A 56,736-nucleotide genomic window follows, 5' to 3' on the forward strand; every position below is an offset into this window, starting at 1 on the left:
GGCTCAGCCGGTTCAACGCGCTGCACGGGCGGGTGGGTGGGAGAACGCCCGGGGCTGGGGCGGAGCCCCAGGAGCTCGGCCCCCAACCCCCGCTCCCCGGCGGAGCCAGGGTGTACGGGCGCGGGGCGCAGAGTGCCAGGTACAGTGCGGAGATCAGCAGACCGTACCGTGAGGCCCCCTCGTGTTGATGCAGACCACCACCCGGGTCCTCGAACCCGGCGACCTCGGCGCGGCGCTCGCCATCCTGGAGAGCGACCCGGTCGCCAACGCGTTCGTGACCTCGCGCGTGCAGATCGCCGGCCTCGACCCCTGGCGCCTCGGCGGCGAGATGTGGGGCTGGTACGCGGACGGCCACCTCCGTTCCCTGTGCTACTCCGGCGCCAACCTCGTACCGATCTGCGCGACGCCCGAGGCGGTGCGTTCCTTCGCCGACCGGGCCCGCCGCACCGGCCGCCGCTGCTCCTCGATCGTCGGCCCCGCCGAATCCACCGCCCAGCTGTGGCGCCTCCTGGAACCGCACTGGGGCCCGGCCCGCGACGTACGCCCGCACCAGCCGCTGATGGTCGCCGAGAAGATGCCCGAGGACATCGCCCCGGACCCGTACGTCCGCCGGATCCGCAAGGACGAGATGGACGTGATCATGCCGGCCTGCGTCGCCATGTTCACCGAGGAGGTCGGTGTCTCCCCGCTCGCGGGCGACGGCGGCCTGCTCTACCAGGCCCGCGTGGCCGAACTCGTGGGCTCCGGGCGCTCGTTCGCCCGTATCGAGGACGGCAAGGTCGTCTTCAAGGCCGAGATCGGCGCCGCCACCAACCAGGCCTGCCAGATCCAGGGCGTCTGGGTCGCCCCCGAACACCGGGGCAAGGGCCTTTCGGCCACCGGCATGGCGGCCGTCCTGCGCTACGCGCTCGCGGACGTCGCGCCCATCGTGAGCCTGTACGTGAACGATTTCAACGCCCCGGCCCGGGCCTGCTACCGACGGGTCGGTTTCCGTGAGACCGGGGCGTTCATGAGCGTGCTGTTCTGAGAGCCCCGCTCTGAGGTTAGGGTGCGCCCATGCCTGCTGACTCTGACGTACTGGTCGGACCGCTCGACCTCGCGGCCCGCGTGGACGAGGCCCTCGCCGTACAGGCGGTCGCCTTCGGACTCAGCGCCGAAGAGGTCGGGGTGCGCCGCCACATCGTGCTGCGGCACCTGTCCTACCCCGGAGCCAGGGCGCTCGGCGCCACCACCTCCGACGGGCGCCTGGCGGGCTTCGTGTACGGGATGCCCAACGACCGGGCCCACTGGTGGTCCACCGTCGTCGAGCCGTATCTGCGCAACAACGGCGCCGACTGGTGGCTCGACGACTCCTTCGTGATCACCGAGCTGCACGTCCACCCCGCCTTCCAGGGCCGGGGCCTGGGCCGGGCGCTCATCACCACCATCACCGACACCGCCGCCGAGCCCCGCTCGATCCTCTCGGCGATCGACACGGAGAGCCCCGCCCGCGCCCTGTACCGGGGCCTGGGTTACGTCGATCTGGCCGGCCAGGTGCACTTCCCGAGCGCCGCACGACCGTACGCCGTGATGGGCGCGCCTCTCCCCCTGCTGCGGCACGGCCAAACGGAATTCCGCTAAACGGATTTCCGCGCACTCGGGCCGCCCGGCTAACCTCCAGGCATCACCCCGTGCACGTACAGGAGAGAAATCCATGGCAGCCGCCCAGGTTCAGCGCATGTCCCGTCTGATGGCCAAGACATTGCGCGACGACCCGGCGGACGCCGAGACGCTCAGCCACAAGCTCCTGGTCCGCGCCGGATACGTGCGCCGCAACGCCGCCGGCATCTGGACCTGGCTGCCGCTCGGCAAGAAGGTCCTGGACAACATCTCCACCGTCGTACGCGAGGAGATGGACGCCATCGGCGCGCAGGAGGTCCTGCTGCCCGCGCTGCTGCCCAAGGAGGCGTACGAGGCGAGCGGCCGCTGGGAGGAGTACGGCGACCTGCTATTCCGCCTCAAGGACCGCAAGGGCGGCGAGTACCTGCTCGGCCCGACCCATGAAGAGATCTTCACGCAGACGGTCAAGGACCAGTGCACGTCCTACAAGGACCTGCCGGTGATGCTCTACCAGATCCAGACCAAGTACCGCGACGAGGCCCGCCCGCGCTCCGGCGTGCTGCGCGGCCGCGAGTTCCAGATGAAGGACTCGTACTCCTTCGACACCACCGACGAGGGCCTCGCCGAGTCGTACGCACTGCACCGCGCCGCGTACCAGAAGATCTTCGCGCGCCTGGGTCTCGACTACCGCATCGTGTCCGCCGTCTCCGGCGCCATGGGCGGCTCCGCGTCCGAGGAGTTCCTGGCCCCGGCCGCGGCCGGCGAGGACACCTTCGTGGACTGCCCGGCCTGCGACTACGCGGCCAACACCGAGGCCGTGACCTTCGTGGCCGCCCCCGTCGACGGCTCCGCGCACGGGCCCGTCGAGGAGCTCGACACCCCCGACACCCCCACCATCGAGACCCTGGCCGCCCACCTCGGCGTCCCGGCCTCGGCCACCCTGAAGAACCTCCTCGTCAAGGTCGACGGCGAGATCGTCGCCGTCGGCGTGCCCGGCGACCGCGAGGTGGACCTCGGCAAGCTCGGCGAGCACCTGGCCCCCGCCGTCGTGGAGCTCGTGACCGCGGAGGACTTCGCGGACCGCCCCGACCTGGTACGCGGCTACGTCGGCCCGCAGGGCCTGGAGAAGGTCCGCTACATCGCCGACCCGCGCGTCACCCCTGGCACCGCCTGGGTCACCGGCGCCAACAAGCCCGACACCCACGCCCGCAACGTGGTCTGCGGCCGCGACTTCGAGGTCGACGGCTACCTCGACGTCGTCGTGGTCGAGGAGGGCGACCCCTGCCCGTCCTGCGGCGCCGGCCTGAAGCTCGACCGCGCGATCGAGATCGGCCACATCTTCCAGCTCGGCCGCAAGTACGCCGACACCTTCCAGCTCGACGTCCTCGGCAAGGAGGGCAAGCCGGTCCGGGTCACCATGGGCTCGTACGGCATCGGCGTCTCGCGCGCCGTCGCCGCACTCGCCGAGCAGACCGCGGACGGCAAGGGCCTGTGCTGGCCGGCCGAGATCGCCCCGGCGGACGTGCACGTCGTCGCCGCGGGCAAGGCGGTCCAGACCGAGGCCGCCCTCGATGCCGCCGAGCAGCTGCGCGCCGCAGGGCTTCGGGTCCTGGTCGACGACCGGGCGGGTGTCTCGCCCGGCGTGAAGTTCACCGACGCGGAGCTGATCGGCGTGCCGAAGATCCTGGTGGCCGGGCGCCGGGTCGCCGAGGGCGTCTTCGAGCTGAAGGACCGCCGCAGCGGTGAGCGCGAGGAGCTCCCGCTGGCCGACGCGATCGCCCGCCTGACGGCCTGACCTTTCCCCACCCCGCCCCTTCCCCTAGACCCTCCGGGGGTGGGGGTGGGCTGAGGTCCGTTGCCCGGGGGCGCTGCCCCCGGGACCCCCGCTCCTCAAACGCCGGAAGGGCTGAATATGTCGCTGGTCGACTGCGGGCCGTGCGTGGTGCTCGCGCAGTTCCCCGCGCCCCTAACAGCATGCGGTACGGGCATACCCAGCCCGTCATGGGGGTCCCCCCTGGCCCTTGAGGCCTTGGGGGAGTTTGAGGACGAGCGCCGTTCAGGCGCGATACGGGGTCTGGGGCGGAGCCCCAGGGGTCCTTCAACCCCCGGAGGCCACGCGGCGGAGCCGCAGAGTGTCACAGCGGGAAGGGGCGGGGTGGGGAACTACAGCCAGTCCGCGAATTCCAGCAGTAGCTCCGCGTCGCGGTCGCGGCCCGCCGCACGGGCGCGCAGGCCCGACTCGACCGCGCGGAACAGCGTCCAGCCGTGCAGCCGCGCCGGGTCCACGTCGAGGGAGTCGGCGAGCTTGTTGACGCGGCGGCGGGCCGCGGACGCCCCGCTCGGTGCCGCGATCAGGTCCTCGACCCGGTCGCGCACCAACCGGGCCAGGTCATAGGCCCGTTCACCCACCACCGGCTCGGGCCCGACCGTCAGCCACGGCGCCCGCTCGCCCGAAAGCACCTTGCTCTGCCGGAAGTTGCCGTGCAGGAGCATCAACTCCGGTGCGGAGGTGGTCAGTTCGTCGCGGGCGGCAAGTGCGGACGCCACGAGCGGGGCGAGTTCGGCGTCCCGCTGCGCCCGCATCGGCTCGCTCTGGCGCTCGGTGCGTTCGGCCACCGTCTCGAAGGCGTGGCCGCCCGGCGGCTCGACCCACAGGCGCCGCATCGTCCCGGCCGCTTCGAGCAGCGCCTTCGCCTCGGGCAGCGAGCGCAGCGACACCTCGGGGTGCAGCCGCTCCAGGAGCAGGGCGTCGTCGCGGGCCTCGTCCTCCAGCAACTGGGCGGCGCCCCAGCCGTTCCAGTGCGCGAGCGCCGCCCGCTCCAGGTCCGGGCGGGCGAAGGAAGGGGCGACCTTGAGGGCGGCCGGAGTGCCGTCCGGGCGGTGTACGAGGGCGACCAGGCTGGAGCGGCCCCCCGGCGCCTGCACCCGGTCGACGGCGAGCCCGCGCCGGGCCGCCGACTCCTCGGCCAGCTCCGGCAACCGGTCGAGCCAGGGCCCGGCCAGCGTGTCCCCGTACGTCTCGCCGAGCGCGCGTACCAGCCGCTCAGGCGGTTCGAAAGCCATGCGTGTATTGCCCCTTGCTCAGGTACTAGCCGGTGGAACTCAGGTACTGGCCGGTGGAACCGGTGCGCTCGGGCGTTCCGCGAGCCCAGGAAAGGCTACGCTCCCGCCCCGCCAGCGAACGGCCCGCACCGCCGCCTCCCGCAGGGCGCCGGCCGCCTCCCGGCGCAGCGGACCCCCGGCGGCCCGGACGAGGTCCGAGTAGACGTCGGCGACCCGGTCCTCAAGATCGGCGGCGAGCCGCAGCGCCGAGGCGGCGTCCGGCACGGCGAACGGCAGGGCGTACGCCGCAGCCGCCGCCACCGGCGATCCGCCCAGGTCACGCACCGTACGGGCCAGGGAGTCGCGGCGGGAGCGGTGCGCGGCGTAGGCCTCGCGGGCCTCGGCGGCACGGGCATCGGAGAGCCGGCCGCCGAGCACCCCGTACCCGTACACCGCCGCGTGCTCGGCGGCCAGCGCGGCCTGCACCGCGTCCAGGGTCCCGGCCATCAGGCACCCCCGCCGAGGAGGAAGGCGTGCCCCGCGTTGGACGCCGCGACCGAGGCGAGCAGCCGGGCGAGCTCCGGCGGCGCGGTCGCCAGGGCCGCCAACTGGGCGTCGGAGGTGCGCTGTTCGGCAGCCGCGAGCGACTTCAGGGCCTCGTCCGCGTCGGACGCCACCGCCGAGACCGCGGCCGGGGCGCTGGGGGCGGGGGACGCGGTCGAGGCCGGCGCTAGGGCCGTGGCGTGCTGGGCGGCCTGGTCGCGCAGCGGCGCGAGCCGGGTCCGCAGCGTCGGATGCATCGCGAGGACCGCGTCGTACTGGGTGACGAGGGCCTGGCTCGCGGCCGAGGTCCGGAGCCGCAGCGCGGCCTCCGCGCGGGCCGCCTTCTCGCGCGCCCCGGTCACGGAAGCACGCGTACCGCCGTCGGAGCGTTCGCCCGAGCAGCCGGTCAGCAGCCCTGCGGCCGCCACTCCCGTCACGGCCAGCACACGCCTTCGCGTGGTCCCCGGGTGCCCCACGTGTCTCTCCCCTGCGTGCCGGTCCGCCGGTGACCGAGTGATCACCGCAGGCGAGCGTACCCGCGGGCCCCGGGCCGTGGACGGCAACACCCTCCGGGACCGGATACCCTTTGAACTGACGGCGGCGGTCCGATGACGGCCGCCGTACGCGACGACGATCCCCACAACAGCAGACGCGGCCGAGGAGTCACCCGGATGAGCACGACCCAGAGCGACAGGCTGCGCGGTCTCCTTGAACCGCTCGTCAGCGCGAAGGATCTGGACCTCGAGGAGATCGAGGTGTCCCGGGCGGGCCGCCGGCGCGTGCTGCGGATCGTGGTCGACTCCGACGAGGGCGTGGAGCTGGACACCTGTGCCGAGCTGAGCCGGGCCGTCTCCGAGCTGCTCGACGAGAGCGACGCGATGGGCGAGGAGGAGTACGTCCTCGAAGTGACGTCTCCGGGCGCCGAGCGCCCGCTCACCGAACTCCGCCACTACCTGCGTGCCACCGGCCGGCTCGCCCGGCTCCAGCTGCACGACGGCGGCGAGCTGGTCGCGCGGATCCTCAAGGCCGACGAAGAAGGCATCGACACCGAGATCCCGGGTGTGAAGGGGCGCAAGCCCACCGCCCGCCGGATCGCCTTCGCCGAGATCGCCAAGGCGCGGGTCGAGATCGAGTTCAGCCGCAAGGACGGGAAGAACGAGATCGCCGAAGACAGCAAGAACGACATCCTGAACGACATTCAGAACGAAGAGGAGGCGTAGCCGTGGACATCGACATGAGTGCCCTGCGGGGTCTGGTCCGGGAGAAGGAGATCTCCTTCGACCTGCTGGTCGAGGCGATCGAGTCGGCGCTCCTCATCGCCTACCACCGCACCGAGGGCAGCTTCCGGCGTGCGCGCGTGAAGCTCGACCGTGAGAACGGTCATGTCACGGTGTGGGCGAAGGAAGACCCGGCCGACCTCGAAGAGGGCCAGGAGGCCAAGGAGTTCGACGACACCCCGTCGGACTTCGGCCGCATCGCGGCGAGCACCGCCAAGCAGGTCATCCTGCAGCGGCTGCGCGACGCCGAGGACGACATCACCTTCGGCGAGTTCGCCGGCCGTGAGGGAGACGTCATCACCGGCGTCGTCCAGCAGGGCAAGGACCCGAAGAACGTGCTGGTCGACATCGGCAAGATGGAGGCCATGCTGCCGGTGCAGGAGCAGGTGCCGGGCGAGGAGTACACGCACGGGCTGCGCCTTCGTACGTACGTCGTACGGGTGGCGAAGGGAGTGCGAGGGCCGTCGGTGACCCTGTCGCGCACCCACCCCAACCTGGTCAAGAAGCTGTTCGCCCTTGAGGTGCCGGAGATCGCCGACGGCTCGGTGGAGATCTCGGCGATCGCCCGCGAGGCCGGTCACCGTACGAAGATCGCGGTGCGCTCGACGCGCAGCGGCCTGAACGCCAAGGGCGCCTGCATCGGCCCGATGGGCGGCCGGGTCCGCAACGTCATGGCCGAGCTGCACGGCGAGAAGATCGACATCGTGGACTGGTCGGACGACCCGGCCGAGATGGTGGCCAACGCGCTGTCCCCGGCCCGGGTCTCCAAGGTCGAGGTCGTGGACCTCGCGGCCCGCTCCGCCCGGGTGACCGTGCCGGACTACCAGCTCTCCCTCGCCATCGGCAAGGAAGGGCAGAACGCCCGGCTCGCGGCCCGCCTCACCGGCTGGCGCATCGACATCCGCCCGGACACCGAGCAGCCGACTGAGGACTGACTGGGCTGACCGGCCCGACGGGAATAAGAAGTGGCTCTGCCCCTGTTGGGGGGGCAGGGTTAGCTTTCTGGACAACAACCGTTCGATTTTTGCCCCAAAGGGGTGAGGTCGGTGCGGGGAGGTAGACTTAAACGTGTCTGGCCGGACGCACGCCCGCGCCTGCCCTGAGCGAACCTGCGTGGGATGCCGGGAGCGAGCGGCCAAGAGCGATCTGCTGCGCATCGTGGCGGTCGAGGGTGCTTGCGCCCCTGATCCTCGCGGTACGCTGCCCGGCCGGGGTGCATATGTACACCCCGCCTCGGTCTGTCTCGACCAGGCAGTCCGCCGCCGGGCGTTCTCCAGGGCCTTCAAGGTCAAGGAAGCGCTCGACACCGCGGCACTGCGGGAGTACGTCGAGCAGGCAGCAACGTAAGAAGAAGTACGGCACGGAATCCCGTGCGGTCAGGTACCTCGCGAGTTGGAAGTAGGTCGAGATTGCGATGAGCACTCGATGAGTACGCGATGAGTACGCCCATGAAGTAGCGACGGTCCGGCGGTAACCCGGACCTAAAAGGAGCGAAGTGGCTAAGGTCCGGGTATACGAACTCGCCAAGGAGTTCGGGGTTGAGAGCAAGGTCGTCATGGCCAAGCTCCAAGAACTCGGTGAATTCGTCCGTTCGGCGTCCTCGACGATCGAGGCGCCGGTTGTACGCAAGTTGACTGACGCACTGCAGGGGCCCGGCGGCAACGCCGGCAAGTCCGCTGCCAAGCCCGGCGCGCCCCGCAAGGCCGCGCCCGCCAAGCCCGCAGCGCCCTCCCCGGCCGCTGCGGCACGTCCCGCTGCCCCGAAGCCCGGCGCCCCGGCCCCCAAGCCGGCGCCCGCCGCGCCTGCGGCCCCGGTCACCCCGGCCGCCCCGGTGAGCAGCACCCCCTCCCAGGCTCCGGCCGCCTCGGGCCCGCGCCCGGGTCCGAAGCCCGCCCCGGCCAAGCCGGCCCCGGTCACCCCGGTGCCCGCCGCCGAGTTCTCGGCTCCGGCTCCGGCCCAGCCCGCGGCGCCCCAGGCCCCGCGTCCCGCTGGTGCCACCCCGGGTCCCCGCCCCGCGTCCCGTCCGGCCCCGGCCGGCGGTCAGCGTGACGGTGGCCAGCGCGACGGCGGCCAGCGCGGCGACCGTCCGGCCCGCCCCGCGGGTCAGGGTGCCCCCCGTCCGGGCGGTGCCCGTCCGGCCGGTCCGCGCCCCGGCAACAACCCCTTCACCTCGGGTGGCTCCACCGGCATGGCGCGGCCGCAGTCGCCCCGTCCCGGTGGCGGCGCTCCGCGTCCCGGCGGTGCCGGTGCCCCCGGTGGTGCCCCGCGTCCGCAGGGCGGCCCCGGCGGCGCTCCGCGTCCGCAGGGTCAGGGCGGCGCCCGTCCGAGCCCGGGCGGCATGCCCCGTCCGCAGGGCGGTGCCCCGCGCCCGGGTGGTGCTCCGGGCGGTAACCGCCCGAACCCCGGCATGATGCCGCAGCGTCCGGCCGCGAGCCCGCGTCCCGGCGGCGGCCCCGGTGGCCGTGGTCCCGGTGGCCCCGGTGGCCGTCCGGGTGGCGGCGGCGGTGCCGGTCGCCCCGGTGGTGGCGGCGGCTTCGCCGGCCGTCCGGCCGGTCCCGGTGGCGGCGGTCGTCCCGGTGGCGGCGGCGGCTTCGGCGGCCCCCGTCCGGGTGGTGGCGCTCCCGGTGGTGGCGGCGGCTTCGGCGGTCGTCCCGGCTTCCAGGGCCGTCCCGGTGGTCCGGGTGGCCGCGGTGGCACGCAGGGTGCCTTCGGCCGTCCCGGCGGGCCCGCCCGTCGTGGTCGCAAGTCGAAGCGTCAGAGGCGCCAGGAGTACGAGGCCATGCAGGCCCCGTCGGTGGGCGGCGTCATGCTGCCCCGCGGCAACGGACAGTCCGTCCGCCTGTCGCGCGGTGCTTCGCTGACCGATTTCGCCGAGAAGATCGGCGCCAACCCGGCGTCGCTCGTCGGCGTGATGATGAACCTCGGCGAGATGGTCACCGCCACGCAGTCCGTCTCCGACGAGACGCTGAAGCTCCTCGCGGACGAGATGAACTTCATCCTCGAGATCGTCAGCCCCGAGGAGGAGGACCGCGAGCTGCTCGAGTCCTTCGACATCGAGTTCGGTGAGGACGAGGGCGGCGAGGAGTCTCTCGTCGCGCGTCCGCCGGTCGTGACCGTCATGGGTCACGTCGACCACGGTAAGACCCGCCTTCTGGACGCGATCCGCAAGACGAACGTCGTTGCGGGCGAGGCCGGTGGCATCACGCAGCACATCGGTGCGTACCAGGTCACGACCGAGGTCAACGAAGAAGAGCGCAAGATCACCTTCATCGACACCCCGGGCCACGAGGCGTTCACCGCCATGCGTGCCCGTGGTGCGAAGTCGACCGACATCGCGATCCTCGTGGTGGCGGCGAACGACGGTGTGATGCCCCAGACGATCGAGGCGCTGAACCACGCCAAGGCGGCCGACGTGCCGATCGTGGTCGCGGTCAACAAGATCGACGTCGAGGGTGCGGACCCGACCAAGGTGCGCGGTCAGCTCACCGAGTTCGGTCTGGTGGCCGAGGAGTACGGCGGCGACACGATGTTCGTCGACATCTCCGCCAAGCAGGGCCTCAACATCGAGTCCCTCCTGGAGGCCGTCGTCCTCACCGCCGACGCTTCGCTCGACCTGCGGGCCAACCCGGAGCAGGACGCGCAGGGCATCGCGATCGAGTCCCACCTCGACCGCGGCCGCGGCGCCGTCGCGACCGTCCTGGTCCAGCGAGGCACCCTGCGGGTCGGCGACACGATGGTGGTCGGCGACGCGTACGGCCGAGTCCGCGCGATGCTCGACGACAAGGGCGAGAACGTGGAAGAGGCGGGTCCCTCGACTCCGGTCCTCGTCCTCGGTCTCACCAACGTCCCGGGTGCCGGCGACAACTTCCTGGTCGTCGACGAGGACCGTACGGCCCGTCAGATCGCCGAGAAGCGTGCCGCCCGTGAGCGCAACGTCCGCTTCGCCCGCAAGGGTGTGCGGTTCTCCCTGGAGAACCTGGACGAGGCCCTCAAGGCCGGTCTGGTGCAGGAACTCAACCTCATCATCAAGGGCGACGCGTCCGGTTCGGTGGAGGCTCTTGAGTCCTCGCTGCTCCAGCTCGACGTCGGCGAAGAGGTCGACATCCGCGTCCTGCACCGCGGCGTGGGTGCGGTCACCGAGTCGGACATCGACCTGGCGACCGGCTCCGACGCGATCGTCATCGGCTTCAACGTCCGCGCTGCCGGGCGTGCCCAGCAGATGGCGGAGCGCGAAGGCGTCGACGTCCGGTACTACTCGGTCATCTACCAGGCGATCGAAGAGATCGAAGCGGCCCTCAAGGGCATGCTCAAGCCGGAGTACGAAGAGGTCGAGCTCGGCACGGCGGAGATCCGCGAGATCTTCCGCTCGTCCAAGCTGGGCAACATCGCCGGTGTCCTGGTCCGGTCGGGCGAGGTCAAGCGCAACACCAAGGCGCGCCTGCTGCGCGATGGCAAGGTCATCGCGGAGAACCTCACCATCTCGGGGCTCCGCCGCTTCAAGGACGACGTCACCGAGATCCGCGAAGGCTTCGAGGGCGGTATCAACCTCGGAAACTTCAACGACATCAAGATCGACGACGTCATCGCGACGTACGAGATGCGCGAGAAGCCGCGCGGCTAGTCCGCGCAGCCGATCCGTACCGCTGGGGGCCGAGGCCTCCTGAGGAACGCAGTGTCGGGGCCGATCGGCGGGAAGATATTTCCGTCGATCGGCCCCGGCCGTTCCGGTACGGTTCTTGATGTCCCTGCCAAGGCTTTGGCGGGGTCCTCTAACCCGTACCGGCGGGACATCCGGACATACATGTATGTGGGGACGCTGTCCTTCGACCTGCTCCTCGGCGACGTACGGTCGCTGAAGGAGAAACGCTCCGTCGTCCGGCCGATAGTCGCCGAACTCCAGCGCAAGTACGCGGTGAGTGCGGCCGAAGTCGGCGACCAGGACCTGCACCGCAGGGCCGAGATCGGCCTCGCGGTGGTGTCCGGGGACACGGGGCACCTCACAGACGTACTCGACCGGTGCGAGCGGCTCGTCGCCGCCCGGCCCGAGGTGGAGCTGCTCTCGGTGAGACGCAGGCTCCACAGCGACGAAGACTGAAACACTGAGCAAGGCTTGAGAAGGAGAAGGACCAGTGGCCGACAACGCGCGGGCGAAGAAGCTGGCGGACCTCATCCGGGAGGTGGTGGCCGAGAAGCTGCTGCGTGGCGTCAAGGACCCGCGCCTCGGAACGCACGTCACCATCACGGACACCCGGGTCACCGGCGACCTGCGGGAGGCCACGGTCTTCTACACGGTGTACGGGGACGACGAGGAGCGGGCCGCCGCCGCGGCCGGCCTGGAGAGCGCCAAGGGCATCCTGCGCTCCGCGGTCGGCTCCGCCGCCGGCACCAAGTTCACGCCCACCCTGACGTTCATCGCGGACGCGCTCCCCGAGAACGCCAAGACCATCGAGGACCTCCTCGACAAGGCACGGGCCTCGGACGCCGCGGTGCGCGAGGTGTCCTCGGGCGCCAAGTTCGCCGGTGACGCCGACCCGTACAAGAAGCCCGGCGACGAGGACGACGCCTCCGAATGAGCACCGCAGCAAAGACGCCCGACGGCCTTGTCATCGTCGACAAGCCGTCGGGCTTCACTTCGCACGACGTCGTGGCCAAGATGCGCGGCATCGCCAAGACCCGCCGCGTGGGCCACGCCGGCACCCTCGACCCGATGGCGACCGGTGTGCTCGTCCTGGGCGTGGAGCGGGCCACCAAGCTGCTCGGGCACCTCGCCCTGACCGAGAAGGAGTACCTCGGTACGATCCGGCTCGGCCAGGACACCGTCACCGACGACGCCGAGGGCGAGATCATCTCCTCGACCGACGCGTCCAAGGTGACCCGCGAGGGCATCGACGCGGGGGTCGCGGAGCTGACCGGCGCCATCATGCAGGTGCCGTCCAAGGTCTCCGCGATCAAGATCGACGGCAAGCGGTCGTACGCGCGGGTGCGCGGCGGCGAGGAGTTCGACATCCCGGCCCGCCCGGTGACCGTCTCCTCGTTCCGGGTCTACGACGTCCGCGAGGCCGTCGCCGAGGACGGCACCCCCGTCATCGACCTGGTCGTCTCCGTCGTCTGCTCCTCCGGCACCTACATCCGGGCGCTCGCCCGTGACCTCGGGGCCGGGCTCGGCGTCGGCGGCCACCTCACCGCGCTGCGCCGCACCCGCGTCGGCCCGTACGGCCTGGACGCGGCCCGCACCCTGGACCAGCTCCAGGAGTCGCTCACCGTGATGCCGGTGGCCGAGGCGGCGGCCGCCGCGTTCGCCCGCTGGGACGTCGACGCGCGGCGCGGCTCGCTGCTGCTCAACGGCGTACGCCTGGACATGCCGGACGAGTACGAGGCCGGGAAGGCGGTCGGGGTGTTCGGGCCCGACGGGAAGTTCCTCGCGCTGGTCGAGAGCCAGAAGGGCAAGGCCAAGAGCCTCGCCGTGTTCGGCTGAGACACGGGCTCTGACGCCCACCGTGGAGCGGGCGGGGCGGCCCGCTCCACGATCCCCCTCGCAAGGGGTCTATCCGTCGCGCCTGGGGGATTCACCCCTACGAGCAGGCGCTCGGAGTGAACCACGGGAGCGCAGGGGGGCGCTTTCCCTCGACATTCTTCTCGGGCGGATCACCCCAGAACTACCGTTTCGGACATGGGACGCGGGGCTGGGGGAGAGGGCGGGGAGACGCTCGTACGGATCTGTGATCTGGCCGGGCGGACCCGGGGGACGGGGTTCGTCGCGGACGACCGGGGGACCGTCGTCACCAGTCACGAAGCCGTCGACGGGCTGACCAGAGTGGTGCTGCACGCACCCGGCGAGCGCACCTGGCTGGCCGAGGCCGACGACCTCACTTTTCTGCCCGAGGCCGACCTCGCCCTGGTGCGCACCGACGGGCTCGGGGTGCGCCCGCTGCCCATCTCCGCGCGGGCCGACATCCGTACGGGCACCTATGTGCGGGTCGCCGCCCACGGTTGGCGCGAGGCGCGGGTCCTCGGCACCTCTCCGGTCACCTACACCGCCACCGACCGCTTCCATCTCCTGGGCGGCGTACTGGAGTTGGCGATCGGGACGGCCGGCAGCGAGGCCATGCGGCTCGGCGGTGAGGCCAGCGGCGGGCCCGTCGTCGACACCGTGACCGGGGCCGTCCTCGGCGTGGTCGGGACCGCCCTGCACGCCGCCCACCAGGCCTCCGGGTTCGCGGTGCCGCTGCGCGCCGGGCACGGGCCGCTCGCCGAGCTGCTGCGGCGCAACGCCGCCACCGTGCCCGCCTACGGCCGCGACCTGAACCTGGCCGGGGCGCTCCAGCTCACCGCGATCTCCGTCGGCTCCGTCGGCGGGCCCAGCGCCTGGCAGGACCCTGTTGAACGGCCGTGCACGCGCAAGGAGTTCGGGGCCTTCGCCACGGGCGACGCCCTCGTGCTGGGGCTCGTCGGAGACCCCGGGACCGGGCGCACCACCGAACTCGCCGCGTTCGCCGGCCGCCGGGCGCACGGCGCCGAGCCCGCGCCCACGCTGTGGCTGCGCGGCGCCGACCTGCGGCCCGACGACGCCTCGGTGGCCGACGCGGTCGCCCGCGCGCTGGCCCAGGCGGCCCGGATCGTGGCCGCCTCCCCGCCCGGCTGCCAGGACCCGGCCACCCCCGACCGGGTGGCGCGGCTGGCCCGCGAGGCCGGGCGCCCGCTGCTCGTCCTGCTCGACGGGCCGGAGGAGATGCCGCCCGTGCTCGCCCACCGGCTGGCCGAATGGACCGCCGGGACCGTGGACTGGCTCGGGGCGGCCGGGGTGCGCATGGTCGTCGCCTGCCGGCCCGAGCACTGGGAGCAGGCCGGGGCGCACTACCCCGACGGCGCCCTCCACCCGGCACCGCTGCCCCGGCTACCGGACGCCGTGCGCATCGGCGACCTCGGGCGCGAGGAGGCCGCGCGGGCCCGCGAGCGCTACGGCATCCCCGAGGGCGCGCTCGCCGAGCGCGACGCCCGCCATCCGCTGACGCTGCGACTGCTCGCCGAGGTGCGGGCGGCCCTGCCCGGCGAGGTCGAGGGAAGCCCGGACCGCGAGGAGGTCTTCTCCGCGCACCTGGACCTGATGTGCCTGCGGATCGCGGTACGCGTCGCGGCCTCGGCCCGCCCGCCGGTGCGCGGCAGCGCGGTGCGCAGGCTCGCGGCGCGCGTCGCCGGACAGGTGCACGAGGCGGCCCGGCGCTGCCTCGGGCCCGGTCAGGGCGAGCTGGACCGGGAGTCGTTCGAGGAGATCTTCCCGTGGCGTACGGGGTCGGCCTCCGCGGTGCTCACCGAGGGGCTGCTCGTGCCGGCCGGGTCCGGCTACCGCTTCGCGCACGAGGAACTCGCCGACTGGGTGCAGGCCGCCCACCTCGACCTGGACGCGGCGCTGTACGCGCTCGTGCACCGCTGGTACGACGAGAGCGACCCGCAGACCGTCGTACGGCTCCCCTCGCGCCCCTCCCTCAGCGTCGTGCCGGGCGGCCACGTACCGCCACCGCCGGGCTCGGGACCCGCCACCGCCGGGCGCTCCCTGCCGGTGCCCCGGCACCGCATCGGGCCCGTCCTGGAGGCCATGCTGCTGCTCGGCAGCCAGCAGGGTTCCACCCAACTCGCCCTGAAACTCAAGGGGTTGGTGGAAGCTCTGGACCGCACCCCGGCGGCCGGCGCAGGCCACGCCCGGTTCGCGGACGCCCAGTGGTGGGCGGTCCGCCTCCTCACCGAGACGCTGCTGCGCGTTCCGGACGTACGCCCCTACCAAGAAGTACTGCGCCTGCTCGCGGACCGGATCAGCCGCCGGTCCGTCCGGGAAGGGGGGCCCGCGAACCTGGGCGCGCTCGGGGAGTTCGGGCCCTGGTTCTGGATGCGGCTGCGGCTCAGCGACGACCGCAGGCTCGAACTGCTGCGCCGTCTGGTGCCCGCCGACGGGGTGCCGGGGGCCTCGCCCGGCTGGGAGCGCTACCTCGACGCGGTCGACGCGCGGCTCGCCGTCGAACCGCGCACCGTACAGCCGCTGCTCTGCCGCTGGTTCACCGACGAGCGGCCGCTGCCCGTGGCGCCCGGGACCGAGGTGCGGCCCACCGTCGCGCGGGCGGCGCAGGCCCTGCTCTACGCGCGGCGGGCGCTGGCCGTGGACGACCTCACCGAGGCGCTCGTGGCGACCGTCCACGTCCGCGCCGACGAACTCCTCACCCAGCTCGCCGAGGACGAGCCGTCCGCGCTCTGCCGGGCCGTGGACCGCTGGGCCCACGACGACCGGCCGGAGCGGCGCGCCGCGGCCGCCACCTACGGGCCGCGCGTCGCCCTCGGCATCCGTACCGCCGCCGACCGCGAGCTGCTCCGCTACGCGGCCCTCGCCCTGCTCGCGCGCCCGGCGGACACCGCACTGCACGGCGCCGCCCTCGCCCTCCTGGTCCGCGACCCGCGCACCCGCGGGCGCTACCTCGACGAGGCCCTCGCCGTGTACACCGCCGGGGACGCCAGGTTCCCCGCGTCCGCGCTCGCCGCCGCGCTCACCACCCACCCCGAGCCCGTCCTCGCCGCCTTCCAGGCGCGGCTGCACCGGAGCGGCGCCGGGGCCGCCGACGTCCTCGACGCGCTCGCGGAGATCAACACCCCGGCCCTCGCCCGGCGCGCCGCCGCCCTCGTCCAGGACCACGTCGAGCGCCACCCCGAGGCGGCCGAGCACGCGGCGGACTTCGTGGACCGGCGCCTCGAATACGGCCCCGCCGCCCGCGCGGTGCTCTTCCCCATGGTCACCAGCCTGCTGCGCGGCAGCGACCACCCCGTCCGCCGCGCGCTCGCCCCCGTGCTCGCCGCCCCCGGCACCCGGTCCTCGCGTCCGCTGCGCTCCGAGCTGCTCGACGTGCTCCTCGAATTCGAGCGGTACGAATCCCGCGACCTGGCCGTCGTCGACGCGCTGCTCGGCGCCGCGGCGGCGGGTTCGGCGGAGCGGGCCGAGGCGCGCACCCGCGACCTCGTGCACCGCACCGGGCTCCTCTTCGTCCGAACGCCCGAGGGCGCGGCCTGTTTCGACCGGCGGCTCGTCGAGCTGTGCCAGGAGGTCCCCGGCTTCGCCGCGCAGGTCGCCGGATGGCTCCTTCAGGCGCCGCAGGAGTGGGCCGCGCTGGTCGGCCCGAGCGCCCGCCGGGCGGTGGAGACGCTGGGCTCTCCCATGCCGATGCGATCCCGGGCGGCCGGGCATGGCAGTCTTAGACCTGCATAACGCGTAAGGGTCAACGACGTACACGGGTTCGAGGAGCGGTCACAGTGCAGCGCTGGCGTGGCTTGGAGGACATTCCCCAGGACTGGGGACGCAGCGTCGTCACCATCGGCTCCTACGACGGGGTGCACCGCGGGCACCAGCTGATCATCGGGCGGGCCGTGGAACGCGCCCGTGAGCTCGGCGTGCCGTCCGTCGTCGTCACCTTCGACCCGCACCCCAGCGAGGTCGTGCGCCCCGGCAGCCACCCGCCGCTGCTCGCCCCGCACCACCGGCGCGCCGAACTGATGGCGCACCTCGGCGTGGACGCGGTCCTCATCCTCCCCTTCACCAGCGAGTTCTCCAAGCTCTCGGCCGCCGACTTCGTGGTGAAGGTCCTGGTCGACAAGCTGCACGCCAAGCTCGTCGTCGAAGGCCCGAACTTCCGCTTCGGTCACAAGGCCGCGGGCAACGTCGAGGTCCTGGCAGAGCTCGGCCGCACCTACGACTACGAGGTCGAGGTCATCGACCTGCGGGTGCGCGGCGAGGCGGGCGGCGGCGAGCCGTTCTCCTCCACGCTGACCCGCCGCCTGGTCACCGAGGGCGACATCGAGGGCGCCGCCGAGATCCTCGGCCGCCCGCACCGCGTCGAGGGCGTCGTCGTGCGCGGCGCCCAGCGCGGCCGCGAGCTCGGCTACCCGACCGCGAACGTCGAGACGCTGCCGCACACCGCGATCCCCGCCGACGGCGTGTATGCGGGCTGGCTCACGGCCGACGGCGAGCGGATGCCCGCGGCGATCTCGGTCGGCACCAACCCGCAGTTCGACGGCACCGAGCGGACGGTCGAGGCGTACGCCATCGACCGCGTCGGCCTCGACCTGTACGGGCTGCACGTCGCCGTCGACTTCCTCGCCTATGTGCGGGGCATGGCCAAGTTCGACTCCATCGAGGACCTGCTCGAAGCGATCGGCAACGACGTGAAGCGGTCCACCGAGCTGATCGAGGCGTACGAGGCCGGGCGGGACTAACCCGCTTTCGTCCGGCGTCACTTGAACCGGTCAAGTACTGGTCAAGCAGCGGCCTGAAACCGTCCAAGTCCTCGCATCGACTGCGTATCGAGGACGGGTTATGGGCGGTTTTTGGCGTACAGGGGCCACTGCGCTGCGCGTAGGTTGAACCGCGATTCAGCCATATCCCGCTAGGGGGAAACGCGTGGGCGAGCAGCCCGTGTCCCGCCTCCTCGGCCTGGTCGGCGACGTGCCGGCGCAGGGCGCGCAGCAAGGCGTACCGCCGTACCACACCCCGGTGTTCATCCCGGCCCATCCGCGCTATCCGGGCGGCGGAGCCGCGCCCCACGTCGACTACGAACTCTTCAAGGGCCCCTCGGGACCGCCCGTCCCGGTCGCCTTCACCAGCCTGCGCGGACTCGTCGAGGCGCTCGGCCCGGCCCAGCCCTGGGTCGCGGTCTCGCTCGGCCCGTTCGCCGAGGCGATGCGGCAGGCCAAGCTGCCCAAGGTGCGGCTCGACCCGGTCGTCGACCCCGGCGGCCGCAGATGGCGGGCCGAGGACCTGGAGCGGGCGTACGGCGGCGAGGAGGGCAACCGATGAGCGTGGACCTGAAGCTGGTCCTGGCGGACCTGAACGCGATGGCGGGCACCTTTCACAAGGAGGCCGACAACTACCGCAGGATGCACCAGAACGTGAAGCCCGCGATCGTCGGCTCCGGGGACGCCGGGTGCGACGCGGCGATCAAGGCGGTGGCCGACCTCATCGCGGGCCTGCACGACAAGCTGTCGGACCGTCTGGACGACCGCAGCGACAAGCTGAAGTACGCGCACGACTCGATGGCACGCCACGACATCGACGTGCACGGCCTGTTCGACGACCTGATGAAGGACCGCACATGACGGACAGCTGGGTCGGCGGCGACATCGGCGGCCTTCGCGCCATGGGGGAGGCCTACAAGAAGGCCAAGACCGACCTCGAATCCATCGTCAAACCGCTGAGCACCAGCGTCGACGCGCTCGCGAAGGACACCGGTTGGCAGGGCGAGTCGGCGGAGTCGTTCCGGGCCAAGTGGACCGAGGACTCCATGACGGCGGGCGGACTGGCCGAGCTGGTCTTCGCGGCGGGCCAGATCCTCACCGACCTCGCGGACCACCTGGGCAAGGCGGAGGCCGCGCTGCAGAACGCCGAGGACGTCGCCGTGCGGGCCGGGGTGCCGATGCAACCCAAGGGCGTACCGGGCGAGTTGATGACCAGCACCGACCATCAGAGCGACGCCGAGAAGAAGGCCCTCAACGCCCTCAGCGACTACTGCACCGTACGGGGCGAGATCCTGCACACCGCCCAGCAGGCCCGACTGGACGCGGCGGAGGCGCTGCAGAAGCTGTACGCGGACGACACGAGCGCGGCGGTCTCGCCCGGCGACAAGATCACCGTGGCGGACTATCTGCGCGGCCTGTACGCCTACGACTCCGAGCGGACCCGGGTCAAGGGGCACGACGCCGCCGACGCGCTCGACGACGCGAAGAAGCAGGCCGACGATGCGAAGAAGGACCTGCGCGCCGAGCGCAAGGCGTGGCAGAGGGATGGAAAGACGCTTCCCAAGGACGCCGAGGCCCGCGTCGCGTACAAGGACGCGCTGAGCAAGCTCGACAGCCTGGAGACGGACATTGCCCGTGGCGAGGCGGGCAGTTCCAAGCTGCCCTACGACCACGTCCTCAACACCAAGATCGCGGACGTGGCGGACACGCTGCGAGTGGGCAAGAGCCTGGAGAGCCTTCCGGAGTTCCTGAAGGAGATCCCGGTGGTCGACGTCGCGGCGGCCGGCGCCTGCGGGCTCCTGGAAGCCAAGGACGACCACGAGAAGGGGTGGTCGTGGACGCACTCAGTGGTGGTCGACGGCGGAGCCGCGCTGGGCGGTCTCGCCGTGGGTGCGGCCGCCACGGCAGGCGGCGTGGCGCTCGCAGCGAGTGCGGAGATCACCGTGCCGGTGGCCGTGGTCGCCGGGGTTGGCGGCGCCGTCGTCATCGGGGCGACCGACCTGCTCGACGAGAGCTTCCACGAGCACTGGAGTGAAGACATCCACGACCACGGTGTTCTGGGTGGCCTCTGGCACGGCAGCGGCAACGTCCTCTCCAATACCGGAGACGACCTGAAGCGGCTCGGCGACGATGCGACGGGTCTGGGGAAGAAGGCGTGGAATGGCTTCAAGGGTCTCTTCTGAGAGCGCGGGCCCCGCGAAACTCCCCCTCCTGGGTACTTCCTGGTACCGGCGTGGCGTGGGCTACTGGCTCCGGCGTATCCGGCAAGGAGTGGTCCTGCTGGGCTTCGGCGCCCTGTTCGGGTGGCTCTCGGTGGCGATCTGGCAGGACATCGAGTCGGGCCTGCCGACCGGCTGGCACCGGGCCGCCGACGTGACCATGGGAGTACTGAGCCTCGTCGGGTTCGTCCGCGGCTGGTTCTGGGGGCGGCGGACCATCCGGGCCAAGCTCGCCGATCCGCCCACGCCCGAGCAGGCCTGGATCCGGCACCGCCAGGCGCGGCGCGGGCGAGGCAGCGCGAACCCGGACTTCGGCAAGCGGGGCGGGGCGCTGCTGTTCTTCGCCCCGTTCTTCCCGCCGTGCGTCGCTTGGTGGATCGGGTCGACCTTCGGAACCCTCCTCGTGCGCGAGCTCCCCTCCGAAGCAGGCGCCCGCAAAGCCCTCAACCGGACCTGACCGCCGCGGCCCAGTGGCAGGCCACCTGCGCCGCCGTGCCGCCCGCCAGGACCGGGAGGTCCTCGGTGCGGCAGCGGTCGGCCACGCCCGCCCGGTCCGCCTCGCCAGAGGCGAGCACCTGGCAGCGGGCGTGGAAGCGGCAGCCGGGCGGGATGCGGGACGGGTCCGGGGGCTCGCCCGTGAGGACCACCGGATCGCCGGGGGACTCCGGAAGGACCGACAACAGGGCCTGGGTGTACGGATGTTGAGGGTTCGTCAGGACGTCTTCGACGGGGCCCGTCTCCACGATGCGGCCCAGGTACATCACCGCCACCCGGTCCGCGATGTTCCAGGCGAGCCCGAGGTCGTGGGTCACGACGAGGGCGGACAGGCCCAGCTCGTCCCGCAGGCGCAGCAGCAGCGCCAGGATCTCGCCGCGCACCGAGGCGTCCAGGGAGGCCACCGGCTCGTCGGCGACGATCAGTTCGGGGTCCAGGACGAGCGCGCCCGCGATCACCACGCGCTGGCGCTGGCCGCCCGACAGCTCGTGCGGGTAGCGCAGGAAGAACCGCTCGGGCGGGCGCAGACCCGCCCGGGACAGCGCCCGGGCCACCGACTCCCGCTCGTCGTCCGGGGATCCGTGGATGCGCAGGCCCTCGGCGACCGCGTCGTACACCGTGTGCCGGGGGTTGAGCGAGCCGCTCGGGTCCTGGAGGACCAGCTGGACGCGTCTGCGGTACGCCTTGAGGGCGCGCGCGTGGTGGTCGAGCGGGCTGCCGTCGAAGGCGACCGTGCCCCCGGTCGGGGCGACCAGGCCGAGCAGGGCGCGGGCGAGCGTCGTCTTGCCGCAGCCCGACTCGCCGACCAGGGCGACGATCTCGCCCGCCCCGACGGTGAGCTCGACGCCGTCGACCGCGTGGGCGGGCGGGGCGCCGCGCCGCCCGGGGAAGCTGACGCGCAGACCGGCGGCGCTGAGCAGGGGGGCCGTGGTGGTGGTCATGCGGTGCTCCTCGACAGGGTCCCGGCGTGCACACAGGCCGCCCGGTGGTCCGGGCCGGCGTCGCGCAGCGGCTGGTCGTCCGTCGCGCAGACGCCGATCGCGACCGGGCAGCGCGGATGGAAGGTGCAGCCCGCCGGCAGCGCGGACGGGTCGGGCGGATCGCCCGGCAGGCCCCGGGGCGCCCGGCGCGATGCGGGGTCGCCGATGCGGGGGAAGGCGGCGGACAGCGCCTGGCCGTACGGGTGCCGGGCCGCCGCGTAGACCTCGCGGGCCGGGCCCTCCTCGACGATGCGGCCCGCGTACATCACCGCGAGCCGGTCGCAGGTGTCGGCGAGGACCGCCAGATCGTGGCTGATCATCAGCAGGCTGATGCCCTGGTCGGCGACGAGCCGCTCGATCAGGCGCAGGATCTGGGCCTGGATCATCACGTCGAGGGCGGTCGTCGGCTCGTCCGCGACGATCAGCTCCGGGGCGCAGGCCAGGGCCATCGCGATCATGACGCGCTGGCGCTGGCCGCCGGACAGTTCGTGCGGGTGGGCGTCCGCGCGGGCCGCGGGCAGGCCGACCTGTTCGAGGAGTTCGCCGACGCGGGTGCGGGCCGCGGCCGGGGTGGCGAGGCCGTGCAGCAGGATCGGCTCGGCGATCTGGTCGCCGATGCGGTGCACGGCGTTCAGCGAGTGCATCGCGCCCTGGAACACGATGGACGCGCCCGCCCAGCGCACCGCCCGTAGCCGCCCCCACTTCATGGTGAGGACGTCCTCGCCGTCGAGCAGCACCGATCCCGTCAGCTCGGCCGAGGCGGGCAGCAGCCTCAGCAGCGCCATGGCCAGGGTCGACTTCCCGCAGCCCGACTCGCCCGCGATGCCGAGCTTCTGGCCGGGTGCGACGGTCAGGTCGACCCCGCGCACGGCCGCCGCCCCGGTCCCGTACGTGACGTACAGGTCCCTGATCTCCAGCAGGCTCATCGGGCCCCCAGCTTCGGGTTCAGTACGGCCTCGACGGCGCGGCCGCAGAGTGTGAAGGAGAGCGCGACGAGGGCGATCGCGACGCCGGGCGGGGCCAGGTACCACCAGTGCCCGGAGGAGACCGCGCCCGCCTCGCGGGCGTCCTGGAGCATGCCGCCCCAGGACACCACCGTCGGATCGCCGAGGCCCAGGAACGCGAGCGTGGCCTCGGTCAGGATGGCGTTGGAGATGCCCAGGGTGGTCTGCGCGAGGACCAGCGGCATCACGTTCGGCAGCACGTGCCGGGACATGATGTGGCCGTGGCCGCCGCCGAGCGCGCGGGCGCGCTCGATGTACGGGCGCGACTCGACCGCGATGGTCTGCGCCCGCACAAGCCGCGCCGTCGTCGGCCAGGACGTCACGCCGATCGCCAGGATCACCGTCCAGAGGCTGTGCGACATGACGGTGGCGAGGACGATCGCGAGGACCAGCGTCGGCATCACCAGGAACCAGTCGGTGATCCGCATCAGGACGGTCGAAAGCCAGCCGCCGTAGTGCCCGGCCAGGATGCCGACCAGGGTGCCGATCGCCACGCTCAGCGCGGCCGCGAGCAGCCCGACGGCGAGCGAGATCCGGGCGCCCCAGATCAGCAGGCCGAGCAGCGAGCGGCCGAACTGGTCGGTGCCGAGCGGGAATTGGCCGCTCGGCGACTCCAGGGCGGTGCCCGGCGCGCTGGTCACGCTCTGGACGTCCTCGCCGACGGTGAGCGGCGCGGTGAGCGCGATCAGCGCGATAACGGCCAGGCCCGCGAGCCCGTACAGGCCGGCCCGGTGCGTGCGGTAGGAGCGCCAGAAGCGGGCAAGGGAGTCGCGCCGGCGGGCCCAGGCGAGCGAGCCCGCCTTGTCGGGGGCGGTGGTCGTCGTCATCGGCCCACCCTGGGATCGAGCAGCGGATAGAGCAGGTCGGCAAGCAGGTTCATCAGGATCATCGCGCCGGCGAAGACCACGAACAGGCCCTGCACCAGCGGGAGGTCGGGCACGCTCAGCGCCTGGTAGAAGAGTCCGCCCAGGCCTGGCCACGAGAACACCGTCTCGACCAGGATCGAACCGGCCGCCACATGGCCCAGGTTGATGAACAGCATCGTGACCGTGGGCAGCAGCGCGTTCGGCACCGCGTGGTGGCGGCGCACCGCGTCGTCGCGCAGGCCCTTCGCGCGAGCCGTCGTCAGATAGTCGCCGCCCATCTCGTCGATCAGCGAGGACCGCATGACGAGCAGGGTCTGCGCGTACTGCACCGCGACGAGGGTGAGCACCGGCAGCACCATGTGGTGCGCGACGTCCAGGACGTACCCGAGGCCCGTCGTGTCGCCGGACTCCATGCCGCCGGTCGGGAACAGGCCCGGGATCGGGCCCGCGCCCACCGAGAACGTGATGATGAGCAGCAGCCCCAGCCAGAACGAGGGCACCGACCACAGGGTGAGGGCGAGACCCGTGTTGAACCGGTCGCCGAGCCCGCCGCGGCGCCAGGCCGAGCGGGTGCCGAGCCAGATGCCGAGCGCCGAGTAGATGACGACGGCCGTCCCGGTCAGGAGCAGCGTCGCCGGGAGCTTCTCGGCGATGAGCGAGCCGACCGGCGCGTGGAACTGGTACGAGGTGCCCAGGTCCCCGGTCAGCGCCTTGCCGCAGTAGTCCGTGAACTGCTGCCACATCGGCAGGTCGAGCCCGAACTGGCTGCGCAGCGCGGCGAGTTGATCGGCGGAGACCTGGCGGCCGTGGGTCATGGTGCGGACCGGGTCGCCGGGGATGATCCGGAACAGGAAGAAGCTGGTGACGAGGACGGCGAACAGGGAGACCACGGCCCCCGCCAGCTTGCCGCCCACGTAGCGCAGATAGGTGAGCACCGGGCCCGCGGCCGCGAATCGGCGGCCGCGGGGCTCGGTGCGCGCCTCGGCGACCACCGCGGGGGTGTCGGCCGGACTCGCTGTCGTCACGGCCTACTCGCGGTCGTCGGCGCCGGCGCGGCGGCGCAGCACGAGGAAGGCACCGATCCCGGCGAGCACGATCACGCCCGCGACGATGCCGAGGACGACGACCGCCGAGGAGCCGCCGTCCGACTTGGCGGCCGACCCGGCCGCGGGGACGGCCGACCACCAGCTCCAGTAGCCGTCCTGGCCGTAGATGTTGCCCGCGGCCTCGGGCATCGTCATGATCGACTCGATCTGGTCGGTGCGGTACGCCTCGACCGCGTTGGGGTACGCCATGACGTTGATGTACCCGGTGTCGTACAGCCGCGACTCCATCTGCTTGACCAGGTCCGCCCGCTTGGCGGTGTCGTACTCGGCCAACTGCCGCGCGTACAGCTCGTCGAACTGCTTGTCGCAGACGAAGTTGTCCGTCGGCCCGGTCGCCTTGGGGGTCGCGGGCAGCGCGGCGCAGGTGTGGATGGACAGGACGTAGTTCGGGTCGGGGCTGACCGAGTAGCCGTCCAGGGCCAGGTCGTACTCGCCGGCCGTCCACGGGTCGGTGACGTTGTCGACGCAGTCCACCTTCAGGCCGATGCCGAGCTTGCCCCACCACTCCTGGAGGTACTTGCTGACCGCCTTGTCGTTGGGGTCGATGGCGTGGCAGAGCAGCCGCAGGCCGAGCGGCTTGCCGTCCTTGCCGAGCCGTTTCCCGTCGGCCCCCGCCCGGTAGCCCGCCTCGTCGAGCAGCGAGGCCGCCTTCGCCGGGTCGTACGCGACCTTCTGGTCCGGGGCCGGCTTCCAGAAGTAGTCGGCGAACCGGGGCGGGATGTAGCCCTCGCCCTCGACGGCGTGGCCCTGGAAGACCTTGTCGACGAGCGTCTTGCGGTCGACGGCCGCGAACAGCGCCCGGCGCACCTTCGGGTCGAGCACCGCCGGATTGCCGTCGCCGAACTTCTGGCCGTCCTTGGATTGCGCGCCGGGGTTGGTGGCGAGCGCGAAGAAGCGCCGCCCGGGGGCGTCGTTGACCTTGATGCCGGGCGCGGAATTCAGTGAACTGGCTTGCGCGGGAGTCAAGTTGGAGACGAAGGACACCTCGCCCTTGCGCAGCGCCGCGACCGCCGCGTCATTGTCCTTGTAGTACTTGAAGACCAGCTCGTCGAACTTGGGCGCACCCCGCCAGAAGCTCTTGTTCGGCTTCAGCTTGATGTACTGGTCGACCTTGTAGTCGGTCAGGACGAACGGCCCGTCGCCGACGACGGGGAATTGCTGATCGTTGTTGAACTTGGTGAAGTCGCCGACCTTCTCCCACACGTGCTGGGGCACGATCGGGACGTCCAGGGCCGTCATCGTCGCCTGGGGCTGCCTGAGTTCGACGACGAGCGTCGCCGGGTCGGGGGCGGTGACCTTCTTGAAGTTCGAGACGAAGCTGCCGTTGGCGGTCGCCGCGCCCTTGTCGGTCATCATCTTGTTGAACGTCCAGGCCGCGTCGGCCGCGGTGACCTGCTGTCCGTCCGACCACTTCGAATCCTTGCGGATCGTGTACGTCCACGTCAGCTTGTCCGGCGAGGTCTTCCAGGCGGTCGCCAGGCCCGCGATCGCGTGGCCGTCCTTGGCGTCGTAGTCCGTCAGGTACTCGTACATCAGGCGGTGCACGCTGGTGCTGATCAGCCGCTGGGCGAGGAAGGGGCTCAACGAGTCGACGCTCTGGGAGACGGCGACGGTGAGGACCTTCTCGCCGCCCTTGGCGTCGTCGGCCGCCGCGCCCTGGGCGGGGAGTACGGCCGAGACCGTCAGCGCCAGGGCGGCGGCCCCTATGGCCGGCCGACGGCCGGGCCGCCACGGTCGCAGGGTCTTGCGCGATGGAACTGTTCTTGCCATGGGACGGTGACCTCGCGTCATCACTCGCACGGAAAAGCAGGGTTGATCGCAGGTTGAGCGTCGTTCGAACAGGAGGTGGCGGCCGGTGTGGGCGCAGGTTTACCAGCGGTGGTCTAGACGTGTCAACGGCGCATCGCAGGCCATTTGGTCTGCGAAAACGCCAGAGGGCCCGCACCGTTCGAACGGTGCGGGCCCTCATTGGTCCAGTCCTCTGACGCCTTACTGCTGAGGGGCTGACGGCGGCTGCGGAGCGTGTCCGCCACCGTCCTGCCCGGGCCATCCGGCCGGGGGCACGGGCCCCTGCGACTCCGGCTGCCCCGGGGCGCCCTCACCCGCCGGGGGCAACGGCTGCGGCGGCTGGAGCTGCCACGAGGTGGACGGCTGCGGGGCACCGCCGGGGTAGGGCTGGCCGGGCTGGGCCGGAGGGAGCTGGCCCGGCTGGGCTCCGTACGGCTGCCCCGGGTAGGGCTGACCGGGCTGCGGCCGGCCGGGGTTGGGCTGCGCCTGGTTCGGGAACGGCTGGCCCGGGGCGGGCTGGCCCTGGGTCGGGTAGGGCTGACCCGGGTACGGCTGCGGCTGGCCGGGGTAGGGCTGGCCGGGCTGGGCCTGGCCGGGGAACGGCTGGCCGGGGGCGCCCTGCTGGCCCGGCATCGGCGGGGCCTGGACGGGCGGCGGGTTCAGACCGTCCCCCGTCCACAGCCCTTGCTGCTGCTGGGCGCGTACGAAGTCCTCGGCCACCATCGCCGAGAGGTTGAAGTACGCCTCCCGGGTCTTGGGCCGCATCATGTCGAGGTCCACCTCGGCACCCGCCGCCAGGTGCTCGTCGAACGGCACCACGACCACCCCGCGGCAGCGGGTCTGGAAGTGCTGCACGATGTCGTCCACCTTGATCATCTTGCCGGTCTCGCGAACGCCGGAGATGACGGTGATGGAGCGCTGCACCAGGTCGGCGTAGCCGTGCGCCGAGAGCCAGTCGAGCGTGGTCGAGGCGCTGGACGCACCGTCCACGGACGGCGTCGAGATGATGATCAACTGGTCGGCGAGGTCGAGCACGCCGCGCATCGCGGAGTACAGCAGACCCGTGCCCGAGTCGGTGAGGATGATCGGGTACTGCTTGCCAAGGACGTCGATCGCGCGCCGGTAGTCCTCGTCGTTGAACGTCGTGGACACGGCCGGGTCGACGTCGTTCGCGATGATTTCGAGACCGGACGGCGCCTGCGAGGTGAAGCGGCGGATGTCCATGTACGAGTTGAGGTACGGGATCGCCTGGACCAGGTCGCGGATGGTGGCCCCGGTCTCGCGGCGCACCCGGCGGCCGAGCGTCCCGGCGTCCGGGTTGGCGTCGATCGCCAGGATCTTGTCCTGCCGCTCGGTGGCCAGGGTCGCGCCGAGCGCGGTCGTCGTGGTCGTCTTGCCGACGCCGCCCTTGAGGGAGATGACCGCGATCCGGTAGCAGGACAGGACCGGCGTGCGGATGAGGTTGAGCTTGTGCTGCCGCGCGGCCTCTTCCTTCTTGGCGCCGGGCTTGAAGCGCGAGGCCCCGGCGGCCGGGCCCCGGCTGCTCTTCGCCTTCGGCTTGTTGTTGCGAAGGAGCCGGTCGGATGAGAGCTCGACGGCGGCCGTGTACCCGAGCGGAGCGCCCGGGTTCGACCGCTCCCGCTGGTCGTGCGTCACGGGCGAGGGCCAGGCGGCGCCGGCCCGAGGGTCGGCGGGGGGTGCGGGATGGCCCTGCGGGCCGGGCTGACCCTGCTGCACCTGCTGGGGGAAGCCGCCTTGGGCGGCGTTCGGCATGGGCTGCGGCTGGGCCTGCGGCGCGGCCGGGGGGTTGGCGGCGGGGTGCGGGAAGCCGTAACCGCCTTGCTGTGCAGGGGAGTTGGGGGTGCCGAAGGGTACTGGCTGAGCCTGCGGGGCGGGCGGGTTCGGGACAGCCGGGGCGTTGGCTGCCGGGTGGGGGAAGCCGTAACCGCCCTGTTGGGCGGGGGCGCTCGGGGCGGCGCCCTGCTGCGGGAAGCCGTAACTGCCCTGCGGTGCGGGGGAGTTGGCGACCTGCGGGGGCTGCTGGCCCTGCTGGGGGAAGCCGTAGCCGTTCTGCGGCTGGGGTGGCTGGGGCTGCTGAGGCCACGCGGGTGCCGGGCCGGCCTGGGCGGCCGGATCCGGGAACGGCCCCGGCATCGGCTGCGCTTGAACCGGCCACTGGGGCGCGGCAGTGGGCGCGGCGGGCTGGAACGCGGGCGGCAGCGGAGGCAACCCGGGCTGCGCACCGGCGGACGCGGCCCAGGGCTGGTCGGCGGGGGGCGCGTCCTGGGGCTCGGGCGTGAAGGCGTCCGACGGTGCGGGGTCGGCGACGGGTACGGCGTCCGCGATCGGCGCGGGGTTCGCGATCGGTGCGGGTCCGGGCTGGGCGGGCTCGGGAGTCGCGGTGCCGGAAACCGAGTCCGCGACGGGGGCGGCATCGGAAGGGGCCGCGTCCGCAGGAGTGGTGTCCGCAGGGACCGCGTCGGTGGGCGCGGCATCGAACGGCGCGGGTGCGCCGGCCGAGGCGTCATCCTCGGACGGGGAGCTGTCCGCCTCGCCGGAGGAGGCCTCGGGAGCCCCGGGCGCTTCTTCCGTGCCGGCCGACGCCATGGACGTATCGCCGAAGGGCTTGCCGGAGGCGTCGGCGGAGTCGTCAGCGGATTCGCCGGATGCGCCGGAGTCGGTCGAGACCGCCCGGTCCCCGGAGCCCGAGGCCTCCGAGTTGTCAGGGGCATCGGAGGCATCGGGGGCTTCCGCGTCGGCGCGCGGACCGGCCGCGGTGTCGGCCGCCTCGGCCCCGGAGCCCTCGGCGGAGGAGGACGTGGTCGAGGGCGACGTGGTGGTGCCGCTGTCCGGGAGTGCGGCTGACTGTTCGTCAGAAATCGTATCCGGCACGGAAGTCGGCTCCGCTTCCGGCACCGAAGCCGCCGGCGCCGCCGCGGATTCGCCGCGCGTGGCGGCTGCCGCCGCTTCGAGCTGCTCGAACTCCCGCTTCAGCGCGGAGGGGGAGAAGCGCATCGTCGCGCCGCTCTCGATGTCACCGCCTCCGAAGGCCTGGCCCTCGTCGGCGGGGCGATTGGCCGCGGCCGCGGGTGCGGGTGCGGGCGTCGGGGGTGCGGGCGCGGGGAAGACGGGCGGGGGAGTGGGCGACGCGCTGGGTGCCGGGGCCGGGCCCGGGGGCGGCGGCGTGGGGCTCCAGTTCGGCTGGAACCCCCCGGCCTGCGGCAGTCCGGGCACGTTGAGGGGCTGGCCGTGCGGCGGCGGGGGCGGGGGCAGCGGAACCCCCGTGCCGCCGCTCTGCTCAGGAGCCGGAGCCGGAGCCGGAGCCGGGGCGGCCGGGGTGTCCTGCGAGCCCTGGGTGTACCAGGCGGGCGGGGTGTAGTCGATGGTGAACTCACCCGTGGTCTCGGGATCGGCGTCGGACCGATTCTCGTCGCGCGCGTTCCCGCCGGTGCGGAACTGGTCCTGGTCGCTGTTCACCGGTTTCCTTTCGTTCGCCTGTGACCGGGTGTAGGCCGTGGGGTTCATTGGCATGTACGGGCCGGGGTGGGGCAGCCCCTGTGCGGTGGGCGCGCAGTCGTGCGCGGTCGCCCGCCCCTGTCCGCCGCGAGCGCCGCGGCATCCGCGACGTACGGACGACGCAACCTCGCCGTGGAGTCCCTGCCCCCGGTCCGTCCCACCCTAATCGTCGTCAATACCGCCGGGGCAGGCCCGGTCGCCCCGATCGCCTGTCCCTTTCGTCACCCTCGCCTCGCGAGTGACGTCGAAGTGACCGGCCGGGGGCGGAGTGTGCGGGGCGAAACGGTCAGATCAGGTCAACTTTCGCCGCTGCCCCGTTGTTCAGTCGACGCGTCGGGCGTTCCCCAACAATCCGGTCTCGGTGTCGGTCGCCTGAGTCATGGCGAAGGAGCGGTCGCGCTCGTTGCACCAGAGCGTGACTCCGTCGGCGAGCGTCGAGAGCCCGTCCTGTTCCGTCCGCGGCAGGCTCATGATGCGGCCTATCTGCGCGGCCTCGTCCGGCGAGACCCGCTGCACGCCCACCAGCCGCGCCTGCCGGATCAGCCGCGGCGCGACCGGGCTGACATACGGGAGCAGGGTGAGCACCGCCTGCCAGGGCGCCGACACCACCCGGCCGCGCGGCGGACGCATCCCGCAGTCCCGCACCACGAGCACCGGTTCGCCGGCCGAGGCGCCGAGCGGGGGCACCCGGCCCACGTCGTGCACGGTCATGCCGCTCTGGCTGGCGATCGCGTGCACCAGCTGCGCCCAGGCCTGCGGCCGCCCGGTCTCCACCGCGACCCGTATGCCCGTCGCGGCCGCCCGCAGCGCGAGCACCTGCGCCGTCCACAGCCCGCCGATGAGCACGATGTCGTACGCGGTCGGCCTGCTCACGCCGAGCACCGCGGGCCGGCCCCCGGCGTCCACCCCGACGACCACCCCGTCGTCCCCGATGGGCAGCGCCAGCGTGTCCAACTGCTCGGCGGGCAGCGTGTGACGGCGGTGGCGGGGGCCGACGAGGCCGAAGCCGGTGCGCGGCTCGCGGCGCGGACCCGAAGTCGTCGTGGCCATCAGCGGGCGCCTCCGAACGGCAGGGTGGCGAGCATGCCGGGCAGCTGCTCGTGGTCCAGCGGCACGATCTGGGCCTTCGCCTCGCGCGCGGAGCGCTCCAACGCCTGGCGGGACGTGGCCAGTTCGGCCTCGCTGCGGCCCGTCACCCTGAGGTGGCCGCTGATGCTGCTCTCCTGGGCGCCGGCCCGGGCGATGGTGAGGCTGAAGGTCGTCGCGAGCGCCGGAATCGCCGTGAGGAGCGCCACGAGCTGCGGCAGCCCGCCGGTCCCGGAACCCGCGTCGATCCTCGGCCAGCGGCGCACCCAGTACGTGGTGTGGCGGCGGTTGTCGCAGCGCCAGGAGCGGCTCGACTCCTCGGTGCGCCGCTGCGGCGTCTCCGTGCGGCCGGCCTGAGCCGTCACCAGCGGGTTGGCGCAGGCCGAGGTGGCCACGGCGTCCGCCAGCTCCTCCTCGGTCAGGACCGTGGTGTTCAGGCCCGCCCCGGTCAGCCGGCTCGCCAGGTGCAGCGCGCTGCGCGCCGCGCACTTCCGGGCGCCCTCCAGGCCGCCGCCGCGCGCGGCCACCGCCTCCGGGCACAGCTCCGGGTTCAGCTTCAGCGCGATCCAGGTGATGCGGACCGCGGGCGAGGAGGTCTGGGCGTGCAGCGGCGCGTAGTTGGTGACGGCCACCGACTGCTGGGGCAGCCGCAGCGCGGGCGCGGGCTGGGTGTGCAGCAGGATCTGCGCGGATTCGAGACGGATGTCGTCAACCTCAAGGGCGTCCCGCACCAGCCCTATGGGGAGCGGGCGTTGGCCCCGCTCGGCCCGCAGCGCCGTCGCGTCCGACTCCACTTGGAGGACGACGGTGAGGAATCCGCCGTCGCCGATCATCCCGATCGGCCGCTGGTCCCGGTCGCCGTGGCTGTACGTGCGCAGCGTGGGATCGCACTCCACGGCCGGGGCCAGGCCCGGCAGTGTGCCCGGCGGCACAACGGCGTCGCTCGCCCGTTTCAGCCGCGCCCGCAGCGCCCAGGCGGTGCCCAGCCATTCGGGCAGCGAGCGCCCCCGGCGGCGTACCACCGCGAGCAGCACGAGGGCCACCGCGACGACGCCCGCCGGCACCAGCGCCATCGTGTCGACGACCCACGCGGCGAGCAGCAGGGCGGCGGCCGACTCGATCAGGATTAGCTGTTGCAGACGAAACGAACCAAAGCGTCCGGAACGGGACTTGAGGTGGGGCACCACCGGCCCGACGGCCACGGGTGCCGCTGCCCGGCGGACCGGAGCGGGCGGCTCCGCACGCACTCCGGGACGGGAGCCCGCGCCGCTCGGCGCGCCGGATCGGTCACGGGAGCGCGACCGCGTCCCAGTCGACGAAACCATCCCCGAACCCCCCGAACTCCTCGAAAACCCCTGGCCAGTAGGGCCCTTGAGGACCCGTCCACCCTACCCGGCCCGGGCGTACGATCACGTAACAGGCATAGTAGGGGGCCGGTCTGACAACGACGGGCGGGGGACGGGCTCCCTGGGGCTCCGCACGGGGACAACGGAGAAACACGGACACTCATGGCATCACGCCGGGACGAGCTCAACGCGTACACCTTCGCGAAGCGTCGCACGCTCGCGTCGTTCATCCAGCCCTCGCCGACGGGCTCGGAAGAGGGGGCGCCCAGGCCGCTGCGCGCCGTGCTTCCGGGCGGCATCGTGGCGGTGGTGCTGCTCGCCGCGTTCGGGGCGTGGGGGATGTTCAAACCCACCGCGCCGCCCGGCTGGGACACCCCGGGCGAGAAGGTGATCATCGCCAGCAAGTCCACGACCCGCTACGTCGTGCTGACGACCGACGGCAAGAAGGAGCTGCACCCGGTCCTCAACATGGCGTCCGCGAAGCTCCTGCTCGACCCGGACAAGGGCCAGGTCGTCAACGTGGACGAGTCCGTCCTGGACAAGGGCTCGCTGCCGCACGGCGCGACGCTCGGCATCCCGTACGCGCCCGACCGGCTGCCCTCCCCCGAGGAGGCCGGGTCTGCCAAGCGCTGGGCGGTGTGCGAGCGTCCGGGCGACGGCGGCCGCGCCATCCAGAAGGCCGCGTTCGTCTTCGCCGACCGCGACAAGAGCCGCACGGACGGCTCCGCGCGGCTGACCGGCGGCGAGCTGATGTACGTCGTGGGACCCGACAACAAGACCCGTTACGTCGTGGACGCGCAGGGCACCAAGTACCAGGTCGGCACCGACGAACTGCTGCTGCGCGCCCTGGTCGGCGCCGGCCGTGAGCCCGAGCGGGTTTCCAAGGAGTGGCTGGAGACCCTTCGTTCGGGTGATCCGGTCGCGTTCCCCAAGGTCGAAGGGAAGATCGGCGACGCGGCGGGGGTGGCCGGAGGTCTGGCCCCCGAGGCGAACCGGATCGGCATGGTCCTCAAGGCGCCCAATGGAGCGGGCACCCAGTACTACCTGGTCCAGCAGGGCAAGGTCTCGCCGGTCTCCGACTTCACCGCGAAGCTGCTCCTCAACAGCCGTGATCTGCGCGGGCTCATGAAGACCGGTCAGGCGACGGAGACCAACGCGGCCGCGTTCACGCCCGAGGCCACCGAGTTCGAGGCCAAGAAGAACTGGCCGCGCCAGATGCCGGTGGCCGTCAACGACGCGGGCACCAGCAGCGGCAGCCGCAACACCGTGTGCAACGTGCTGCGCGACGTCAACAAGGACGACGGCGAGACCACCATGAGCACGTGGGCCGGCACCGACTTCCCGGCGCCGCTGCCCACCGGTTCGAGCAGCGCGTACGTGACGCCCGGCTCGGGCCAGCTCTTCCGCCAGATCCAGGGCTCCGAAACCAAGGCGGGCGGTGTCTTCCTGGTGACCGACACGGGGCTGCGCTACGCGATGCAGTCCAACAGCGACAGCGCCGACGGTGACGCGGCCACGGGCCTGACGGCCGATCAGCGCAAGCAGGCCGACCAGGAGGCCCAGCAGGCCCAGACGCGGCTCGGCTACGCCAAGTCCGAGCCGGCCCCGATCCCGATCAGCTGGTCCACGTTCCTGCCGACCGGACCCCGCCTGTCCACCGGGGCGGCCCGCCAGCCCCAGGGCTCCTGAGAGGCGGCACCACCATGGCGTACGCACTCAAGGCGCTGGCCCTGTCGGCCGCGGCGACCCTCACGGTGCTCGCGACTCCGGCGGCCGCGGTCCCGGCCGACGACGGGGGCAGCGACCAGTGCACCTTCCCGTCCAAGCCGTACGCGGGCCGCCCCTGGGCGCTCCAGCGCGTGCTCCTGGACGAGCTGTGGCGCCAGTCGACCGGCAGGGGCACGAAGGTCGCCGTGATCGACACGGGCATCGACATCAAGAACGCCCAGCTCAAGGGTGCTGTGGACGCGTCCAAGGGCAAGAACCTGCTCCAGAAGGACCTCAAGGACCCCAACGGCCAGCCGCTGCCGCGCGGCGCGGAGAACGGCACGACGGACACCGTCGGCCACGGCACGAAGGTCGCCGGGATCATCGCGGCCCGCCCCGCCAAGGGAACGGGCTTCGTGGGCCTCGCCCCCGACGCCACGATCATTCCCATCGAGCAGAACGACGCCGACGGGCACGGCACCGCGCAGACCCTGGCGGACGCCATCCGCTACGCGATCAGCGCGGGCGCCGATGTCATCAACATCTCCCAGGACACGGCGAACGCGGTCGAACCGGCGCCCACCCTGAAGCAGGCGGTGGACACGGCCCTCGCGCACGACATCGTGGTGGTCGCCTCGGCCGGCAACGACGGCCTGGGCGGCAACGTCAAGCAGACGTACCCGGCTTCGTACCCCGGCGTCCTCGCGGTCGCGGCCTCGGACCGCAACAACGAGCGGGCGGCGTTCTCGCAGTCCGGCGAGTTCGTGGGCGTTGCCGCGCCCGGCGTCGACATGGTCTCCACGGTGCCCGGCGGCGGCCACTGCGCCGACAACGGTACGAGCTTCTCGGCCCCGTACGTCGCGGGCGTGGCCGCCCTCGTCAAGGCCAAGCACCCCAAGTGGACCCAGCGCGAGGTCGTCGCCCAGATCGAACAGACCGCGGAACGCTCGGTGTCCGGCCACGACCGCCTGGTCGGCTGGGGCGTGATCGACCCGGTCCGCGCCCTCACGGAGGACGACCACCCGATCGAGACCCCGGTGGCCCACGAGGGCGTCACTCCGGCCAAGGCTCCGACCCCCGCGGCCCTCCACCTCGGCGAGACGGACGAACAGCGCACACAACGCCTGGCCACGTACGTGGCGGTGGGGGTGGCGGTTGTGGCGGCGGTGTTGAGCGGGGCGGCAGTGGCGATCCGGGACGCACGGCGGCGACGCCGACGGGTGTCCGGAGCGGAATGAATGCGAGGGCTTCGTGCAGAACGCGTCAAGAGCGTTCTAGATCTGTTCTCCGTGTGCCAGAAGGTGACAGATGCTGATGAGAGTTGAGTAGAACTGAGTAGACGTACTCATGTGGCGTGAGGCGAGCCCTCGTAGTGTCGAGGCGGCCGGGGCAACTCGGCCCCGCCGATAGTCCGTTGGGCAGGCGACTGGTGTTGGCTAGAGTGACTGCGGTGCGATAAGCGGTGTCAAGAGGGCGGCAAGCGAACAATTCGGCACGCCGGATCGCAACGCGGGTGAACGGCAATTGGTTTACGGGGAGGGGTGTCATGGGGCGTCCTGCCTGTATGCGTAAAGGCGGCGGCGATGAGCGGTGACCTCGAGAAGGGCATGGAGGCGCTGACGACCTTCAAGAAGAAGGTGGACGCGGTGCTCACCCAGTTCGAGGGCTCGCACGGCAGCCCCACGAAGATCGGTGACCAGCAGATCGCCCGCGCGTCCTTCAGCGCCGGAACCGCCGCGTTCCCGGAGGCGGACGGCCTCTTCACCCAGTACCACCGCGTACACGAACGCCTGACGTCGCTGTCGAAGTCGCTCGCCCACCAGATCGAGGCGATGGGGATCGCCGCGCATGGGGCGGATGTCGGGTTCGACAACCTGGATGAGGAGATGCGGCAGCGGTTCTGGGCGATCCAGTCCGCGACCGACTACGACGCCGAGCAGGCGCAGCGCGAGAAGGACGGCAAGCCGAAGCCGCAGCGCACCGACGACAAGTCCTCCGGGACGGGGTGGTAGCGATGACCGACAAGAAGCCTCAGCAGTCCCCGCCTCCCGCGCCGCTGACGGACACACAGCGCGTGGGCCAGCAGGTGGGCTTCACCGACATGACCACCACCGCGGGGGAAGTGCTGTCGGGCATGTTCCCCTTCGGGGGGCCGGTCCGCCTCTTCGGGAAGACCGATTTCGAGGGCCACCAGCTCAACGACATGATCGACCTGGTCGAGAACGCGAACCCGGAACACCTCACCACTGCTGGACATGCTCTTTTCAACGCCCGGGACGCGATCAGAGATGCGGCGAAGGAGCTGAAGGCAAACATCCACGTGGTCCACTGGGAGGGCGAGTCGGGTGACGCCTTCCGGACGTGGGGCGACAAACTTGTGGGCAACACACACAAGTTGGCGGACTTTGCCGACGTAGCGGCCGTTCAGATCAGCGCGGCCGGCTCGGGCCTGGCCTCGGTGAGCAAGGCCATGCCCACGCGTGACCACCGCGCCGAGCCGGTGAAGGTCGCCGACATTCCGCCGGCGAAGAGGATCGCGGGGAACGCGGAATACGAAGCGGCGGTGGCGGTGGAGAAGGACCGCCAAGAGGCGATCAACCAGATGAACCGCCTGTCGTCCTTCTACTCGGTCTCGGAACAAACCCTGGCCGCACAGCAGCCGCCTGTATTTGAGGCCATGCCTAAGGTGGGGGTGCCTCAGCCTGAGCGTTCTTTCGGGCAGGAGCCGATGAGGCCCCTTCCGGAAAGGGCGACCAGCCCTTCGCCAGAAGGAGCGACTTCGGTACGGTACTCAGACAGCGCTCTCGCGAGTCACGAGCGGATGGAGACCGTGGGAGGCCCTACGGAAACGAGCGGGCCTTCTTCTCGTGAAAGTATCCCGGGCGGCAGGCCGGTGAGTACGGAGATCAACAGCACCCCGCCCTTGCTGGATACGGCGCCAGGCTGGACTGTTGTGACTCCGACGCCGCAGGTCGCGCCGACAGCCCCTGGGGTGACTGCGGCCCCTCCTCCGGCCAGCGCATTCTTCCACCCCACGGTGAACGGTTCTGCGCGGGCTTTCGGTGGCGAACGCGGGCTCGGTATTGCCGAGCCTTCAAGGGGGCCTGCCAGCGCCCCAGGCCGAGGGAGCGCGAGTCCTACAGGGCGTGTGGGAACTTCGGGATCGGAAGTCGCCAGAGGTGGCTCTTCCGCCGTCGGCCAGTCGCCGATGGGACGGGGCATCTCGGGTGGAACTCCCCGTGTTGGTGGAACTGCGGCTCGCCGTGAGGGGACTGCGGGGGCGGGCGGCAGCGGGCGCAACGGAATTGTGGGTGGCCGGCCGAATGCTGGAGCACCAGGCTCCGCTTCCCCGCAGAGGTCCAGACCAACGGTTGTCGGCGCTGAAGGGGCGACCGGCCAGCCAGCTCCAACCAGTCGCCCGAGCCAGAGGGGGGTGGTTGGAGCCGCCGAGCCTCCCTCGACTGGCAAGGCGCGGACGGGTGGGCGCGTCAAGGGCAACGCGGACGGGGTGGTTGGCGTTCCGCAGAGCCGCTCCACCGGTAAACGCGGAAGCCGCACCGGGCACACGAGCGGCGGGTCCGGGTTGGTCAGAGCGTCGCGGGAAGAACAGGCTCTGGACGACGAGGACGAGACCACGCTGCTCCCTGGTCGCTCGAGCAGTGACGAGGAGCAGGGCCAGCCCAGCCGGTAGGAACCAGCACCACCAGTGATCGACTAGCACAGGCGAGGACGTAGGAACGCATGAGGTCAGGAATCAGCGGACCCGGTCGGGTCAACTCGGCGACGAGAGTGGCCAGCCGGAGACGCCTCGCGACTACGTGCGCAGCCCTTGGCGCCTGGGTCGTCGTGGCCGGTGGACTGGCTCCTCATGCTCTCGCAGATGGCACTGCTGCGCCGAACCAGTGGTATCTGGCGGCTATGCATGCACCGGAGATGTGGAAGGTAAGCACGGGCAAAGGCATCAAGGTTGCCGTTGTGGACACGGGTGTGAATCCCGATACCCCGTCTCTGAAGGGCCAAGTGCTTACTCAGAAGATCCCGAAGTCCGCCGCATACGGAGCGATTAAGGACTATCAGGGCCACGGGACGACCATGGCCGAGTTGATCGCGGGCACCGGAAAAGGCGATGGGATCAAGGGCCTGGCGCCTGACGCCAGAATCATCCCCTTCCGTGTTTCCCTTGACTCGCTCAAGGACCCGGCAGAGAAGAAGCTCACGCAGTCGTCGGCGGCGGGCATCCGCGCTGCTGCGGATTCGGATGCAAAGATCATCAACCTCTCGTTCGGCGGCCCAGCGGGGACGCCGGAAGGAGCGGATGCGGTTAAGTACGCCATTTCTAAAGGCAAGTTGTTGTTCGCTGCGACCGGAAATGACGAAGCGAAGAGCGATGGGATGTACCGCGAGTTTCCTGCTGCCTACCCTGGTGTCATCGGTGTTAGCGCGGCGGATGAGAGCGGCACCGTCGGCAAGTTCTCCCAGTCGGGCAGCTACATCGACCTGGCGTCACCGGGCCTCAACGTGCCTGCGTGGTGCGACACCACCTTCCAGCAGTACTGCACCAGCCAGGGCACCAGCCCAGCCTCCGCAATCGCCTCCGCCTCAGCCGCCCTGATCTGGTCCGCCCACCCCGCCTGGACCGCCGACCAGGTGCTGCGCACGATGATCGACACCGCCGGGCGGTCCTGGGACAGGAACACGCCCAGCAAATACCTCGGCTACGGCCTGATCCGGCCCCGGCTCGTCCTGGAGCAGGGCGACATCAACCCGGGCCCGGCCGACGTCGACCCCCTCGCGCAGGAAAACGGGGGGAGCAGCGCGCCGCCGGCCACCCCGGCTGCGCCCAGTTCTTCGCCTGCCCCGAAGGGCGAGGCCGTCGCCAAGGGCGAGGACAAGGGGAACGGCGGGGGCGGGAACACCCAGTTGTGGGCCGTCGGCGGAGCCGTCGCCGGGCTCGTCGTGATCGGAGGCGGCGTGTTCGCCTTGATCAGAACGCGGCGCCGCGCGACCTAGCCCGGCCCGAATCCAGCCACAACCATCCGCACCACCACTATCACCACCACGAAGGGAAGGCCTGGCATGACTCAGGGCCAGCGGGTATCAGACAGCGAAATGGCCGCGCTTGAGGGGAAGATCCTCCACAAGTTCGACTCGGTCAAGAGCCAGCTCAATCACCTGCAGAACGTGATCAACAGTCTCGAAGGGGCATGGGAGGGCATCGGTGCCCACGCCTTCGACAAGAAGCAGACCAGCATCAACAACCAGATGGTCCACATGGGGCGGCTGCTCCTGGACTTCCTGGAGGCGATGAAGGCGACCCGCACGCTCAAGGGCGACACCGAGGAAGAGGTCCGCAAGGCCCTCATGGGCATCGACGTCGTGGACGGCTACAGCGGCGACGCGGGGGCCACGGCCTCGATCACCTCGAACCTCAGCACGTACTAGTCGCGCCGGGTTCGACCCACAGTGCGCGGCGTCAGTCCACAAGAACCTTATTCACCACAGAGATTGGGGAAGCCATGCCCGACAACAGCGGCGATGTCCTCGGAGTAAAGTACGGCAGCCTCGAACTCGCGGCCGGGGACATCAAGAATCAGGCCGACAAGCTTCAGGCCGACCTCGATGAGATCAAGCTCCTGGTTGCCCGGGCCGCCAAAAGCTGGGAGGGCGAGGCCCACGAGGCGTACGCCACCAAGCAGCGCGACTGGGACAACACGGGCCACAATGTCCACACCGCTCTGATGCAGATCGCCCAGGCCGTAGCCGAGGCCGGCCCGACCTACCGGGCCGGGGACCACAAGGCGGCCGGTTACTTCCATTAGGGAGTGCCGGGCGACGGCGGACGGGGTGGGCGCGCGCGGGAGGCGCCCACCCCGTTCTGCGTTTCTGTGTCCGCGAGCGGTGACTACGGCGCCTCGATGCCGCCGTTGCGCACCGACGGCTCCAGGTCGAACTCCCCGTCCCGCGCGCCCAGTACGAACGCCTGCCACTCCGCCTCGGTGTACCGCAGCACGGTGTCGGGGTCCACGGAGGACCGCATGGCCACCGCGCCGGCCGGCAGATAGGCGATCTCGACGCGCTCCTCGTCCTCGGACGTGCCCGGCGCGCTGTGCCACTCGGCCCCCGAGATGTCGAGGGCGTACAGCTCGTTCTTCTCGCGCTCCTTGCGCTCCTGGAGTTCCCTGTCCTGTTCCTCAGCCATGACGGAGCGATTCCTTCCAGACGTGCCGACCCGGACGTGCCAAGCGCAGCCATACGTACACCAACCAGCTGTCCGCTCAGCCTACTTGCCGCCACCCGACGCGCACGGCGGGCCGGGGAGGATTCACGGGTACGAAGGAGGGGGCGCCCAGTTCGACACGGGCGCCCCCTCCACGCGGCTCCTACTCCATCAACCCCGTCTGCACCAGCGGCTTCCCACGCTTGCGGGAGACGAACGTGCCGCGGCCCGTCGGCATCGGGCGGGGGCGGACGCCCGCCAGGATGTCGCCCTCGGAGGGGTCGCCGGCGAGGACCACGCCTTGGGCGCCCAGTTCCTTCATGCGCTGGATGAACGGCTCGTACGAGGCGCGGCCCGCGCCCGCCGTGGAGCGGGCGATGATGAAGCGGACGCCTACGTCGCGGGCGAACGGCAGGAGCTCGGTGAGCTTGCCCAGCGGGTTGCCGCTCGACGTCGACACCAGGTCGTAGTCGTCGACCACCACGTACACCGTGGGGCCGCGCCACCAGCTGCGGTCCCGTAGCTGCTGCGCGGTCACGTCCGCGCTGGGTGCGCGGCGCTGCATCAGGTCGGCCAGGGCGTCCATGTGGTGGTCCATGGCGTTCGACATCGGGATGTACTCGGCCAGGTGCGAGGCCGGGGTCACATCCAGCAGGGCGCGCCTGTTGTCCACCACGAACAGCTTGCAGGCGTCGCCCTCGTACCGCTGCGTGAGCTGGGTGATCAGGAGGCGCAGCAGGTTCGACTTGCCGGACTCGCCCTCGCCGAAGATGAGGAAGAACGGGTCCTGCTCGAAGTCGACGAACACCGGCTCCAGGTTGTTCTCGTCGAGCGCGAAGGCGATGCCGCGGTCGGGCGAGGCGTAGCCGGGCGGGAGTTGGGCCGCCGGGAGTTCGCGCGGCAACAGGCGGACCGCTGGCGCCCCCGGCGCCGTCCAGTGCCGGGAGACCTCGGTGGCCAGGGCGGCCGTCGCCTCGGCGAGGTCGGTGTCGGACTGGAGGCCGTCGATGCGCGGCACGGCCGCCATGAAGTGCATCTTCTGCGGTGACTGGCCGCGGCCGGGCACGCCGACGGGGACGTTGGCGGCGACCTTGCGGTCGAACTCGGAGTCCATGGTGTCGCCGAGCCGGAGCTCCAGGCGGTTCATGAGGTGGTCCTTGAGGTTGGCCCGGACCTCCATGGAGCGCGACGCGGTCAGCACCAGGTGGATGCCGTAGCCGAGGCCGCGCGCCGCGATGTCCAGGACGACCTGCTCAAGACCCTCGTACTCGGTACGGAAGTTGCCCCAGCCGTCGATGACGAGGAACACGTCGCCCCACGGCTGGTCGGCGACCGAGATGGTGCCGCGTGCCCGGCGGGCCCGGAAGTCGGCGATCGAGGCGATGCCCGCCGAGCGGAAGTACTCCTCGCGGCGGGTCAGCACGCCGTACACCTCGGCGACCGTACGGCGCACCCGCTCCGGGTCCAGGCGCGAGGCGACGCCGCCGACGTGCGGGAGGCCGGCGACCGCGGCCATGCCGCCACCGCCGAAGTCGAGCCCGTAGAACTGGACTTCCTGCGGGGTGTGGGTGAGCGCGAACGACGCGAGCAGCGTGCGCACCAGCGTCGACTTGCCGGACTGCGGGCCGCCCAGGATCTGCAGATGGCCGGCCGCGCCCGAGAAGTCGCACCACAGGGGATCGCGGCGCTGCTCGTACGGCTTGTCGACGAGGCCGAGCGGCACGACCAGGCGCCCCGCGCCCTCGTAGTCGGGCTGGGTGAGCCCGCGACCCTGCACCGGCGCGAGGCCGGGCAGCAGCGAGTCCAGCGCCGGCGGGCTGTCGAGGGGCGGCAGCCACACCTGGTGGGCGGCCGGGCCGCGCGCTTCGAGGCGGCGCACGATCACGTCGAGCACCGTGTCGGCGAGCGCGTCGTCGGTGCGCGGCCCGGTTTCGGCGCGGGGCCCCGGCACGGTCTGCGGGGCGTACGTCACCGGCACTTCGGCCGCGGTGAACAGCACGGGGCGCCGGTCGACGGGCACGGGACCGCCGAGCGCGGCGGACCGGTCGGCGCCCGTGCGGTACACGCCGGAGACGTACGCCGCCTTGAAACGGGTCATCTCGTCGGTGCCGAACTTGAGGTAGCCGGAGCCCGGGACGCTCGGCAGGTGGTAGGCGTCGGGGACGCCGAGGGCCGCGCGCGACTCGGCGGCGGAGAACGTGCGCAGACCGATCCGGTAGGAGAGATAGGTCTCCAGACCGCGCAGCCGGCCCTCCTCCAGGCGCTGCGAGGCGAGCAGCAGGTGCACGCCGAGGGACCGGCCGATGCGGCCGATCTGCACGAACATCTCGATGAAATCGGGCTTGGCGGTGAGCAGTTCGCTGAACTCGTCGATGACCAGGACGAGCGAGGGAACGGGCTGGAGCGGGGCGCCGGCGAGCCGGGCCCGCTCGTAGTCGTGGATGTTGGCGTAGTTGCCCGCGTCGCGCAGCATCTCCTGGCGGCGGTTGAGCTCGCCGCGGATCGAGTCGCCCATGCGGTCGACCAGGGTGAGGTCGTCGGCCAGGTTGGTGATGACGGCCGCGACGTGCGGCATCTGCGCCATGCCCGCGAAGGTCGCGCCGCCCTTGAAGTCGGCGAGGACGAAGTTCAGGGTCTCCGAGGAGTGGGTGACGGCGAGGCCGAGCACCAGGGTGCGAAGGAGCTCCGACTTGCCCGATCCGGTCGCGCCGACGCACAGGCCGTGCGGGCCCATGCCGTCCTGCGCCGCCTCCTTCAGGTCGAGCATGACGGGCCGGCCGTCCTCGCCGACCCCGATCGGCACCCGCAGCCGCTCGGAGGCGGAGCGCGGCCGCCAGGTGCGGGCGGTGTCCACCGAGTCCGCGTCGCCCAGGCTCAGCAGATCGGTGAACTCTAGGTTGGCGAGCAGTGGTTCGTCGTCGTCGCCACCGGAAGCCATGCGCAGCGGGGCCAGCTGACGCGCCAGCGCGTCGGCGGACTCGTAGGACATGAGGTCGGGCGTGCCCTCGTACACGAGGCCGTGACCCGACTCCAGGCGCAGCGTGCGCGGGTGCACGACAACCGCCAAGTCGCCCCGGGCGCCGGTGAGTTCACCCGGTACGACCTCGACGACCGTGACGCCCTGCAGGCCCTCGGCGGAGGCGAGGACCGACATCGGGGGCGGCGAAACGCCGTCGAGCACGACGACGATGTGCGGCTCCTCCGGCAGCGGCGCGCCCTCCGGGTGGAAGCGCGGCCGGCCGGTGAGGCGGGCGGCGAGCAGCTCTTCGAGTTCGGCCGCGCTGCGGCTGATCAGGCGCCGGCTACCCGCGCCGTCACTGAGGCCGGGAGCCTGGGTGTGCGGCAGCCACTTCGTCCACTCCCAGTGCGCCGATGCGGACGGGGACGCGGCGACCGCGATCACCAGGTCCTCCGGGGAGTGCAGGGAGGCCAGCGAGGCGGTCAGGGCGCGCGCCGAGGCGCGTACCGTCTGCGGCTCCCCGCTGACCGTCAAGTGGTAGAAGGCGCGCAGCGAGACCGCCATCGGTAGGTCCTCCACCGTCTGGTGGGTGGCCAGAAAACGCTGCATGGCGCCCGCCGTCAGCGGCTCCAGCTGGTCGACCGGCGCGGTCTGCGGAGGCACCAGCGCGGTGGCGAGCGCCTGCGGGCCGAGCCCGATGCGCACCTGCCCGAAGTCCTCGTCGCCCGCCCGGCGTTCCCAGACCCGGCTGCCCTCGGCGACCAGCGCCCACAGCTGCTCGGGGGAGGGGTGCAGGTAGTACTGCGCGTCGCGCTGCTTGTGCGCGGCCTCGGCGGCCGAGCGCCGGGTCTGGCCGAGATAGCGCAGGTAGTCGCGGCGCAGGTCCGCCAACTGACCCTGGGAGCCCTTGCGGTAGCGCACGATCATCGCCACCGACATGGCCACGGTCGAGGCGACCATCACCATGCCCATGACCTTCATGAACGGCTGCGAATTCGGCATGAAGAAGAACACCACGGAGCCGCCCATGCCCAGCATGGGCAGGAGTTGCATCAGCGCACCCTCCTGCTGTCCGCGTGGCAGCTCCGGCGGAGGCTGGAGAACGACCTCCTCCGTGGGCACCTCGGACGGCAGGGCCCGCGGTGGGCGCTTGACGATGATGTGGCTCACAACGCACCAATTCTCTTGGCGGTCGAAGAAGTTCAGCCCGCCGCCCCGTGTCCGGCGAACGCCGACCGCGGTGGGATCCTACTGACATCCGATGTGATCGGCTGGCGATAGGGTGCCGTCTGTTCGCGTAAGCACCCGCGAACAGAGCGAAGAAAACCGGGCAATTGACGCGACGGCGGACGGCCCGGCACCGGGAACCGCGAGCGCGACCGGTGAAGCCAGCGAAGGGGGAGCCGAGGGTGAGCACGACGACCACCGCGACGACGGCCGCCGAGCCGAACCGGCCCGGCCAGACAACCGGGGCGGGCCTCGGCTTCTGTCGGGTGACGATCGTCGCGCCGGACGGCCGCATCGACGTGGCGCTGCCCGACGACATCCCGGTCGCCGACATCTACCCCGAGATCCTTCGGCTCGCGCAGCAGAGCCCGCAGGAGGGCGCCCCCGTCGGCTACTCGCTGGTGCGCCGCGACGGCACCGTCCTCGACAGCGCCCGCTCGTTCGCCGCCCAGTCGATCCTCGACGGCGAGCTGCTCAGCCTGCGCCCGTTCTCCGAGTCGCTGCCCCCCGCCGTCTTCGACGACGTGTCCGAGGCCGTCGCCTCCGCGGTCACCCAGGACCGCACCCTGTGGAACACCGAGCTGACCCGCGCCGCCGGCCTCATCGGCGGCGGCGTGCTGCCCGCGCTGCTCGCCTTCGCGGCCTGGACCGGCGCCCCGCGGCACGACATGCACGGCCTGCCCGGCATCCTCGCCGCCGTCGCCGGTGTGCTCCTGCTCACCCTCGCGGCCGTACGCGCCCGGATCTACGACGACCAGCTCTCCGCCGTCGCCCTCGGCCTCGGCTCCCTGCCCAACATCGCGGTGGCCGGCTCCGGGCTGCTCCCGCTCGCCGCCCACCACGGCATCGGCCGGCTCCAGATGCTGCTCGCCTGCGCCGCGGTCCTGATCGCCTCGTTGGTGCTCACCCTGCTCTCGCCGCGCGGCGACGGGCCCTTCGTCGCCTTCGTGCTGGCCTCCGCGGTGGGCGCGCTCGTCGTGTTCGTCTCGATCCTGACCGGCATGAAGCCCACCGAGACCGCCGCGGTCTGCACCCAGCTCGCCGTCGGCGCGCTCGCCTTCCTGCCCGGGCTCTCCATGCGCTTCGCGCGGCTGCCCATCGGCTTCGACGCGCCGCACTCCGCCCAGCGCGACCTCGGCGAGGACGTGGCCCCGCAGCCCGTCGACGCCGAGCGCATCGCCGCCCAGGCCCGGCGCGGCCACGAACTGCTCGTCGGCCTCGTCGGCGGCTGCGCCCTGCTCGCCGTCGCGGGCTCGGCGGTACTCGGCTTCAGCGACAACCACTGGGGCCGCCTGCTCGCCCTGGCCACCGGCGTCGCCATGCTGATGCGCGCCCACCTCTTCCGTTACACCGCCCAGGTGGCCGCCACCCTGACCGCGGGCCTCGGCGCGCTCGTCCTGCTCGGCCTCGGCCTGTGCATCAACGCGCCGCGCGGCCTGATGGCGGACGCCCTCAAGGGCGACACCGCGGCCCTGGACATCCGCACCCTGTGGCTGGTCGCCGCGATCGCCGCGGCCGGCGCCCTGGTCACCGCGATCGCGCTGATCGTGCCGAACCGGGGCGTCACCCCGTTCTGGGGCCGCTTCCTGGAGATCGCCGAGGGATTCGTCCTGCTCACGCTGCTGCCGCTGACCCTGGCCGTCTTCGACGTGTACGCCCGCGCCCGGGCCCTGACCAGCTGACCTGCGCGCGCTCACCGCGGGTCAACCGCCACCCGGGGTACTGGTACGCTGTGTGACGGCCGTTTGTGTACGCGTTTCCGGATCATCTGGAAGCTGCGCTCATCGGACCTTCGCCTCCGAGTCACGGAAGCTCCCCAGAGATCAAGACCTGGGGCACTCGTGGGCGCATCGAACAACACTGAGGAGTAAGCGTGCCGCTCGACGCCGCTACGAAGAAGCAGATCATGTCCGAGTTCGGCCAGAAGGAGGGCGACACCGGCTCCCCCGAGGTTCAGGTCGCCATGCTCTCCCGCCGCATCTCGGACCTGACGGAGCACCTCAAGACCCACAAGCACGACCACCACTCCCGTCGTGGTCTGCTGATCCTCGTCGGCCAGCGCCGCCGCCTTCTGCAGTACCTGGCCAAGAAGGACATCCAGCGCTTCCGTACGCTGGTCGACCGCCTGGGCATCCGCCGCGGTGCGGCCGGCGGCGCCAAGTAAGCATGCTGTCGAGGGAGCGGTTCCCACCTATTAGGGGGCCGCTCCCTTTGCTGTACATGCGAGACGTACCGAACGCTCAGTAGTCTGGTACGCACAACAGAACAAGCTTCACCGAACAAGCTCCACCCAAGACGCTTCACCGCGACGAGCGAGCAGAAGCCCTCCTCCCCGCCGCCGGTCCTCGGTAGTGGCCCCCGGAACGCAAGGAAGACCGGGTGCTTCGATCGAAGACCGGCCCGCCCTCAGGAGCGCTTCTCCGCCGTCACCCCACCGTCCCCGCGCCACACGGGCCCGGGGACGAAAAGACGACAAGCAAATGGAGAAAACGCTAGTGGAGAACGAGACCCACTACGCCGAGGCCGTCATCGACAACGGCTCCTTCGGCACCCGCACCATCCGCTTCGAGACGGGCCGCCTGGCCAAGCAGGCCGCCGGCTCCGCCGTGGCGTACCTGGACGACGACACGATGGTCCTGTCGGCCACGTCCGCGTCCAAGAACCCCAAGGACCAGCTCGACTTCTTCCCCCTCACGGTGGACGTCGAGGAGCGGATGTACGCGGCCGGCAAGATCCCCGGCTCCTTCTTCCGCCGCGAGGGCCGGCCCTCCGAGGACGCGATCCTCACCTGCCGTCTCATCGACCGCCCGCTGCGCCCGTCCTTCAAGAAGGGCCTGCGCAACGAGATCCAGGTCGTCGCGACGATCATGGCGCTCAACCCCGACCACCTGTACGACGTCGTCGCGATCAACGCCGCGTCCGCGTCCACCCAGCTGGCCGGCCTGCCCTTCTCCGGCCCGATCGGCGGCGTCCGCGTCGCGCTGATCAACGGCCAGTGGGTCGCGTTCCCGACGCACACCGAGCTTGAGGACGCCGTCTTCGACATGGTGGTCGCCGGCCGCGTCCTGGAGGACGGCGACGTCGCGATCATGATGGTCGAGGCCGAGGCCACCGAGAAGACCATCCAGCTGGTCAAGGGCGGCGCCGAGGCGCCGACCGAGGAGGTCGTCGCCTCCGGTCTGGACGCCGCGAAGCCCTTCATCAAGGTGCTCTGCAAGGCCCAGTCCGACCTGGCCGCCAAGGCTGCCAAGCCGACCGGCGAGTTCCCGATCTTCCTCGACTACCAGGACGACGTCCTGGAGGCGCTCACCGCCGCCGTCAAGGGCGAGCTCGCCCAGGCGCTGACGATCGCCGGCAAGCAGGACCGCGAGGCCGAGCTGGACCGCGTCAAGGGTCTGGCCGCCGAGAAGCTGCTCCCGCAGTTCGAGGGCCGCGAGAAGGAGATCTCCGCCGCGTACCGCGCGCTGACCAAGAAGCTGGTCCGCGAGCGCGTCATCACGGACAAGGTCCGCATCGACGGCCGTGGCATCACGGACATCCGCACGCTGGCCGCCGAGGTCGAGGCGATCCCGCGCGTGCACGGCTCGGCGCTGTTCGAGCGTGGCGAGACCCAGATCCTGGGCGTCACCACCCTCAATATGCTCCGCATGGAGCAGCAGCTGGACACCCTTTCCCCGGTGACCCGCAAGCGCTACATGCACAACTACAACTTCCCGCCGTACTCGGTCGGCGAGACCGGCCGCGTGGGCTCGCCCAAGCGCCGCGAGATCGGCCACGGCGCGCTCGCCGAGCGCGCCATCGTGCCGGTCCTTCCGACGCGCGAGGAGTTCCCCTACGCGATCCGTCAGGTGTCCGAGGCCCTCGGCTCCAACGGCTCGACGTCCATGGGCTCGGTCTGCGCCTCGACCATGTCGCTCCTGAACGCCGGTGTGCCGCTCAAGGCCCCCGTCGCCGGTATCGCCATGGGTCTGATCTCCCAGGAGATCGAGGGCAAGACGCACTACGTCGCCCTCACCGACATCCTCGGTGCCGAGGACGCGTTCGGCGACATGGACTTCAAGGTCGCCGGTACGAAGGAGTTCGTCACCGCGCTCCAGCTCGACACCAAGCTCGACGGCATCCCGGCCTCCGTCCTGGCCGCCGCCCTCAAGCAGGCCCGCGACGCCCGCCTCCACATCCTCGACGTGATGATGGAAGCGATCGACACGCCGGACGAGATGTCCCCCAACGCCCCGCGGATCATCACCGTCAAGATCCCCGTGGACAAGATCGGTGAGGTCATCGGCCCCAAGGGCAAGATGATCAACCAGATCCAGGAGGACACCGGCGCCGAGATCACGATCGAGGACGACGGCACCATCTACATCGGTGCCGCCGACGGCCCGGCCGCCGAGGCCGCCCGCGCCACGATCAACGGCATCGCCAACCCGACCATGCCGGAGGTCGGCGAGCGCTACCTGGGCACCGTCGTGAAGACGACGACCTTCGGCGCGTTCGTGTCGCTGCTCCCGGGCAAGGACGGTCTGCTGCACATCTCGCAGATCCGTAAGCTCGCCGGCGGCAAGCGGGTGGAGAACGTCGAGGACGTCCTGGCCGTGGGCTCCAAGGTCCAGGTCGAGATCGCCGAGATCGACTCCCGCGGCAAGCTCTCCCTGATCCCCGTGATCGAGGGCGAAGGCGCCGACGACGCCGAGAAGGACGACGCTGCCAAGTGACGTCCCGTAGTTCCGCGACGACGGCCCGCCCCTCTTCCGAGGGGCGGGCCGTCGCCCGTACCCAAACGCTTCTGAAGGGTCAGAACGGCATCGGCACCGTCCGCCGTACGACCCTCCCCGGCGGCCTCAGGGTCGTCACCGAAACCCTTCCCTCCGTACGGTCCGCGACCTTCGGCATCTGGGTCCAGGTGGGTTCGCGCGACGAGACGCCGACGCTGAACGGCGCGACGCACTACCTGGAGCACCTCCTCTTCAAGGGCACCAAGAAGCGCAGTGCCCTCGACATCTCCTCGGCGCTCGACGCGGTCGGCGGGGAGATGAACGCCTTCACGGCGAAGGAGTACACCTGCTACTACGCGCGGGTGCTCGACACCGATCTGCCGCTGGCGATCGACGTCGTGTGCGACATGCTGACGGACTCGCTGATCCTCGCCGAGGACGTCGACGCCGAGCGCGGCGTGATCCTCGAAGAGATCGCGATGACCGAGGATGACCCGGGCGACTGCGTGCACGACCTGTTCGCGCACACCATGCTCGGCGACACCCCCCTCGGCCGCCCGGTCCTGGGCACCGTGGACACGATCAACTCCCTGACCCAGGCGCAGATCTCGCGCTTCTACAAGAAGCACTACGACCCGCGCCACCTGGTCGTCGCGGCCGCCGGAAACGTGGATCACGCCACCGTCGTACGCCAGGTCCGCAAGGCTTTCGAGAAGGCCGGCGCGCTGTCCCGCACGGACGCCGTTCCCCTCACCCCGCGCAGCGGAGCCCGCACCCTGAAGGCCGCCGGCCGGATGGAACTGCTGAACCGCCGCACGGAACAGGCCCACGTGGTCCTCGGCATGCCGGGCCTGGCCCGCACCGACGAGCGCCGCTGGGCGCTGGGCGTCCTGAACACGGCACTGGGCGGCGGCATGTCGTCCCGGCTGTTCCAGGAGGTCCGCGAGAAGCGCGGCCTGGCCTACAGCGTGTACTCGTACACCTCGGGCTTCGCCGACTGCGGCCTGTTCGGGGTGTACGCGGGCTGCCGCCCGAGCCAGGTCCACGACGTCCTGAAGATCTGCCGGGACGAACTGGACCGGGTCGCGAACGAGGGACTCTCGGACGACGAGATCGGCCGCGCGGTGGGCCAGCTCTCCGGCTCCACGGTCCTGGGTCTTGAGGACACCGGCGCGCTGATGAACCGCATCGGCAAGAGCGAGCTGTGCTGGGGCGAGCAGATGTCCGTCGACGACATGCTGACCCGGATAGCCGAGGTCACCCCGGACGACGTCCGCGAGGTGGCACGTGATGTCCTGGGGCAGCGTCCCTCGCTGTCCGTCATCGGCCCGCTGAAGGACAAGCAGGCCGATCGCCTCCACGAAGCGGTCTCGTAACCCCTAAGGAATCAAGCGAATGAGCAAGCTGCGCGTGGCGGTCCTCGGTGCCAAGGGCCGGATCGGCTCCGAAGCGGTACGAGCCGTGGAGGCCGCCGAGGACATGGAGCTGGTCGCGGCCCTGGGCCGCGGCGACAAGCTGGAGACGCTCACCGAGACGGGCGCCCAGGTCGCGGTCGAACTGAGCACCCCCGCCTCGGTGATGGACAACCTGGAATTCTGTGTACGCCACGGAATCCACGCCGTCGTCGGCACCACGGGCTGGACCGAGGACCGCCTCGCACAGCTGAACGGCTGGCTCTCCGCCTCCCCGGAGACCGGCGTGCTCATCGCCCCGAACTTCTCCATCGGCGCCGTCCTGACCATGAAGTTCGCGCAGCTCGCGGCCCCGTACTTCGAGTCGGTCGAGGTCGTCGAGCTGCACCACCCCAACAAGGTCGACGCCCCCTCCGGCACCGCGACGCGCACCGCCCAGCTGATCGCGGCGGCCCGCGCAGAGGCGGGGGTCGGCCCCGCGCCGGACGCCACGACCACGGCGCTCGACGGCGCCCGCGGCGCCGACGTGGACGGCATCCCGGTGCACGCCATCAGGCTGCGCGGACTCCTGGCCCACCAGGAAGTGCTGCTCGGCGCGGAGGGCGAGACCCTGACCGTGCGCCACGACTCCCTGCACCACAGCAGCTTCATGCCGGGCATCCTGCTCGGCGCTCGCCGCGTGGTGACCACTCCGGGCCTCACCTTCGGCCTGGAACACTTCCTCGACCTCAACTGAGCGGCACCGTCGGCCTCATGCGCGCAAAAATCACCTATCTCGTCACGGCCGCCGTCCTGGTCTTCTACTTTGTCCTGGCCGGCAGCCGCGGCGTGCTCCTCCTCGAACAGGGCACCTGGATCACCGTCACCATGGGCGTGGCCGTGCTGGTCCTGCCGTTGATCGGCATCTGGTTCCTGTGGGCGAACACCCGCTTCGTGACCAAGGCCAACAAGCTGGCGGCGGAGCTGGACGCCGAAGGCGGCCTGCCCGTCGACGAGTTGGTCCGCACCGCGGGCGGCCGCATCGACCGCGACTCGGCCGACGCCGTCTTCGCCCGCCGCAAGGAGGAGACGGAGGACGCGCCGAACGACTGGCGCTGCTGGTTCCGCCTCGCCATCGCCTACCAGGACGCCCGCGACACCCCGCGGGCCCGCAAGGCGATGCAGCGCGCGATCGCTCTGCACGAGAACAAGCCCGCCGGGGCCTGACGCGGCAGAGGATCAGCCGCGGCGGTACTCGTCGCCCCAGGCCTCCACCAGGTCCGCGGCCCGGCCGAAGGCATCGCCGCGCCCCAGGAAGTCCGCGCTGTGGTCGGTGAGCAGCGCCGGCAGCGCCTCGCCGCCCTGCGGTTCGGCGATCAGGGCCTGCCCCTGCACGGTCCGCGGCAGCCCGAGCCAGCGCACCGGCTGCTGCACCGTGCGTACGCCGCGGATCCGCGGCCACGCGACCGTGGTGGTGGTGAAGAACGCGACCCGCCGCAGCCCGGCCCGGCTGACCCAGACGCCGATCCGCAGCAGCCGCAGCGACGAGGCGATCACGAGCACGGCGATGAACAGGACGACGACCGCGCCCGTCGGTTCCCCGGCGGCGGCGATGATCACGGCGGCGAGCAGCACGAACGAGGCGAGGAGCAGCAGCACGGCCGCGGCCCCGACCCGCCAGGGGCCCGGCCGGTAGGGCCGCCGCCAGCGATCGTGGTCGTCGAAGGGCAGCGCGACCTCGTCGGAGTACTCACCGGATGCGTCGATGGCGCGGTCGGCCGTCAGGAAGGGCAGGGGCACGACTGATCCTCACTCACAAGCACGCTCGATTGGGCTGTGCGGGGTGAGGCTACCCAGGAGGTCACCGCGCGGCCACATCCGGGGGTCCGGGCGCGCGTCGGCGCGTTTGGCCCCGGTCAGCGGCCGTTGGAGGCCTCGGACTGCTGGCTGTGCGCGGGGGACTGCGGGCTCTCCATCGCGGGCAGCCCGAAGAGCAGCGCACCGGTGAGCCCGGCTATGACGGTGAGCCCGACCAGCGTCCGCCCGACGAGCTGACCTGCGCTCGCACGCTCGCGAGGCGGCGGCTCGACATTGCTGCGGTAGCGGTCGGCCTCGGCGACGAATGCGAACGGAACGGGCTCACGCCGGCGGAACATGGGGGCACATCTCCTCGGAAACTCAAGTGGCTGTCGAACTGGCTGCTGCTTACTGGTACAGACGCACAGCAGTGCCGATTGGTGCCCGAATTCCCCGAATTGGCCGAAGAATGTGGTGACGACCCGTCAGAGAGGGAGTTGTCAGTGCCGGGCCGTAGAGTGGGCGCCGCCCGAGCGACGCAATTTGGAAGGACCCGCCGGTGACCGACACCCCCGCCCCAGACCTCAAGCCCAGCTTCCGCAGCGACGTCACCGTCGAGCTCGTGAAGCACTCGGCATCCGACTCGGACGTGCTGTGGGCAGCCCGTGTCTCCACGGCGGGCGAGCAGTCCCTGGAGGAGCTCCAGAAGGACCCCGAGCGCTCCAAGGGCCTCATCAACTACCTGATGCGGGACCGGCACGGCAGCCCCTTCGAGCACAACTCGATGACCTTCTTCATCAGCGCCCCGATCTTCGTCTTCCGCGAGTTCATGCGGCACCGGGTCGGCTGGTCGTACAACGAGGAGTCGGGCCGGTACAGGGAGCTCCAGCCGGTCTTCTACGTCCCGGGCACCGACCGCAAGCTGGTCCAGCAGGGCCGCCCCGGCAAGTACGAGTTCGTCGACGGCTCGGCGGAGCAGCAGGAGCTGACCTCCCGCGTCATGGAGGACTCCTACCGCCGCTCCTACGAGGCGTACCAGGAGATGCTGGCGGCCGGCGTCGCCCGCGAAGTCGCCCGCGCCACGCTCCCGGTCGGGCTCTTCTCCTCGATGTACGCGACGTGCAACGCGCGTTCGCTGATGCACTTCCTCGGCCTGCGCACCCAGCACGAGCTGGCGAAGGTCCCGTCCTTCCCGCAGCGGGAGATCGAGATGGTCGGCGAGAAGATGGAACAGGAGTGGGCCCGCCTGATGCCGCTCACCTACGCGGCCTTCAACACCAACGGCAGGGTGGCCCCGTAACCGCACCGGCCGACCGAGCGCCGCGCCCATACCGGCACAGATGTGCGGATAGGCCGCGCAAAGTGTCCGTATTGCGGCGTTTCGTGAAGTTCATCTAGGCTGATCAAACGGACCCGGCACTGCTTGAACCCCCGAGCAGGCAGTGCCGGGCTCCCTCAGCCACCGGCCCCCGAGGGGGCACCCGGCGCTGAGCAGCGAGTAGCGTGTTACCCATGGCTCCGATCTCCACTCCGCAGACCCCCTTCGGGCGGGTCCTCACCGCCATGATCACGCCCTTCACGGCGGACGGCGCACTCGACCTCGACGGCGCCCAGCGACTGGCGGCCCATCTGGTCGACGCAGGCAACGACGGACTGATCGTCAACGGCACCACCGGCGAGTCCCCGACCACCAGCGACGCGGAGAAAGACCAGCTCGTACGGGCCGTACTGGAGGCCGTCGGAGACCGGGCCCACGTCGTGGCCGGAATCGGCACCAACGACACGCACCACACCCTCGAACTCGCCCGTACGGCCGAACGCTCCGGCGCACACGGCCTGCTCGCCGTGACGCCGTACTACAACAAGCCCCCACAAGAGGGCCTGTTCCGGCACTTCTCGGCCATCGCCGATGCCACCGAGCTTCCCGTGATGCTGTACGACATCCCCGGCCGCAGCGGCGTCCCGATCGACACCGAGACCCTCGTCCGGCTCGCCGAGCACCCCCGGATCGTCGCCAACAAGGACGCCAAGGGCGACCTCGGCCGCGCCAGCTGGGCCATCGCCCGCTCCGGCCTCGCCTGGTACTCCGGCGACGACATGCTCAACCTGCCGCTGCTCTCGGTCGGCGCCTGCGGCTTCGTCTCCGTGGTCGGCCACCTCGTCACCCCCGAGCTGCGCGCCCTCCTGGACGCCTACCTCGCCGGTGAGGTACGCAAGGCCACCGAGATCCACCAGCAGCTGCTCCCCGTCTACACGGGCATGTTCCGCACCCAGGGAGTCATCACGACCAAGGCGGCCCTGGCCCTCAAGGGCCTCCCCGCCGGGCCGCTGCGCCTGCCCCTGGTCGAGCTCACGGCGGAAGAATCCAGCCAGCTGGCGCTCGATCTGGCAGCCGGTGGGGTACAGCTCTAACACAGACTTCACAACTGAATACGCGCCAGACAAACGCGCGAAAACCCATACACAACAGCAAGTGCACGAATGACATACGCGCCACGTGCCCTACAGGTACGTGGCGCGTGTGGTGAGGAGAGTCTTTTGAGTCATCCGCATCCTGAACTCGGCACCCCGCCGAAGCTTCCCAAGAACGGCCTGCGCGTCACACCGCTCGGCGGTCTCGGCGAAATCGGCCGGAACATGACCGTCTTCGAGTTCGGCGGCCGCCTGCTCATCGTCGACTGCGGCGTCCTCTTCCCCGAAGAGGAGCAGCCCGGCATCGACCTGATCCTGCCGGACTTCAGCTCGATCCGGGACCGCCTCGACGACATCGAGGGCATCGTCCTGACGCACGGCCACGAGGACCACATCGGCGGCGTGCCGTACCTGCTTCGCGAGAAGCCGGACATCCCGCTGATCGGCTCCAAGCTGACCCTCGCCCTGATCGAGGCCAAGCTCCAGGAGCACCGCATCCGCCCGTACACGCTGGAGGTCGCCGAGGGCGACCGCGAGCGCCTGGGCCCCTTCGACTGCGAGTTCGTCGCGGTCAACCACTCCATCCCGGACGCCCTCGCGGTCGCCATCCGCACCCCCGCGGGCATGGCCGTCGCCACCGGCGACTTCAAGATGGACCAGCTCCCGCTGGACGGCCGCCTCACCGACCTGCACGCCTTCGCCCGGCTGAGCGAGGAGGGCATCGACCTCCTCCTCTCCGACTCGACGAACGCCGAGGTCCCCGGGTTCGTGCCGCCGGAGCGGGACATCTCCAACGTCCTGCGCACCGTCTTCGCGAACGCCGACAAGCGCATCATCGTGGCCAGCTTCGCCAGCCACGTGCACCGCATCCAGCAGATCCTGGACGCGGCCCACGAGTACGGCCGCCGGGTCGCCTTCGTCGGCCGCTCCATGGTCCGCAACATGGGCATCGCGCGCGACCTCGGCTACCTGAAGGTCCCGGCCGGCCTCGTCGTCGACGTCAAGACGCTGGACGACCTGCCGGACGACGAGGTCGTACTGGTCTGCACCGGTTCGCAGGGCGAGCCGATGGCCGCGCTGTCCCGCATGGCCAACCGCGACCACCAGATCCGGATCGTCCAGGGCGACACCGTGATCCTGGCGTCGTCGCTCATCCCGGGCAACGAGAACGCGGTCTACCGCGTCATCAACGGCCTGACCCGCTGGGGCGCCAACGTCGTCCACAAGGGCAACGCCAAGGTCCATGTCTCGGGCCACGCCTCGGCCGGCGAGCTGTTGTACTTCTACAACATCTGCAAGCCGAAGAACCTGATGCCGGTCCACGGCGAATGGCGCCACCTGCGGGCGAACGCGGAGCTCGGAGCGCTCACCGGCGTCCCGAAGAACCACATCGTCATCGCCGAGGACGGCGTGGTCGTCGACCTGGTCGACGGCACCGCGCGCATCGTCGGCAAGGTCCAGGCGGGATACGTCTACGTCGACGGCCTCTCGGTCGGCGACGTGACGGAGTCCTCCCTGAAGGACCGCCGCATCCTCGGCGACGAGGGCATCATCTCGGTGTACGTGGTGGTGGACTCCAGCAGCGGCAAGATCACCAGCGGTCCGCACATCCAGGCGCGCGGTTCCGGCATCGACGACTCGGCGTTCACCCCGGTGGTCTCGAAGATCGAGGAAGCGCTGAACCGGTCCGCCCAGGACGGCGTCGTCGAGCCCCACCAGCTCCAGCAGTTGATCCGCCGCTCGGTCGGCAAGTGGGTCTCGGACACCTACCGCAGGCGTCCGATGATCCTGCCCGTGGTCGTCGAGGTCTGACGCTCACAGGTCGTACACCCGGAGCGGGGCGCCTCGATTTGCATCGAGGCGCCCCGCTCCAGTAGGTTTATGTCTCCGCCTGAACGGGAACCCGGCACACTCGTGTGCCGCACGGGAGACCCGATCGGGGCGGGAATCCGGCTTCAGAATCTCTGATAAAGTCGGGCCACGCCGAAAGGGAAACGCGAAAGCGAATACCTGAAAGCGGACCCCAATTCGACGGGGAATCGGACACGAAAGAGTCTGATAGAGTCGGGAACACGAAATGCCGAAGGGAAGCGCCCGGAGGAAAGCCCGAGAGGGTGAGTACGAAGGAAGCGTCCGTTCCTTGAGAACTCAACAGCGTGCCAAAAGTCAACGCCAGATT

Annotated in this window: 47 protein-coding genes; 31 read left to right on the forward strand and 16 right to left on the reverse strand. The window is 71.3% G+C overall.

Annotated features, from left to right (window positions below; all coding sequences use genetic code 11):
- Nucleotides 1-181 precede the first annotated feature (181 nt).
- From ADK54_RS30280 to ADK54_RS30290, 3 genes are all read left to right on the forward strand, one after another.
- On the forward strand, nucleotides 182-1,027 hold the full coding sequence (locus ADK54_RS30280; RefSeq protein ID WP_234392263.1) for a GNAT family N-acetyltransferase: 846 nt from the start codon (nucleotides 182-184) through the stop codon (nucleotides 1,025-1,027).
- A gap of 29 nt (nucleotides 1,028-1,056) precedes the next feature.
- Nucleotides 1,057-1,620 carry a GNAT family N-acetyltransferase gene (locus tag ADK54_RS30285; protein WP_053728940.1) on the forward strand — a complete coding sequence of 188 codons (564 nt, stop codon included), beginning with the start codon at nucleotides 1,057-1,059 and terminating at the stop codon, nucleotides 1,618-1,620.
- Between the two features lie 73 nt (nucleotides 1,621-1,693).
- Nucleotides 1,694-3,394, forward strand: coding sequence for a proline--tRNA ligase (locus tag ADK54_RS30290; protein ID WP_053728941.1), 1,701 nt, complete (start codon nucleotides 1,694-1,696; stop codon nucleotides 3,392-3,394).
- A 368-nt stretch (nucleotides 3,395-3,762) separates the two neighbouring features.
- Here the strand turns inward: ADK54_RS30290 and ADK54_RS30295 are convergent, their stop codons facing one another.
- Genes ADK54_RS30295 through ADK54_RS30305 form a run of 3 tightly spaced genes read right to left on the reverse strand, consistent with a single transcriptional unit; the run spans nucleotide 3,763 to nucleotide 5,621 of the window.
- Nucleotides 3,763-4,662 carry an aminoglycoside phosphotransferase family protein gene (locus ADK54_RS30295; RefSeq protein WP_053728942.1) on the reverse strand — a complete coding sequence of 300 codons (900 nt, stop codon included), beginning with the start codon at nucleotides 4,660-4,662 and terminating at the stop codon, nucleotides 3,763-3,765.
- Between the two features lie 39 nt (nucleotides 4,663-4,701).
- Nucleotides 4,702-5,148, reverse strand: a complete 447-nt coding sequence (locus ADK54_RS30300) for a ferritin-like domain-containing protein (RefSeq protein ID WP_053728943.1) — start codon at nucleotides 5,146-5,148, stop codon at nucleotides 4,702-4,704.
- Nucleotides 5,148-5,621: a hypothetical protein gene (locus ADK54_RS30305; protein ID WP_063802081.1), complete on the reverse strand. Its 474-nt coding sequence runs from the start codon at nucleotides 5,619-5,621 to the stop codon at nucleotides 5,148-5,150. The genes ADK54_RS30300 and ADK54_RS30305 overlap by 1 nt, the downstream gene beginning before the upstream one ends.
- Before the next feature lie 234 nt (nucleotides 5,622-5,855).
- Between ADK54_RS30305 and rimP the strand changes: the two genes are divergently transcribed.
- The 13 genes from rimP (at nucleotide 5,856) to ADK54_RS30365 (ending at nucleotide 20,402) form a co-directional block, all read left to right on the forward strand.
- Nucleotides 5,856-6,404 (forward strand): ribosome maturation factor RimP, encoded by a 549-nt coding sequence (gene rimP / locus ADK54_RS30310; protein WP_053728945.1) that lies wholly within the window; start codon nucleotides 5,856-5,858, stop codon nucleotides 6,402-6,404.
- A 2-nt stretch (nucleotides 6,405-6,406) separates the two neighbouring features.
- The gene (gene nusA, locus ADK54_RS30315; RefSeq protein ID WP_053728946.1) at nucleotides 6,407-7,396 is read left to right on the forward strand and encodes a transcription termination factor NusA; all 990 of its coding nucleotides are present in this window, start codon (nucleotides 6,407-6,409) and stop codon (nucleotides 7,394-7,396) included.
- Nucleotides 7,397-7,529: 133 nt separating this feature from the next.
- A complete protein-coding gene (locus ADK54_RS43945; protein ID WP_078966750.1) occupies nucleotides 7,530-7,808 on the forward strand; it encodes a YlxR family protein in 279 nt (92 codons plus the stop codon).
- A 148-nt stretch (nucleotides 7,809-7,956) separates the two neighbouring features.
- Nucleotides 7,957-11,082, forward strand: a complete 3,126-nt coding sequence (infB, locus tag ADK54_RS43950; RefSeq protein ID WP_078966751.1) for a translation initiation factor IF-2 — start codon at nucleotides 7,957-7,959, stop codon at nucleotides 11,080-11,082.
- A 180-nt stretch (nucleotides 11,083-11,262) separates the two neighbouring features.
- Entirely contained in the window at nucleotides 11,263-11,556 is a 294-nt protein-coding gene (locus tag ADK54_RS30325) for a DUF503 domain-containing protein (protein ID WP_053728948.1), read from the forward strand.
- A gap of 34 nt (nucleotides 11,557-11,590) precedes the next feature.
- Complete coding sequence (gene rbfA / locus ADK54_RS30330; RefSeq protein ID WP_053728949.1) at nucleotides 11,591-12,034, forward strand: 30S ribosome-binding factor RbfA; 444 nt, start codon at nucleotides 11,591-11,593, stop codon at nucleotides 12,032-12,034.
- The gene (gene truB, locus ADK54_RS30335; protein WP_053728950.1) at nucleotides 12,031-12,936 is read left to right on the forward strand and encodes a tRNA pseudouridine(55) synthase TruB; all 906 of its coding nucleotides are present in this window, start codon (nucleotides 12,031-12,033) and stop codon (nucleotides 12,934-12,936) included. Before rbfA ends, truB begins: the two co-directional genes overlap by 4 nt.
- Nucleotides 12,937-13,131: 195 nt before the next feature.
- Nucleotides 13,132-16,704 (forward strand): S1 family peptidase, encoded by a 3,573-nt coding sequence (locus tag ADK54_RS30340; protein WP_053728951.1) that lies wholly within the window; start codon nucleotides 13,132-13,134, stop codon nucleotides 16,702-16,704.
- 44 nt (nucleotides 16,705-16,748) lie between these two features.
- Nucleotides 16,749-17,708 (forward strand): bifunctional riboflavin kinase/FAD synthetase, encoded by a 960-nt coding sequence (locus ADK54_RS30345; RefSeq protein WP_078966752.1) that lies wholly within the window; start codon nucleotides 16,749-16,751, stop codon nucleotides 17,706-17,708.
- Between the two features lie 184 nt (nucleotides 17,709-17,892).
- Nucleotides 17,893-18,288: an SAV_915 family protein gene (locus ADK54_RS30350; RefSeq protein WP_234392264.1), complete on the forward strand. Its 396-nt coding sequence runs from the start codon at nucleotides 17,893-17,895 to the stop codon at nucleotides 18,286-18,288.
- Entirely contained in the window at nucleotides 18,285-18,587 is a 303-nt protein-coding gene (locus tag ADK54_RS30355) for a DUF6317 family protein (RefSeq protein ID WP_053728953.1), read from the forward strand. Before ADK54_RS30350 ends, ADK54_RS30355 begins: the two co-directional genes overlap by 4 nt.
- Nucleotides 18,584-19,909, forward strand: a complete 1,326-nt coding sequence (locus ADK54_RS30360; RefSeq protein WP_053728954.1) for a WXG100 family type VII secretion target — start codon at nucleotides 18,584-18,586, stop codon at nucleotides 19,907-19,909. Before ADK54_RS30355 ends, ADK54_RS30360 begins: the two co-directional genes overlap by 4 nt.
- Before the next feature lie 55 nt (nucleotides 19,910-19,964).
- Nucleotides 19,965-20,402 carry a hypothetical protein gene (locus tag ADK54_RS30365; protein WP_053728955.1) on the forward strand — a complete coding sequence of 146 codons (438 nt, stop codon included), beginning with the start codon at nucleotides 19,965-19,967 and terminating at the stop codon, nucleotides 20,400-20,402.
- On the opposite strand, the gene ADK54_RS30370 is transcribed toward ADK54_RS30365, so the two are convergent.
- From ADK54_RS30370 to eccE, 8 genes are all read right to left on the reverse strand, one after another.
- Entirely contained in the window at nucleotides 20,389-21,381 is a 993-nt protein-coding gene (locus ADK54_RS30370) for an oligopeptide/dipeptide ABC transporter ATP-binding protein (protein ID WP_053728956.1), read from the reverse strand. The two genes, ADK54_RS30365 and ADK54_RS30370, sit on opposite strands and share 14 nt — an antisense overlap.
- On the reverse strand, nucleotides 21,378-22,346 hold the full coding sequence (locus ADK54_RS30375) for an ABC transporter ATP-binding protein (protein ID WP_053728957.1): 969 nt from the start codon (nucleotides 22,344-22,346) through the stop codon (nucleotides 21,378-21,380). Before ADK54_RS30375 ends, ADK54_RS30370 begins: the two co-directional genes overlap by 4 nt.
- Nucleotides 22,343-23,251, reverse strand: a complete 909-nt coding sequence (locus ADK54_RS30380) for an ABC transporter permease (protein WP_053728958.1) — start codon at nucleotides 23,249-23,251, stop codon at nucleotides 22,343-22,345. The genes ADK54_RS30375 and ADK54_RS30380 overlap by 4 nt, the downstream gene beginning before the upstream one ends.
- Nucleotides 23,248-24,315 (reverse strand): ABC transporter permease, encoded by a 1,068-nt coding sequence (locus tag ADK54_RS30385; protein WP_078966753.1) that lies wholly within the window; start codon nucleotides 24,313-24,315, stop codon nucleotides 23,248-23,250. Before ADK54_RS30385 ends, ADK54_RS30380 begins: the two co-directional genes overlap by 4 nt.
- A gap of 3 nt (nucleotides 24,316-24,318) precedes the next feature.
- Complete coding sequence (locus tag ADK54_RS30390; RefSeq protein ID WP_053728959.1) at nucleotides 24,319-26,166, reverse strand: ABC transporter substrate-binding protein; 1,848 nt, start codon at nucleotides 26,164-26,166, stop codon at nucleotides 24,319-24,321.
- A gap of 219 nt (nucleotides 26,167-26,385) precedes the next feature.
- On the reverse strand, nucleotides 26,386-29,661 hold the full coding sequence (locus tag ADK54_RS30395; RefSeq protein ID WP_053728960.1) for an SCO5717 family growth-regulating ATPase: 3,276 nt from the start codon (nucleotides 29,659-29,661) through the stop codon (nucleotides 26,386-26,388).
- 360 nt (nucleotides 29,662-30,021) lie between these two features.
- Nucleotides 30,022-30,750 (reverse strand): hypothetical protein, encoded by a 729-nt coding sequence (locus ADK54_RS30400; RefSeq protein WP_053728961.1) that lies wholly within the window; start codon nucleotides 30,748-30,750, stop codon nucleotides 30,022-30,024.
- On the reverse strand, nucleotides 30,750-32,111 hold the full coding sequence (gene eccE, locus ADK54_RS30405) for a type VII secretion protein EccE (RefSeq protein ID WP_053728962.1): 1,362 nt from the start codon (nucleotides 32,109-32,111) through the stop codon (nucleotides 30,750-30,752). The genes ADK54_RS30400 and eccE overlap by 1 nt, the downstream gene beginning before the upstream one ends.
- A gap of 183 nt (nucleotides 32,112-32,294) precedes the next feature.
- On the opposite strand from eccE, the gene eccB reads away from it, so the two are divergent.
- The 3 genes from eccB (at nucleotide 32,295) to ADK54_RS30420 (ending at nucleotide 35,851) form a co-directional block, all read left to right on the forward strand.
- A complete protein-coding gene (gene eccB, locus ADK54_RS30410) occupies nucleotides 32,295-33,821 on the forward strand; it encodes a type VII secretion protein EccB (RefSeq protein WP_053728963.1) in 1,527 nt (508 codons plus the stop codon).
- 14 nt (nucleotides 33,822-33,835) lie between these two features.
- Nucleotides 33,836-35,077 carry a type VII secretion-associated serine protease mycosin gene (gene mycP / locus ADK54_RS30415; protein WP_053728964.1) on the forward strand — a complete coding sequence of 414 codons (1,242 nt, stop codon included), beginning with the start codon at nucleotides 33,836-33,838 and terminating at the stop codon, nucleotides 35,075-35,077.
- Between the two features lie 345 nt (nucleotides 35,078-35,422).
- Nucleotides 35,423-35,851 (forward strand): hypothetical protein, encoded by a 429-nt coding sequence (locus tag ADK54_RS30420; RefSeq protein WP_053728965.1) that lies wholly within the window; start codon nucleotides 35,423-35,425, stop codon nucleotides 35,849-35,851.
- Between the two features lie 412 nt (nucleotides 35,852-36,263).
- Here ADK54_RS30420 and ADK54_RS43955 read toward each other — a convergent pair whose 3' ends face one another.
- Complete coding sequence (locus ADK54_RS43955; RefSeq protein ID WP_234392265.1) at nucleotides 36,264-36,437, reverse strand: hypothetical protein; 174 nt, start codon at nucleotides 36,435-36,437, stop codon at nucleotides 36,264-36,266.
- A 1,320-nt stretch (nucleotides 36,438-37,757) separates the two neighbouring features.
- Between ADK54_RS43955 and ADK54_RS30430 the strand changes: the two genes are divergently transcribed.
- From ADK54_RS30430 to ADK54_RS30440, 3 genes are all read left to right on the forward strand, one after another.
- Nucleotides 37,758-38,849: a S8 family serine peptidase gene (locus ADK54_RS30430; protein ID WP_053728967.1), complete on the forward strand. Its 1,092-nt coding sequence runs from the start codon at nucleotides 37,758-37,760 to the stop codon at nucleotides 38,847-38,849.
- A gap of 66 nt (nucleotides 38,850-38,915) precedes the next feature.
- The gene (locus ADK54_RS30435) at nucleotides 38,916-39,281 is read left to right on the forward strand and encodes a WXG100 family type VII secretion target (RefSeq protein WP_053728968.1); all 366 of its coding nucleotides are present in this window, start codon (nucleotides 38,916-38,918) and stop codon (nucleotides 39,279-39,281) included.
- A 74-nt stretch (nucleotides 39,282-39,355) separates the two neighbouring features.
- A complete protein-coding gene (locus tag ADK54_RS30440; RefSeq protein WP_053728969.1) occupies nucleotides 39,356-39,658 on the forward strand; it encodes a WXG100 family type VII secretion target in 303 nt (100 codons plus the stop codon).
- 83 nt (nucleotides 39,659-39,741) lie between these two features.
- Here the strand turns inward: ADK54_RS30440 and ADK54_RS30445 are convergent, their stop codons facing one another.
- Both ADK54_RS30445 and eccCa read right to left on the reverse strand, forming a co-directional pair.
- Nucleotides 39,742-40,038 carry a DUF397 domain-containing protein gene (locus ADK54_RS30445; RefSeq protein WP_053728970.1) on the reverse strand — a complete coding sequence of 99 codons (297 nt, stop codon included), beginning with the start codon at nucleotides 40,036-40,038 and terminating at the stop codon, nucleotides 39,742-39,744.
- 181 nt (nucleotides 40,039-40,219) lie between these two features.
- The gene (eccCa, locus tag ADK54_RS30450) at nucleotides 40,220-44,185 is read right to left on the reverse strand and encodes a type VII secretion protein EccCa (RefSeq protein WP_053728971.1); all 3,966 of its coding nucleotides are present in this window, start codon (nucleotides 44,183-44,185) and stop codon (nucleotides 40,220-40,222) included.
- A gap of 239 nt (nucleotides 44,186-44,424) precedes the next feature.
- Between eccCa and eccD the strand changes: the two genes are divergently transcribed.
- From eccD to ADK54_RS30480, 6 genes are all read left to right on the forward strand, one after another.
- A complete protein-coding gene (gene eccD / locus ADK54_RS30455) occupies nucleotides 44,425-45,924 on the forward strand; it encodes a type VII secretion integral membrane protein EccD (RefSeq protein ID WP_053728972.1) in 1,500 nt (499 codons plus the stop codon).
- Nucleotides 45,925-46,115: 191 nt separating this feature from the next.
- The gene (rpsO, locus tag ADK54_RS30460; RefSeq protein ID WP_053728973.1) at nucleotides 46,116-46,406 is read left to right on the forward strand and encodes a 30S ribosomal protein S15; all 291 of its coding nucleotides are present in this window, start codon (nucleotides 46,116-46,118) and stop codon (nucleotides 46,404-46,406) included.
- A gap of 331 nt (nucleotides 46,407-46,737) precedes the next feature.
- On the forward strand, nucleotides 46,738-48,957 hold the full coding sequence (locus ADK54_RS30465; protein WP_053728974.1) for a polyribonucleotide nucleotidyltransferase: 2,220 nt from the start codon (nucleotides 46,738-46,740) through the stop codon (nucleotides 48,955-48,957).
- Nucleotides 48,954-50,333, forward strand: coding sequence for a M16 family metallopeptidase (locus ADK54_RS30470; RefSeq protein ID WP_053728975.1), 1,380 nt, complete (start codon nucleotides 48,954-48,956; stop codon nucleotides 50,331-50,333). The genes ADK54_RS30465 and ADK54_RS30470 overlap by 4 nt, the downstream gene beginning before the upstream one ends.
- Nucleotides 50,334-50,352: 19 nt before the next feature.
- Complete coding sequence (gene dapB / locus ADK54_RS30475; protein WP_053728976.1) at nucleotides 50,353-51,105, forward strand: 4-hydroxy-tetrahydrodipicolinate reductase; 753 nt, start codon at nucleotides 50,353-50,355, stop codon at nucleotides 51,103-51,105.
- 17 nt (nucleotides 51,106-51,122) lie between these two features.
- Nucleotides 51,123-51,575, forward strand: a complete 453-nt coding sequence (locus tag ADK54_RS30480) for a tetratricopeptide repeat protein (RefSeq protein WP_053728977.1) — start codon at nucleotides 51,123-51,125, stop codon at nucleotides 51,573-51,575.
- 12 nt (nucleotides 51,576-51,587) lie between these two features.
- On the opposite strand, the gene ADK54_RS30485 is transcribed toward ADK54_RS30480, so the two are convergent.
- Complete coding sequence (locus ADK54_RS30485; RefSeq protein ID WP_053728978.1) at nucleotides 51,588-52,148, reverse strand: hypothetical protein; 561 nt, start codon at nucleotides 52,146-52,148, stop codon at nucleotides 51,588-51,590.
- 116 nt (nucleotides 52,149-52,264) lie between these two features.
- On the reverse strand, nucleotides 52,265-52,504 hold the full coding sequence (locus tag ADK54_RS30490) for a hypothetical protein (protein WP_053728979.1): 240 nt from the start codon (nucleotides 52,502-52,504) through the stop codon (nucleotides 52,265-52,267).
- A 200-nt stretch (nucleotides 52,505-52,704) separates the two neighbouring features.
- Here ADK54_RS30490 and thyX point away from each other — a divergent pair, with 200 nt between their 5' ends.
- From thyX to ADK54_RS30505, 3 genes are all read left to right on the forward strand, one after another.
- Nucleotides 52,705-53,445, forward strand: coding sequence for an FAD-dependent thymidylate synthase (thyX, locus tag ADK54_RS30495; RefSeq protein WP_053728980.1), 741 nt, complete (start codon nucleotides 52,705-52,707; stop codon nucleotides 53,443-53,445).
- Nucleotides 53,446-53,657: 212 nt separating this feature from the next.
- Nucleotides 53,658-54,557, forward strand: a complete 900-nt coding sequence (gene dapA / locus ADK54_RS30500) for a 4-hydroxy-tetrahydrodipicolinate synthase (RefSeq protein ID WP_053728981.1) — start codon at nucleotides 53,658-53,660, stop codon at nucleotides 54,555-54,557.
- 126 nt (nucleotides 54,558-54,683) lie between these two features.
- The gene (locus ADK54_RS30505) at nucleotides 54,684-56,369 is read left to right on the forward strand and encodes a ribonuclease J (RefSeq protein WP_053728982.1); all 1,686 of its coding nucleotides are present in this window, start codon (nucleotides 54,684-54,686) and stop codon (nucleotides 56,367-56,369) included.
- Nucleotides 56,370-56,736: the final 367 nt, after the last annotated feature.

This window comes from Streptomyces sp. WM6378 (assembly GCF_001279695.1).
Taxonomy (GTDB): Bacteria; Actinomycetota; Actinomycetes; order Streptomycetales; family Streptomycetaceae; genus Streptomyces.

Bases quoted from the DNA above. Each gene is read 5' to 3' on its own strand.
- ADK54_RS30300 (WP_053728943.1), bottom strand. From the start codon at position 5,148: ATGGCCGGGACCCTGGACGCGGTGCAGGCCGCGCTGGCCGCCGAGCAC.
- eccE (WP_053728962.1), bottom strand. From the start codon at position 32,111: ATGGTTTCGTCGACTGGGACGCGGTCGCGCTCCCGTGACCGATCCGGC.
- ADK54_RS30430 (WP_053728967.1), top strand. From the start codon at position 37,758: ATGCATGCACCGGAGATGTGGAAGGTAAGCACGGGCAAAGGCATCAAG.
- ADK54_RS30295 (WP_053728942.1), bottom strand. From the start codon at position 4,662: ATGGCTTTCGAACCGCCTGAGCGGCTGGTACGCGCGCTCGGCGAGACG.
- ADK54_RS30480 (WP_053728977.1), top strand. From the start codon at position 51,123: ATGCGCGCAAAAATCACCTATCTCGTCACGGCCGCCGTCCTGGTCTTC.
- truB (WP_053728950.1), top strand. From the start codon at position 12,031: ATGAGCACCGCAGCAAAGACGCCCGACGGCCTTGTCATCGTCGACAAG.
- dapB (WP_053728976.1), top strand. From the start codon at position 50,353: ATGAGCAAGCTGCGCGTGGCGGTCCTCGGTGCCAAGGGCCGGATCGGC.
- ADK54_RS30390 (WP_053728959.1), bottom strand. From the start codon at position 26,166: ATGGCAAGAACAGTTCCATCGCGCAAGACCCTGCGACCGTGGCGGCCC.
- ADK54_RS30290 (WP_053728941.1), top strand. From the start codon at position 1,694: ATGGCAGCCGCCCAGGTTCAGCGCATGTCCCGTCTGATGGCCAAGACA.
- ADK54_RS30285 (WP_053728940.1), top strand. From the start codon at position 1,057: ATGCCTGCTGACTCTGACGTACTGGTCGGACCGCTCGACCTCGCGGCC.
- eccB (WP_053728963.1), top strand. From the start codon at position 32,295: ATGGCATCACGCCGGGACGAGCTCAACGCGTACACCTTCGCGAAGCGT.
- ADK54_RS30490 (WP_053728979.1), bottom strand. From the start codon at position 52,504: ATGTTCCGCCGGCGTGAGCCCGTTCCGTTCGCATTCGTCGCCGAGGCC.
- ADK54_RS30440 (WP_053728969.1), top strand. From the start codon at position 39,356: ATGCCCGACAACAGCGGCGATGTCCTCGGAGTAAAGTACGGCAGCCTC.
- ADK54_RS30360 (WP_053728954.1), top strand. From the start codon at position 18,584: ATGACGGACAGCTGGGTCGGCGGCGACATCGGCGGCCTTCGCGCCATG.
- ADK54_RS30340 (WP_053728951.1), top strand. From the start codon at position 13,132: ATGGGACGCGGGGCTGGGGGAGAGGGCGGGGAGACGCTCGTACGGATC.
- ADK54_RS30380 (WP_053728958.1), bottom strand. From the start codon at position 23,251: ATGACGACGACCACCGCCCCCGACAAGGCGGGCTCGCTCGCCTGGGCC.
- ADK54_RS30325 (WP_053728948.1), top strand. From the start codon at position 11,263: ATGTATGTGGGGACGCTGTCCTTCGACCTGCTCCTCGGCGACGTACGG.
- ADK54_RS30445 (WP_053728970.1), bottom strand. From the start codon at position 40,038: ATGGCTGAGGAACAGGACAGGGAACTCCAGGAGCGCAAGGAGCGCGAG.
- mycP (WP_053728964.1), top strand. From the start codon at position 33,836: ATGGCGTACGCACTCAAGGCGCTGGCCCTGTCGGCCGCGGCGACCCTC.
- ADK54_RS30420 (WP_053728965.1), top strand. From the start codon at position 35,423: ATGAGCGGTGACCTCGAGAAGGGCATGGAGGCGCTGACGACCTTCAAG.
- ADK54_RS30375 (WP_053728957.1), bottom strand. From the start codon at position 22,346: ATGAGCCTGCTGGAGATCAGGGACCTGTACGTCACGTACGGGACCGGG.
- ADK54_RS30400 (WP_053728961.1), bottom strand. From the start codon at position 30,750: ATGGCCACGACGACTTCGGGTCCGCGCCGCGAGCCGCGCACCGGCTTC.
- ADK54_RS30355 (WP_053728953.1), top strand. From the start codon at position 18,285: ATGAGCGTGGACCTGAAGCTGGTCCTGGCGGACCTGAACGCGATGGCG.
- dapA (WP_053728981.1), top strand. From the start codon at position 53,658: ATGGCTCCGATCTCCACTCCGCAGACCCCCTTCGGGCGGGTCCTCACC.
- ADK54_RS30370 (WP_053728956.1), bottom strand. From the start codon at position 21,381: ATGACCACCACCACGGCCCCCCTGCTCAGCGCCGCCGGTCTGCGCGTC.
- rimP (WP_053728945.1), top strand. From the start codon at position 5,856: ATGAGCACGACCCAGAGCGACAGGCTGCGCGGTCTCCTTGAACCGCTC.
- ADK54_RS30435 (WP_053728968.1), top strand. From the start codon at position 38,916: ATGACTCAGGGCCAGCGGGTATCAGACAGCGAAATGGCCGCGCTTGAG.